Source organism: Microvirga pudoricolor, from assembly GCF_016892705.1.
GTDB classification, from domain to species: Bacteria; Pseudomonadota; Alphaproteobacteria; order Rhizobiales; family Beijerinckiaceae; genus Microvirga; species Microvirga pudoricolor.
In genome coordinates this window covers 397,085-450,893 of record NZ_JAFEMB010000003.1, presented here as the reverse complement: position 1 = coordinate 450,893, position 53,809 = coordinate 397,085, and the positions used below count along the sequence as shown (strand labels likewise).

The window sequence follows — 53,809 nt, the reverse complement described above, 5'->3', positions numbered from 1 at the left end:
TCTGAGACGAGACAGAGCGATCTGGCACAAGGTCGCGGACTGCGTGGGCGAGGCAACTGTCACTGACGTGTTTCGCCTCCTGCGCTTTTCGCCCAGCGACGCGAGACGCTGATGAGCAGCCCTTCTTCCAGGCGGCTAGGCTCTCACATTTCAGTCGAGCGGTTTGATGGTGTCGTCTCCATACCCCCGCCTTCCATGGAGTTGCGGTCTTGGTTGCAAGGTGGGAGCTGGGGCAGGCGTCAACGCACCCCAAACCTTGCGCATGATCGATGTCGCCAAATTGAGGATGTTCTGTACCATGTGTTGCTCGCTTTCCTTCGTGCAGTCAACGGCTCGGGTTCGCCGCACTTCCACGGTAGCTTGGTGCAGGTTCTTGGCCGTCCCGAATGGCGAACCGGAAGTGTGGGCTCAACGGCCCCGGGCGCGGGCACCCAAATCCTCGCGGAGTTCGTGCTCATATACGATACGGTCATACGACTGATCGGCGCTTCTGATCGCGTATTGCGGCTCACGATGTGGATCATCGAGCCTGACAATCTCATAGCCGCCCTTCCAGATCTCGGGCTGACCATCCTCCGCGTAGGAGACTGCCTGTCCCACGGCAAAACGGTGGCGGCCTGAGGGCCGCGCTGTTGGGCCCACTTCCGGCTGCGCCGCCATCATGAAAGGCGCTGGGCGCGCCTCTTTGCCAGTGGGTTTCCTTGGAACAGGGAGGGGTGAGTTGGTGGCAAGTTGTGCGATCACTGCCGGGACTGCCCAGTCGAGCAGCGTACGGCCACCCTCGTCCATCACACGCAGAGCATCGGTCCGGGTTGGCCAGTGTCTCATCCCGGTAGGGCTCCTTGCGAGCGCCAAGGCCGCAGTACTGTCGATCACGGCGATGGGCAGTGTCTGGATGACCTCGAGGACACCGCGTCGATACCTCTTGAACTGGACCAGGAATTTCATGGCAGCCTCCTTGATACGGGCTTCGCAAATGAGAGCCTAAGGCTCTGGTCAAAACGCCCCGGGCTACTTGTAATATTATGCATCGCCCTCACATGGGGAATTGTCTGTAGCCGTCCATAAGATATAGGTCGTATGTAAAAAGTAAACAGAGCCCTTAGATGATAATAAATCTAGGGCATTATATTTATATGTGCTAAGTTCTTATTTACGGAAGAGACACTTTTTTCTTCGCTTTCCAAAGGATAATTACCATGAAAACCCGAGAATGGCTGACACCAGGTCTATACGGCGTGGCCTGCGGGGCAATTGCCGTGACGGTGATTGGCTTCAACTGGGGCGGGTGGGTGACAGGCGGCACAGCTCAGCCGATGGCCACGGACCAGTCGCGAACCGAAGTGGTCACGGCGCTGACCTCGATCTGCCTCGATCAGTCCAAGCGGGATCCGCAGCTGGCCGAGCGGATTGTACTTTTGAAAGCGGCCTCATCCTACGAGCGGGGAGATCTCGTGTTGAAGAATGGCTGGGCGACCATGCCCGGAACGACCGAAGGCAATCGCCTTGTCGCCATTGCGTGCGCTGACAAGGTTGGGGTCTAGGCCCAACCCTAGTGAGACAAGGGGAACGGCCATGAACCTGCGCACCACATCGAAGATGATCACGTTTGCACGGCCGTTCTTTCTGGCTGGACTGGAGGAGAGCCAACCATCCGGAACCTACACGATCCAGACTGACGAGGAGCCTATCGAGGGTTTGTCGTTCTTGGCCTACCGCCGTGTTGCCACCGTGATCTTTCTACCCCTCGGTCAGGGTGGAACAGGGTCCTTCCAAGCAATCTCGGTCACTCCGGAAGCTCTCGACGCCGCACTAGCACGGGATGCTTCGGGATCCCACGATGCTTGATTGGACAACCAGCCTCATAGGAGGACCTTCGCACTTCCAAGGCTTGATCATGACAGTCGGCCGGCGCTGCGGAGTGCTCCCAGCAATCATGAGGCAGACGCAACGCTCCGCACGCGCAGCGTTTTACGTCAATGCGCCCATCTTACCAGAGCAAAGACGCCACTTACTGCGGGAGCAGCCTTCCCGTCGCACAGAGCAGTTCTGAAGCGCAGCCGATCCGTCCTTTACCGGCCGGCTGGAAACGCACGGGAACACGCTGTGTTTGCGAGATTTAGGTGTGAGACTGACGGCCCATATGGATTCATGCGCAGTGCAGGGGGCAAGCTTGGATGTAATCGTGACACCGACCAGCGAAAGCAGGGCATGGAATCTGACGGACCTGCTCGGTCGTCCGATGGGCCGGATTGAGGAAGCATCTGCACAGCAGTTCACCATTCACCCGGCCGGCCATGCCCTAGAGACCATGGCCGGCATTGAGCGTGGAGCCTTTGCATCCCTTGATGCCGCTTTAGCGGCCATCGAGAAGCACACCCGGGGCGTCTGCCGACGCAACCCGGGCGAGGATCAACAATGATCGATTGTCCAGCAGTGAAGATCGCGAAGGATACTCCAGACCGATCCGCCGAGCATGAGCTTCGATGGACTTACCGCCCTCTAGCCCGGCCCGTCAGAGCCGGAACCGCTCCTGGCTGTAGCAGCATTCGCGGTGACGCCTTTGCGGGTGTCGCGAATGCTCGCTTCACCCTTCAGCTCACGCTCGGCTTGATGCCAAAACGCCGCCTCATGTCCTTCAGAGCGGCCGTGGTGCTCCCAAAGCTCGTAGGCGCGCCGTCTGACCCGATCCCGTGTCTCATCGGCATGCTGTACCATATCACTGTCCTTACTGCGTTTCCTCCCAGAAGAATACGATTCACATGATGGCTTATCGATGGTTGTCTTAATGTATTAACGACAATTTACACCATGTTTATAGGTACGATTGCATGTTCATATGTGTATAATTGACTGTCACTGCTCAGACGAAGTCCTCGTCTCAATAAGCACGCGTTTTGTTTAAGCACATATCTTAGACATGCCATAGGTATGGGCGGCAACTTCCATCGTTCCAGGTTCGTATTGCAGGCGGCAGCGGACGGATTTTATCTGGCAACCTGCCTTTCCTACAGAACGGACCACCTATGAAACCGCCGGCAATTTTCCTTACGGTCGCTCTCCTCAGCGTGCTCGGTGTCACACCAGCCCTGGCCGACTGCCAGATCGGGGACGCCAAACTCGAAGAAGCCATCCTGCAAAAGCCCGAGCTTCGCGGGAAGGCGAATCGTCAGACGGTTCGTGACCTGCGCAACTTGCGCGACGCTGCGATCACGCTCTGGTCCTACGGGCGTCATGAGGATTGCGAGCGCCTCCTAGGCAACATCCGTGAACTCCTCGCCGGTCCCCCAATGAGCTCCCTGGGCGGCAACGACGAGGAGGATGCGGAGACGCAGATGAGCGCGCGCGAGCCAAAGGTCCAGCGCGGCGCAGTCCGGGGGCGCCGTGCTGACAAGGATGCCAAGCCGCTGATCAACATTGAGGAGCTTGCCCCGGGCCTGAGAGCGGACCAGATCATCGGCGCCGAGGTGCGCAGCGCCGATGACAAGATCGTAGGTGAAGTCCGGAATATCGTGTTTGGCACCAAAGACCGCCGTGATTACGCGATTGTGGCATCAGGCGGGTTCTTCACCCCTGGCAAGGACAGCATCGTCGTGCCGATCCGCTCCCTCAAGGTCTCACAGGAACGCGATAGCTTCTTTCTTCCCATGGCTGAGGCGACGGTCAAGACCGTCCCACACATGCCGGATCAGGATTTCAAGTGGCTGTCGGATGACGCATGGCGCACCCGGAACGATTCACTCTTTGCTGATCGCCCGTAACCGAGCACAACCTATGCCGTGCTCCGGTGCTACAAGCGAGCGCCCGTAGCACTCTCAACCCTAGCTGAGCAATGCTCGGATGAACTCAAGCAGTCTTTCAGGGCGAACAGGCTTTTCGACGAAATAGGCGCCCTCTGGCAACTTACTGGTTGCGGGGGCAACGTGCTCTGATGCAATTACAACCCCAATATCCTGTCGATCATTCCGCACTCTGCGGGCGAGCTCGAATCCATTGATGCTCCCGCGTGGCATTTCCACGTCCGTGACGACCACCCGGACGTCGGGAACTGCCGCAAGAATATGCAGCGCCTCGTCCGCGTGGGCCGCCTCCATGACCTTGAAGCCAACGTCATCCAACACACTCAACAGCATCATGCGGACGAGAGCTTCGTCCTCGACGACGAGAATGAGCGCGAATGTCAGATTTGTTCTCGAGCATGTTGAATGGAATGGGGATTAATCCCCTTCGTTCCTAAGGCCACAATGACATTCGGTTCTTGCGAACCGCGGTTTCAATCGGCGTCACCATCCATTGCGCTGTCTGGACTTTGTTCTGCCGCCTAATGGGCCGCCTCTGGGAACGAGATCGTGACCGTCAATCCGCCTTCGCTCCGAATATCGAACTCACCCCTGATCTGCTGAACGAGAGACCGAACAAGGCCATAGCCGAGCGATCCTTCCCGCAGAGTCGACATCCCAATCCCATCGTCCTGAACGGCCAGTTCGATCCATCCCGGCTGGCTGCGGCGCGCCTGAACAAGGATCGTCCCTGAGCGGGGAGCGGGAAAAGCGTACTTGACAGCATTGGTAAGCAGTTCCGTCAGCACAATGCCAAGCGGAACCGCCGTGTCGGCATTCACCAGGATTGCATCCTCCATCTTTACCGCAAGACGGATGCGGTCATCGTTTTCCGTGATCGGCCTCAGGGCCTGGCACAGGTCCGCCACGTACACGGACACGTCGACACGTTGAGCCTTCTCTGACCTGCTGAGGAGGTCGTGCACCCGCGCCATGGCGTTGAGACGGTCCTGGGCCTCCTCGAAAAGAGCCCTGACGGCCGGGTCCGGCTGCCGTCGTCCCTGGATCGCGAAGAGGGAGGCCGCAATGGCAAGGCTGTTCTTGGCGCGGTGGTTGACCTCGACCAGCAGCAGCTCCCGCTCCGTGACTAGAACTGACAGTCTGGCGTTGATAGCTTCCAACTCTTGGGTCCTGGCCGCCACGCGGGCCTCCAGCTCAGAAGCAAGGGTCCGAAGGTCTTCTTCGGCGTCGTAGCGTCGGGTGATGTCGAGATAGGAGAGGAAATGATTGGTGACGATGCCTTGGCCGTCGTCCACTGGACTGGCGAACAGCATAGCTCGAAACGGGCTACCGTCCTTGCGGTACTGGAGGATCTCCAGGGTCTCGTCCCGCCCCGCCAGGATCGCAGCCTCATAGCGCCGGATGGCCTCAGGGTCAGTGCTTTCGCCGTTCATAAAGTGCGGATCCTGCCCAAGCAGCTCGCCTATGCTATAGCCCGACAGGTCAACGAAGGATTGGTTGGCAAAAACAATCGGGTTGCCTGGCAGGGTGGCGTCGGTCACGAGCATCGGCATACGGGTTCGTCGAACCGCCTCGACGAACATCCCGCCTTGCTGCCGAACCGCTTCGATGTGACGCTCAGACACGGTTCGTTCAGGGGTGTCCGACTTGTTCTCCTCAAACTCGTTCATGGCCTATCCGGTATGATTTGGGTGCGATGAGGGAAGTTGAAGTGTTCGGCAGGGTTCCGGCTCATCTCGCTTGCGCGCCTTTCGGTCGGCATAGCGAGCATCCCGGGCTGCCAGTCCTATATTTGCCTGAGGTTATGGGGCGCCTTGAGTGTGGTGAAGCCTGCCTGAGGGAAGGTGCTGCTGGACACCCTCACGCTGGCGATCACCTTATCCGGACAACCTGCCTCGTTTCAGGATCGATGGGCGACCCGCTCACCGATCCAATCCTGGGCGAGATCTAGATTGGAGAAGGTCGGGTGATTTCACTCCGTCGATGCAGCCAAAGCCTGCTTCCAGATACCACTGCCCTGGAGCCACCTCGTTGTCTTCCGAGAGGCGAACCAGCTCTGCCACCAGCCGCTGCTCCCCGTCAAGTACCATCATGCCTTCCCCGTCGAAGCCTGTCGCAACGCGTATAGGTTGAAAGGTGAAGCTCATGCAGCGGCCTGATGCTCTCCAGATGCAGGTAAGTCGGGTCGAACTCGCCCACTTGCTTCAACTTCTCCCAGTCGGGAATGCTCAGCCGCTCGCCACTCAGCTTGATCAGGCCGTCGGCCCGCATCTGCTGGACACCCCGGTTGACGTGAACCGGCGTGATGCCGAGCGCATCGGCGAACTCGCCCTGGGCGATCGGCAGGTCGCACGAGTAGTCCTTGGCCAAACCAACGGCCCTCAGGCGCACAAGCAGCTCGCACACGCGGTGGGTCATCCGATTGTAGGCCTCGCGGCATCCGACATTGGCCACCCTTTCCCGGCAGATCGCCCCCTCGAAAAGGGTCTCACGCCAGAAGGCGGCGGCGATACGCGGGTAGCGGGTGCAGAGGTCGTACAGGACCTCGTGGGTAACGAATCCCAGCCGGCCGGTGGTGATGGTGCCGATGCTGATGTCCAGAACCTTTAAGTGCAGGCTTTGCGGATCGGGAATGTGGCGAGGGATGCCGAAGGAAATTGATGGACATCGCTTCGAGTGGCTGAAGGTCCAAGGTTGCAGCCCGTGCATCACCCTCGATCCAGTAAGGTGGCTGAGTAACGTCAGGTGGAGCTCCATCAATGGGAATATACGGCAATTCGCACATGATAATGATGGCCAGCCCCCATGCGGTGGTCCGGGATCAGTGTTACTGCATGATTGACTTGAGGGTTCGCCGAGAACCGAGCATCTCTTGCCCGAAGTAAGGGAAAACCAGACTTCTGAACGGGAGTTAATCGTGTCTTTGATTACTCGGCATTTGGGCCCTTCCACCTTTACACGGTGCATTTGCAGCTTTGCGAGGTAGAGGCGGAAGAACCTGTCTCGACTAGAACACAATCTAGGCCGAGAATGACTCCGTTGGATGCCCCTTAGTCAGCATCCGATCTTTCCGGCGTGATCCTGCGCCCCAAAGCGCTCTTGGCTTTGGAGGTCGTCATGGCAACGAAACTCACGCACCCCATTACATTCTATGACAGCTTTACCACCAAACTTTTGTGGTGGCGAAATGGCCCAGTCAACTGGGTGGCGATCACCTTTAGTCTCGGCTTCTGCCTCTGGGCCATCAGTTGGGGCCTAATCTAGCAGCATACCATTTTTGCAATGTCAGCTTTGGAGATAGTTATGCCGACCCCTATGCCGCCACCGAAGAATAGCAGACCGCAGGCTGCCTTAGATCTTGATCGCACCGTTGGGCGTTCTTTGAACTGGCTTGCCGTCGTTGTTGGAATTGGGCTTTGCTTCTGGGCCATCAATTTTGGTTTGGGGACGCCTTATATCAATAGTCCAAGTGCTATTGAAGCTGTGCCCCATGAGTAGCCAGTGAGGCCTCATGGAACATCGCCGACCAATCGACAAGCGAGGTGGCAGCTTTGGCGTTGGGGCCTTACTAGGGTTCCGGTAGGCGTCGCAGTCTTATTGGTGTTCTGGACTGTCACCACTTGGCTGAGTTGATTAGCAACTGCATCAGCTCAAACAGTCCATGAAGCAGGGTTGACTTGCTGTTTTACCCCAACGGGGTTTTGATCAGCCGCGTTAGCTTCCTGGACGCCACCTAAAGACCTCGTCTCCACCTTGGTCGAGTATCCTCAAACCATCCGGCTTCTGCGGCATACTTAACGTCTCAAAGAGCGACAGCGCTCTCATCTTTGCATCGTTCAGGCTTGTGGTATCGTGTTCAATGCGGTCCAGAATAGCGCGGGCATCGTCAATCTCCCTAATCCGAAAAAATTCCACGATAAACATCCTCAGCCCCCTTCTATCGTATGAACCGGTATGCTTTCCAGGCGGCGTCCCCCTCGTCGGTAATCTGATATCGCACTTCTTCAAGCCCATTGGCGGAGAGGTAAGAAACACCCACCAGATATCCCGCTTGTGACAACGCGAGAGTGTGGGTTTTGCCGCACCCTCGCGGAAACACGCTTTCTCCCGCTACAAGCTCGCTACCGCGTTCCGCGAGCACCCCGAGATAATACATAGCCCGATGATCGAGTTTCGTGTCGTTATCATCCATATGCAATCCCGCCCTATATCGCCTGAGAGCTGTGACGTTTGCTAAATGAGAACTGGACTATTGGCTCGGCGCCTCTGTTGGACGGAGGTTAGCCTGATCCACTCTGTTGCACGCAAGTACGGCAAGTAAGACTGCTAGGATGGCCTCATCAGCTGCCGCTGCCGCTAGCTCGAAAGCGGCAGAAGCATATGTCTCGGCCTCACGGGCTTCGGATTCGAGCCGATAGAATTCAGTTTTTTCGTCCTGTGGAACCCGAGCGGCATGCAAAGGAGATTTCCTTTGTGTCACCCATGTCTTTGCCCTGGCATTCGCTGCCTCGACAGCTACACGATGGTCATAGATGCGTTGCTCAACACGGTCGAGCTGGCCCTCAAGAGCAGCCTGCGAACGTTCAAAGGTGGCTACGCCATTGGACTTGAGCGCTCCAAGACGCCGATCTAAGCCATGAAGCTTAATGCGAAGCTCATCGCACAGACGGCTAATTCGCTCACTCATGCGTCAGCTCTGTCAACATTCGATGCTAAAGCTGAAAGCTCAATCTGAACAGTACTCTTTTCCGCTTGCCATTCATCGGTGAACTGGCTCACGATCCCAGTACTGAAGACCTTGGCACCTGGCCCCGCCGTCTGCGCCTGCGATACGGCCGCGTTAATCGCCAGGATCCGCGACCCGTATTCTCCTTGGTGTTTGCCGTTGACCCGAATGCGCCAAGCGCCGTGATGTCGGACAACGTAAAATTCCATCGACATAGCTTAAACCTCCCATAGCAAGCTGTAATCTGGCGTCCATCTCAAAACTGTTTGTTGATCATCCACTCTTCGACATCAGCTTTGGCAGTCTCGTAAGGCAGGTTGTAACGGACCTCTACGAGAGCAATCAGTTGCTCTGCGTTCTCGACTTGCGACAGGTCCAAGGTTGTCAAATAACTCCAGTGGCGTTTCGCGCTGGCGCGATAGCCTGTCTTGCGATCGACAGTTTCGATGCTTTCACCGCCTTTAAAGCCAAACATCATAGTCTCCATTAGTTGGAGCTGGTCCCACGGAACAGCGACCGCTCGAAGCTTCTGATTACGGGTCTATAGCCCGACATCGTTTGCTGGTCTTCGCGACTTTCGTGGCTCTGTTCGCACCTCTCACACCTCGAGCAGCATTGATGTACTCAACCTGGCTTGCACTAATGGAACTTCCTAAACGGACTCTCCCCGTCCAGCGGCAAATTCCATCTCTTACAAATCAGCTTCGTTCACTCACTACGGCGGACTACTATTCATGTCATAATAATATGGGATTATTATTTGATTTTACATCGTCATTCAAAATAAAATTAAAATAAAAGCGATTTCGATATCTAAGTCATATTTAAAAGCGCATACTCAGAAGCTATCATCGAAATCGAACGGAGAGCCATTCATTACGGTTATTGGTGTAATATAGTTATGGAGACGTATGATGTAAGGACAAGCACTCATCTCAGCTTTGCTCATCGCCGGATGCCTACTCTTGTACAAAGCAGGTACGAGGCAAAAAGCTCTCAAGCGATCCAGAGTGTTACGATAACAATAACGATAAATCCAAGGAATACTGCTCAACCTAGATGACGATATGCCTAAAGCAAATCTTGTCATCAATATAAGCTCTGTCTCGATTGACCTATACATCATCTTCGTTTGAACTAATATGGTGACAGATGAACGTCATCACGGCTTCTATCACCACACTCGAGAAACTTGTGCCATGGTACTGCCTCTCTTGGGCATGTCGCTTAAGTTCCTCTCGCAACACGGATCAGTTTAAACTCTTGCGGGTCCGCTCGACAGCTTCTTGCTTGAGTTCAACGCCTAGCTTGGCAGTGGGCATCCGTGCTTCTGCTCAGGAAGGTAGAGTCTTAGGGTCGAGGAGGTTTCGAAGCAGGTTAGGTTAGCAACGGGCCCGGCCCCAAAGACGTTCTGTTTGTTTTCGGTTTTTGTCACATCACAGGCAATGTTGCGTATCAAGCTCAATGGGAGCCTCGAGCGGATCTACCCCGAGCGGGGCTTTTCTTCTTCGCACTGAGCTTGGTCCACTGCCAAGTGTCGACGGTTGGGACGGCGGCTCCCGCGGATCGTCCCAAAGCTAATGACCTCCCCCGATCCGGCCGCACCTCGAGAATGATCTAGGCGTCATTTGCAGCATCGCGGCAATGCCCAAGGGCTGTTCCGGTATCACCCCTTTACAATCCCATTGGCCAATTGCCGTAAACGCTTCTGTCTCTATCTCCAGACTCTTCGGGGATGGTGATGCGTATTCTCTTGGTTGATGACGATGATGCCGTGCGGTTCATGGTGGGCGAGGCCCTCATCGACAGCGGGTTCGATGTTGTCCGGGCCGCCAGTGGCAAGGAGGCCCTCCTCGTCTTGGCCTTAACTCTGACTTCTGCGCCTCCCATCGACGCCCTCGTGACGGACATCCGCATGCCCGAGATGAACGGCTGGGAGGTGGCCCGTCGAGTACGAGACATCCTTCCGGAACTGCCGGTAGTCTACATGACGGGGTATATAGAGGAGTTGGAGCCTGAAGTCTTGGGAGGTGTCCTTCTGCACAAGCCCTGCCGCGTCGGGGTGCTGATCGAGGCAATCCAGACAGTGACCAATTCGACAGTTTAGAAGGTTCAACTGTCGTTGGCGTCGATCTTGGCCTGGAGCTTGATGCGCTCGATCTCGTTGTGGACGGCAATGTTTTGGGCTGCCTTGGCCATCCCAACCTCCCCTTGGCGCTCCAGATCCTCGACTACCACCGATAGGGTTACGGTCCCACGAGTGCTGGTAAGGGCTTCCTGCTTTAGTTCATCGCACAGCTTGGCTCTCGCAGCTTTGTGCATCAGAAGCTCCTCTCCAGAGGGTAGACCCCGTAAGCAGAGGAGGTTTCACCAAATATGTTGGGGGTCTATGAGGGTGCTCACGCGAGCGATATATGATGGTTTGTGTCGAATTAGATGGACTGCGTCAGGAAAGAGTGGCTACGGGATTGTCGCTGCCCTGCCCGGTCAATTCCGTCAGGCGAGTCCGGCCGCGGTTGATACGGCTTTTGATCGTTCCAATTTTGACCCCGAGTGCTTCTGCTGCAGCCTCATAAGATAATCCGTCCACGGCTGTGAGGATAAGGGCTTCCCTCTGATCGGAAGGTAATCTCTGAAGCGCAAGCTGAAGCTCATGCAGCGCGACCGTGCCCTCTTGCTCGGGGATTGATACGAGAGTCGCAGCAAACACGCCGTCGGTGTCTTCGACTTCGCGCTTTGATTTTCGATGATAGGTATAATGACTGTTGCGTAGGATCGTGAACATCCAGGCTTGCAGATTAGTACCTGGCTCGAACGCGCCCCGGTTGCTGATCGCCCGAAGGACGGTTTCCTGAACAAGATCCTCAGCCCGATCGATGCTTTTGGTGAGTGATATCCCAAACGCTCTCAAGCTGGGCAGTGCATTCATGATACCATCAGTGAAGGCTTGGTCCACCGGCTCTTGATGAGCCCGGATGATCTGCGTCACCCGCTTGAGTAATTGACCCAGTTTGAGGGGAATAACCGTATCCGTTGGGTCGCCATAGGCTTCCCGTAAGTGTGCGCCAATGTGAGCCTGTATGGACAGACTAAGGGGCATCATCGATGTCATTATAATCGCTCGCCCGGACCAGTTGTGGTCTCTCACTACCTAGGCAAACCTAAGATGGTTACAAGGAGCGAGGCCCCGTTTGGCTCTTCTCCTGTAACTGGTCAACCACTTCTGAGATCATTTGGGGCGCGAAATGATGGATCATATGGCCGATCCCATCCAAGGCGATGAATGTGCTGTGTGGCACGTCCTTGTGCAAGCGCCACGACTGGCTCTCACAATCAACAATCCGATCGTCCGTCCCTGTCATGATGGTCACGGGCAAACGCAGATTTTGATAATGGCGAGACAAGTCCATGGCCGAGGGGATCATCATAGCCGTGTCCTCGGCTGAGGCGCGAAGCTGTGATGGACGCAGAGCGAGTGTGATCGGAAATTCTGTTTGAAACCTCTCCGGGACTGGATTTGGCACGAACACCTTCCGGACCAGCTTGGGCAAGATCGCCCGAGATATCAGGGGCGCGGCCGTGTGCCGAAAGACATCGCCGACAATTGGGATGGCCGGTGGCGAGAACATAAGAACGTCTAATCTTGGCGTTGGATAATAGTAGCCTGAGGCAAGAACGAGCCCGCGAACGAGGCTCGGAGCCTCCAGGGCGAGTGCAATGGCCACCAATGAACCCCATGAGTGTCCCAGGACCACTGCCTGCTTAATGCCAAGCTGCTTGAGGGCGCCTTGGAACAGGCGGGCATAGTCGCGCGCCGTCCAGAGCCGACCGGGGCGAGTGCTGTGACCAAAGCCTGGTCGATCAAACACTATAACGCGGTAACGTGATGCGAGGTCGTCAACGAGGCCGCTTGCAGTAAAGTCCTGGATCATCGAGCCATTGCCATGAATCAGGATGACCGGATTGCCTTCACCCTGCTCAAGGTAGTGTAGGCGCGTCTGCCCCACCTTCAAGAACTGACCGATGGGCGGGTGCTGATGCTCAGCGTTGATCGTCTGCCTTCGATTATAGAGGGCGGCTGCTCCCAATGCGGTCACGCCAACGACAGTACGTGGGAGCCATTGGTGCATCCCCGAACCAGCCCCCGCTCTCGTTTGGCTCGTTTTGCCAGGAATGAACTGCTGCTGTTCGTCACCCATGCGCCAACTCTCCATGCCTTGGAAGCGACAACGGTGGGTCAAGGCCGAAGTTGCTCTCTTTCGACAACAGGGTCGCTTCGTTCCCAGGATGCCTATCAAACTGGATTACCGGCTAACCCATGGTCCACAATGAAATGACCAGCCCTATCCATTACGTAAATTACTGAAAATAAATAAAAAACAAGAATTAAATGAAGCTAAATAGGACTTTGCTATATTCACAGGGTCGATGAACTATGCTCCCTGGGGCATGGCAGTCTGAGATAAATTTTGCGGTGTGAGAGCATTTAATGAAATGCGAGGAATGCAATCTCCATGGCTGACTGAGAGATCTGCAAGGCCTGCAATCACAGAGCTTTAGCTCTCTTTATGGTCAGTGCCTGCATCCGCCGCCAGTCACACCAAGACACTTCATCCACGTTTGCAAACGATCGTTTGCTCATCATTGCTTCCCTGTACGACGGCCGCTGGTGCTCATGGAGCCCTCCAGCTCGACGTGATCATGACAGGACAAAATGGCCTGCAACAACGCAAGATGATGGCTCAGACAGCGCTCGACTTCATCGGCCCAACGAGTGTTCATGGGTTATGGACTGACCGGCAGGAGCAAGCGAACGCAGCATCAACGGATAGAGAGCAGGTCACACGAAGCAGGTCATCCTGCTCCCCTCAAGCACTGAGCTGACGGGGAGCCTGAGGTCATGGCGGCGAACAGCCGTCACACCTACAAAGGATCTACGTCATGACCCTCACCGACACCCAACTCCTGCTGCTCTCCCACGCCGCTCAGAGATCTGACCTGCTTCTCTCCCCTCCTCCAGAACTTAAGCTCAAAGCAGCCCAGGCTGCCACGGCCAAGCTTCTTCGTTGTGGGTACGTCGACGAAGTAACGGTCGAGCGCGACCAGCCACACTGGCGTGAGGAGATCGACGGCCATCGCATCGGCTTTCAAGTCGCTCCCGCAGGTTTGCAGGCGATCGGGATCGAGACAGAGGATGACGCCCTCCACCCTGCTGTGGCAGAGCCACAAGTCGTTCCCCTTCAGGATGAAAGCTCGGCGCCTTCCCCAAAGCCCGGCACGAAGAAAGCCCTAATCCGCGCCATGCTGGAGCAGGAGGACGGCGCTTCCCTTCGAGAACTGGCGAGCGCCACCGGCTGGCTACCTCACACCACCCGAGCCTGCCTCACCCGACTGCGCCAAGCGGGGGTCTCCATCGTCCGAGAGCCGCAACCCGATGGGTTGAGCCTCTACCGGATCATTATAGCAACGGAAGGGGCGGCGGCCGTGGACGAGCCCGCAAGGGTGACGGCCTGAGGCCTGTCATGTCCCGCAACATGCTCAACCCAACACAGGAGGTGGCATCTGCCACCTCCGATCCTCTCTCCGCTGAGATCGGAGCCCTGACATCCCTCGACCTGCACGAACTGCGGGTGCGCTGGCGCAAGCTCTTTCGCACCCAAGCTCCGCCCCACCTCAGCCGCGCCCTTCTCCTGCGCATCATCGCCTACAAGATCCAGGCCAAGGCCCTCGGCGATCTCGACCGCGACACCGCCCGCTTCCTCGAGCGGCTCGGCCGACAGCAGGCCGCCGACAAGAAGAAACGGGCCATCCCGCCAGTCCCTCAACCCACATCGATCAAGCCCGGCACCCTGCTGGTGCGTGAGCACGATGGCATTGTGCATCAGGTGATCGTGCTCGAGAACGGCTTTGCCTGGAACAGCACCCCCTACAAGAGCCTGTCCGAGATCGCCCGCGCCATCACCGGCACCAACTGGAACGGACCCCGCTTCTTTGGCCTACGTGACAAAGCCAAAGCGGCCATAGGAGCAGTTGGAGGTCAGCCATGAGACGGGAGCCGCCCAAGATCCTGCGCTGTGCCATCTACACCCGTGTTTCCACCGATCATGGCCTCGAGCAGGAGTTCAACTCCCTCGACAACCAGCGTGAGGCAGCCGAGGCCTACATCAAGAGCCAAGCCCATGAGGGCTGGCGTGGTGGACCGACCCGCTACGACGACGGTGGCTTCTCCGGTGGTTCGCTCGACCGCCCTGCCCTGCAGCGCCTGCTCTCCGATGTGAGAGCCGGCCTGATCGACATCATCGTGGTCTACAAGGTCGATCGCCTCACCCGATCACTCGCCGACTTCGCCAAGCTGGTGGAGCTGTTCGATGCGCACGGGGTGTCGTTTGTATCGGTGACCCAGGCGTTCAACACCACCAACAGCATGGGGCGGCTGACCCTCAACGTGCTGCTCTCGTTTGCCCAGTTCGAGCGTGAAGTCACGGGTGAGCGCATTCGCGACAAGATTGCTGCTTCCAAGCGCAAGGGCTTGTGGATGGGAGGACATGTGCCCTTCGGCTATCGGGTGGAAAGCCGCAAGCTCGTGATCGATCCCGACGAGGCAAGCACCGTTCGCCTGATCTTCGAGCGCTACCTGGCGCTTGGATCACTGCCCGCACTTCAACAGGAAATGAGGGACAAGGGAGTTGTGACCCGGAAGCGAGGGCAGGCCGTGGGTGGGATTGCCTTCACCAATGGACCGCTGGCGCATCTCCTGCGCAACCGGATATATCTCGGCGAGATCAACCACAAGGGGCACAGCCACAAAGGTGAGCACGAGGCGATCATTCCTGATGAGCTGTTTGAGGCCGTGCAGAATCGTCTGAGCCGGAACCATCACGATAAACGCCTGCGGATCGAATCAGGCGCGTTGCTGTTGGGTCGGCTGGCGGATGATCGCGGTCACCCGATGACACCGAGCCACACGCAGAAAGGAGCCCGGCGCTATCGTTACTATGTCTCGAGTGTGCTGGCGCAGGGCCGCAAGGATGAGGCTGGTTCAGTAGCGCGGGTATCGGCGCCCGAGATCGAGGCAGCGGTCGTGTCTGGCCTGAAGAGGGCACTCGGGGACAGCTTTGTGGGAGAAGCTCTCAGAGATCAGGACCTGGTGGAGCGCCATCTGATTCAAGTGATTATCGGCCAGGGCGGGCTCGAGATCGCTTATTGCTTGAGCGAGGGCGGACCGTTGCAACGCCAGACCCTCGCTTGGTCATCGCGCCCGATGACCCGGCGCCGGGAGGTCATTGCCCCGACGGACAAACCCGACATCGTGCTGCGGCCGATCCGGTCCGAGGCCCGTGCAAAACTGCTGGAGAGCATCGTCAAAGCCCGGGCGTGGCTCGATGAGCTGATCTCGACGCCTGACACGACCACGGACACCATCGCCGAGCGCGAAGGCTGTAGCGAGCGCTTCGTGCGACAGACCCTCAACCTCGCCTTCCTGAGCCCTGCCCTGGTCAAGGCGGCCGTCGACGGCACCCTGCCGCGGGGCTGCGGCGTGTCCAAGCTGGCTGATCCGCCCCTCGACTGGCGCGAGCAGACCAAGCTCATGCTCGCCTAGAGCGGCATCCGACGATCCTTTAGCTCTTCTCGATACAGCTGACCGCGCTACCCTTCTGCACGACGAACATTTGCAGAGGCCGCATGCCGGACGACACCCGACCATCGCTTCCCCATCTCGATGACGAGACCCTGGCCTTTGCCGGCAGAGTCTTTCAGCATACCCGTGCCGGTCAGACCGAAGAGCTCGCTGAGCTGCTGGCGATGGGACTGCCCGCCAATCTGCGCAATGAGCGCGGCGACAGCCTGCTCATTCTCGCTTGCTATCATGGCCATGTTGATCTCGTGCAGGTGTTGCTGGAGCACGGGGGTGCTTCGGATCTCGCTAACGAACGTGGCCAGACACCCCTGGCCGGTGCGGCCTTCAAGGGCGATGCCGGCATCGTCCGCCTGCTGCTCGACCATGGGGCAAGGGTGGATGGCTGCGGTCCAGACGGCCGAACCGCTCTCATGACGGCAGCCATGTTCAATCGGGTCGAGATCGTCGACCTGCTCCTGGCCAGCGGCGCCAACCCCGGCCATCGCGATGCCGGGGGACTCACAGCTGAAGGTGCAGCCCGCGCCATGGGCGCGCCCGATACACCCGAGCAGATTGACGAAGCGATTCGGCGGCAGAATAGGCTGGGATAGCCAAGCCTCGGGATGGCAAAGGGTTTGGAACGAACGGCTTGGTGAGGGCCGTGCAGTCGGTTTGAACCGGTCTCGGAAGACGCCAGTTCGAACCCACGGAACAGGCGCGAAGCGAGTCCGAGAACAGCGCCGATATCGACGAGACGGGCCAGGTCATTGGCGCCTTAAGAGACAGTATAATGGGGTCGATGAAAGCGCTAAAGCTTTGAAATCGCGACAGCTTCGCGAATGTCTCAGGAAAAGCGGGTTTCCCGGAAAGTGTTTGGTGGAGCCAGGCGGAATCGAACCGCCGACCTCTTGAATGCCATTCAAGCGCTCTCCCAACTGAGCTATGGCCCCACGCCGGCCGCGGTGTCTTGGGGATCACCGCGAAAGGGTCGCCGCCGAAGCAGCGGCGTCTCTATAGTCGGGTCTGACGCGAGGTTCAAGCCTCTTCGTCGTCTTCGATGTCGCTATCGATCAAATCCGATACGTCGTCGTCGCCCTCTTCTTCCTCCTCGAGGAAGGTGTCGTCATCGGCGTCGTCGTCGCCGACGTCGATATCGTCCTCACCGGGCGTGTCCGTATCGGCCTCGGCGGCTTCGACCTCGTCGAGCGAGACCATCTCCGGACCCGTGGATTCGACCTCGGTCTCCTCTTCGTTGGTCTGGGCGGCGCGGGCGACGACGGGAGCGGCCACGCGGCTCACGGCGGACGCCTGGAAGACGGTGCCGCATTTCGGGCAGACCGCCGGGTCCTTGTTCAGATCATAGAATTTCGCGCCGCAGCTCATGCACTGGCGCTTCAAGCCGAGTTCCGGTTTGGCCACGGTAGAACCTTCTAGGCAAAAGGGTTGAAGAGCGCTCCCGTTAGTCGGGCCCGGAGGGCTTGTCAAATGCGAAATGACCTCTTCGACGCCTCTCTCGCGCCTCTTGGACCGCAGGTCCCGCGCCGTGCGGGATGACGCCACCGAAACCCCGTGTTAGGAGCCGCCCGCAGACGAGCGCGAAGGGGGCGAGAATGTCGCACGGAAATGGTCCGGCAACACCGGCTGGCAGCAGGGCGGGAGCGGCCCTCAAGGGGCGCCTGCGCGTGCCCGGCGACAAGTCGATCTCGCACCGTTCCATGATCTTCGGATTGCTCTCCATCGGCGAGACCCGGGTCGAGGGCCTCCTCGAGGGCGACGACGTGCTGCGCACCGCGGAGGCCTGCAAGGCCCTCGGCGCGCATATCACCCGCGAGGGTCCGGGCCGCTGGCGCATTCGCGGCGTCGGGATCGGCGGCCTCACGCAGCCCGAGGGCGTGCTTGATTTCGGCAATGCCGGGACCGGCTCCCGCCTGATGATGGGGGTGGCTGGCAGCCACCCCGTGACCGCGACCTTCGACGGCGACGCCTCCCTGCGCAAGCGCCCGATGCGGCGAATCCTGGATCCACTCGTCAAGATGGGGGTCCAGGTGGTGAGCGAGGCCGAGGGCGGCCGGGTGCCGCTGACCCTGCGCGGCCCCCGCGAGACGGTTCCGATCACCTACGAGACCCCCGCCGCCTCGGCCCAGATCAAGTCCGCCATCCTGCTCGCGGGCCTCAACTCGCCCGGCCGCACCACGGTTGTCGAAAGGGAGGCCACCCGCGACCATACGGAGCGGATGCTGCGCCATTTCGGCGCCTCTGTGGAGGTCGCCCCGCACGGCCAGGACGGCCGCTCCATCACTCTCCAGGGCCAGCCCGAGTTGCGCGGGTCCGACATCGTGGTCCCGGGAGATCCGTCCTCGGCGGCCTTCCCACTGGTCGCGGCCCTGATCGTGCCGGGCTCGGACATCGTGATCGAGGGCGTGATGATGAATCCCCTGCGCACCGGCCTGATCACGACCCTCTTGGAGATGGGCGCCTCCATCGAGGCCCTGAACGAGCGTGACGAGGGCGGAGAATCCGTGGCCGACCTGCGAGTCCGCTCGAGCCGCCTGAGGGGGGTCACCGTCCCGGCCGGCCGGGCTCCGGCCATGATCGACGAGTATCCGATCCTCGCCGTGGCGGCGTCCTTTGCGCAGGGCACGACCCGGATGCAGGGCCTTCACGAATTGCGGGTCAAGGAATCGGACCGTCTGGCCGCCGTGGCGGCCGGGCTCGACGAGGCGGGCGTCGATCATGAGATCGATGGCGACGACCTGATCGTACATGGCGCCGGCGGCCCCGTGCGCGGCGGCGGAAACCCGGTCGCGACCCATCTCGACCACCGCATCGCCATGGCGTTCCTGGTGATGGGATTGGCCACCCGCGAGCCCATGACGGTCGACGACGGCGCCATGATCGCCACGAGCTTCCCGACGTTCATACCGCTCATGCGGGAGCTCGGCGCGACCATCGACGGCTGAGGGCGCTCCCATGATCATCGCCATCGACGGTCCAGCCGCCTCCGGCAAGGGCACCCTCGGCAAGCGCCTCGCGGCTCATTTCGGCTTCGCGCATCTCGACACCGGGCTGCTCTACCGCGCCGTGGCCCGCACCCTCCTGGACCGGGGCCTCGACCTGACGGACGAGGCGGCTGCGACCGACGCGGCCCTCAACCTGGATGTCGGCCATCTCGACGACGATTCCCGACTGCGCGGGGCCGAGATGGGAGAGGCCGCCTCCGTGGTATCGGCGTTTCAGCCCGTTCGCGACGCGCTCCTGGCCTTCCAGCGCCAATTCGGCGCCCGGCCGCCCGGAGCGGTGCTCGACGGCCGCGACATCGGCACCGTGGTGTGCCCGAACGCCGACGTGAAGCTCTTCATCACGGCCACCCCCGAGGAGCGGGCCCGGCGCCGGCACCGGGAGTTGGCCGGACGGGGCGAGACGGTGGCTTACGAGTCCATCCTGGCCGATATCCGCCGCCGGGACGAACGGGACATGAATCGCGCCACGGCACCCCTGAAGGCGGCGTCGGACGCCCTGACCCTCGACACGACCCATCTAGACGCCGAAGCAACATTTCAAGCCGCCCTGGGGCTGGTGGAGGCCCGGATCGGCTAAATTCTTGACCTTGCGTTCGGTCGAGAAGCTGGCAGACTTTTCCGCACCAATCTGGCTCCGAGAAGGAGAACGTGATGGTTCGGTGCGTGCTCAAGCGTTTCGCCTTAGGTTTGGCTCTGGTCTTAAGTTCTTTTCTTGCCTTCACCCTTCCGGCCGCCGCCCAGACGGAAGTGGATCTCGCCTTGGTCCTGGCCGTCGACATCTCCTACTCCATGGACACGGAGGAGCAGGCCCTCCAGCGGGAGGGTTTCGCCGAGGCGTTCCGGTCCCCCCTGGTCCATGACGCCATCCGCGGCGGCATGATCGGCAAGATCGCCGTCACCTACATGGAATGGGCCGGTTCGGCGGACCAGAAGGTGATCGTGCCCTGGACGATCCTCGACAATTCCGAGAGCCTCATGGCCTTCGCGGACAAGATCGCCAACACGCCCCTGCGACGGGCCCAGCGCACATCCATCGCCAGCGCCATCGACTACAGCGTCGACCTGTTGGCCAAGAGCGGCGTCACGGCGACCCGGCAGGTCATCGACGTCTCCGGCGACGGCCCCAACAACCAGGGCCGGATCATCACCCAGGCCCGGGACGATGCGATCAACAAGGGCATCGTGATCAACGGCCTGCCCTTGATGCTCAAGAAGCCCGGCTATCTCGATATTCCCGAGCTCGACGCGTATTTCCGCGATTGCGTGATCGGCGGCCAGGGCTCTTTCATGATCCCGGTGCGGGACCGCGAGCAGTTCCCGCAGGCCATCAAGACCAAGATCCTCCTGGAGGTTGCCAACCGGGTGCCGCCCGAGCCCCTGCTGCTGCGGATTCAGGCCCAGCCTCGAACCAACTGCATGGCAGGCGAGATGCAGTGGCGCGACCGCTGGAACAACTAGGACCGCGATCGGGAGGCCGCACGGGCCTCCTTTGACGGGCGTGCGATGCGGGGTATGAGGGTGGCACGATGGAAGGGCCGCCCGGCCGTCCTCCCCTTCTCGACGACCGCGACGGATTTCCGATGACATCTTTGACCCTGGCTCTCGTCGCCCATGACGCCAAGAAGGACGACATGGCCGACTTCGTGGCGACGCACGAGCACGAGATCGGCGCCTTTACGCTGTTCGCCACGGGAACGACGGGTGGGCGCGTCATGGAACGCTGCCCCTCCCTCCAGGTCACCCGCCTGAAGAGCGGCCCCCTCGGCGGGGACCAGCAGATCGGCGCGATGATCGCGGAGGGGCGAATCGATGCCCTGTTCTTCTTCGTGGACCCGCTCTCGCCCCACCCCCACGACGTGGACGTGAAGGCCCTGATGCGGCTCGCCTTGGTCTACAACATCCCCATGGCCCTCAACCGCGCCACGGCCGACCGGCTGATCGCGTCCTGGGGTTAGCCGACCATCCCCCTCTCCAGATGGTCGGGAACCCTCAGGGCTTCACGTCCCGCGCGGTTTCGCCCGCCGTGTCGGCGGGGCCGATAACGGGTCCTCGGGCCAGGGGTGCTTGGGGTATTGTCCGCGCATGTCGGCCCGCACCGATGCCCAGGAACCGCGCCAGAAGCCCGGCAGGTCGCGGGTGATCTGGATCGGCCGCTGAGCCGGGGACAGCAGATGAAGCACCAGGGGCACCCGGCCGCCCGCGATGGCGGGATGCCTGTCGAGGCCGAAGAGCTCCTGGACCCGCACCGAGAGCGCCGGTTCCGCCTCGCCGTAATCGACGGGAATCTGGGAGCCCGTCGGCACCTCGACATGGGTCGGGGCCTCGGCGTCGAGGCGGCGCTGCAGGGTGCAGGGCAGGAGCCCGCGCAGGGCCTCGCTCAAGAGATCGGGCCCGATGGCGTCGAGGCCGCTCTTGCCCACGAGATGCGGGGCGAGCCAGTCGTTCACGGACGCCGAGAGCGCCGCATCCGACAGGTCGGGCCACTCCTCCCCCTCCGCCCGGCGCAGGAACATCACCCGCTCCCGCCATTGCGCCAGCGCCTTCGACCAGGGCAGCGCGGCGAGCCCGGCGGAGGCGAGGCCGCCGGCCAGGATCCGCGCGGCCTCCTCGGTAGCCGGCACCGGCAGGGGCCGCTCGCCGAGCACGATGGCGCCATAGCGGCGCACGGCGCGGGCGCGCAGAGCCCTGGCGGAGCGGTCGAAGGCGACCTCTTCGCCCTGGACGATGCCGGAGCCCGCCTCTGCCTCGATCTCCTCGAGGGTCAGGGGGGCGGCCGCGAGGATACGGGCGGCGGCCGCCCCGCCCGCGATCTCCGCGATGGCGAGGAACGGCTCCTTGGCCAGCCGCTCATGGGCCTCCACGCTCGCGCCGCGGCCATTGGCCATCACGAAGTCGCCCGCCTTGCCCCGCGCCTTGGCGATCCGGTCCGGATAGGCCAGCGCGAGAAGGGCGCCCGTGGAGAGGGCGCTTCCATCCCGACGAGGGCCGGACTCCCTGGCCCAGCCGTCGGCCATGCGGCGCATGTCTTCGGCCTGCTTGGACCGGTCGCGGCGGAACCGCTCGACCCGGTCGGTCAGGTCCACCCCATCGCCGCCCAAGCCGCGTTCCACCAGCACCGCCGCAAGGTCGGCGGCCGCGCGGGCCTGACCCGAGGCGCCCGCCTCCACCACCATGCGGGCTAGGCGCGGCGGCAGGGGAAGACCGCGCAGGCGCTGCCCCGTCTCCGTGATGCGGCCATCCTCGTCGAGGGCCGACAGGTCCCGCAACAGCGCCCTCCCCTCCTTCAGGGCGGGCGCGGGCGGCGGGTCGAGGAAGGCGAGGCTCGTGGGATCGGTCACGCCCCAGGCGGCGCAATCGAGGATCAGGGGCGAGAGGTCGGCGGAGAGAATTTCAGGCCGCGCAAAGGCCTCGAAGGACCCGGTGGCCGCCTCCTCCCAGAGCCGGTAGCAGATGCCGGGCTCCGTTCGCCCGGCGCGACCCCGGCGCTGGTCGGCGGCGGCGCGGGAGACCCGGACGGTCTCCAGCCGCGTGAGACCCAAATCGGGCTCGTAGACCGGCACCCGCGCGAGTCCGGAATCCACCACCACGCGCACGCCCTCGATGGTGAGCGACGTCTCGGCGATGGAGGTGGCCAGCACCACCTTGCGGCGGCCGGGCTTGGTGGGACTGACGGCCAGATCCTGCTCGCCCCGATCGAGGCCGCCGTAGAGCGGCGCGAGGTCGACGGCCGGGTCCGTGATGCGGTCCCGCAGAAGCGTCTCGACCCGCCGGATCTCGCCCTGCCCCGGCAGGAAGACCAGGATTGAGCCCAGCTCGGCCCGGAGCGAGCGGAGCACGGCATCGGCGACCTGCTCCTCGATGCGCCGGTTGGGATCGCGCCCGAGATAGCGGGTTTCGACCGGGAAGGCCCGGCCCTCGGACTCGACCATCGGCGCGTCGCCGAGGAGGCGCGCGACCCGTGCGCCGTCCAGGGTGGCCGACATGACCAGGAGGCGCAGGTCCTCCCGCAGGCCGCCTTGGGCATCGAGCGCCAGGGCCAACCCGAGGTCGGCATCGAGGGAACGCTCGTGAAACTCGTCGAAGAGGACGGCCGCGATGCCGTCGAGGGACGGGTCGTCCAGGATCATCCGGGCGAAGACACCCTCGGTCACCACCTCGATCCGGGTGCGGCGGCTCACCTTGGACCCGAGCCGGACGCGCAGGCCCACCGTTTCGCCGACCGACTCGCCCAAGGTCCGTGCCATGCGCTCGGCCGCCGCCCGGGCCGCGAGGCGGCGGGGCTCCAGCACGATGATCCTGCCGCCCTCGGCCCAGGCCTCGTCCAGCAGAACCAGGGGCACCCGGGTGGTCTTGCCGGCGCCCGGCGGCGCCACGAGCACGGCGTTCGGCCGCGCCCGCAGGGCCGCCGTCAGGCTGGCCAGGACGGCGTCGATGGGAAGGGATGTGTCGAAGGCGCGCATGTGCGCCTGATGGCCCAGGCGCCGGCCGAGGGCAAGCGTGGAGGGCCCAGGGGCTACGCGTCGATGCCGTGTTTGCGCAGTTCCTCGGTCAAGTCCATCGGCTCCAGGAAGTGGATAGCGTGCATGCCGACCGCGCGGGCGCCTTCCACGTTGGCCTTCGAATCGTCGATGAAGATGCAATCCTCCGCTTTCAGGCCGTAGCGGCTGAGCAGGAGGTTGTAGATCTCGGGCTCGGGCTTCAGCACCCGCTCGTCGCCGGACACGATGATGCCGTCGAAGTCCTTGAGGAACGGGTATTTCGCCTGGGACAGAACGAATTTCGGGGCCGAGAAATTGGTGATGCAGTAGTTCGGCACGCCCGCCTGTCTCAAGCGCTCGAGCAGGGCCACGTTCTCGGCGATCACGCCGGAGACGGTCTCCTCCCAGCGCTCGTGGAACGCGCGGATCGAAGGCTCGTGATCGGGGTGATCCTTGGCCAGAAGCGCCACGGCCTCGTCCCAGTCGCGGCCCCGGTCCTGCTCCAGGTTCCACTGGTTGGTGCAGACCGTGGACAGGAACCACTCCATCTTGGTCTCATCGTCGAAGATCGTACGGTAGAGGTTGCGCGGGTCCCAGCGCAGCAGGACGTTGCCGACATCGAACACGACGGTGGTGGGCTTCTGGCTCATACGTTCCCTTTCAGGCCTGCGGGCATTGTTGCGCCATCCGTCATAAGGACTCACGGGCGCGATGGGAAGCCGGCTAAACTGCGGGGCAGGCCTCCAAACATGTTGGCCTCAGACGAGGCTTGAAGCCCGCTCGCCGCGATATTTTGGCCGGATTACCCGGATGGTATCGCCCACCTTCATCGTGCCCTCCCGCTCGACCAGCCCGACGAGCCCGCGCAGGCCCATGGCGACCTTCACGAAGGCGAATTCGAGGCTGGGATCGCCATGCGCCGCCGCGATCTTGCGGCCGGGCTGGCGGCATGGCGCATTGGCCTCGGTCACAAAGATCGTGGCGCCGGACGGGAATTGCAGCCGGGTCGAGAGCGGCAGCTGCGTCAGGCCCTTCAAGCCGCCGATGACGACGTTGGCCCCAAGCAGAGCGGGGTCGAGATCCGGGATGCCCAGGGCCTCGGCCACGATAGCGCATTCCTCCTCCGACACGATGGAGACGTGGCGGGTATTGGCGATGGGGGTGCCGCGCGGATGCCAAGGCGTTCGCGAATCGGCTCCCCGCGTCTCGCCCGAATGTCGGTGGCCGGGAATACCCGCGAGTGTCAGGTCGAAGCTATCCACCGGACGGGACACGAAGCCTTTCCCGTCCGCGATGAGCAGTTGCGTGAGACGCGCCATGGTGCCGGATCAGCCGCCCACGTTGAAGGCCGCGAGCGCCGCCATGTTGACGATGTCGTTGTCGGTCGCGCCGAGCGAGACGATCTGGACCGGCTTGTCGAGGCCGACCACCAGGGGCCCCAGCACCATGGCGCCGCCCAGCTCCTGGAGCATCTTCGTGGAGATGGAGGCGGAGTGGAAAGCCGGCATCACGAGTACGTTGGCCGGGCCCTTGAGGCGGCTGAACGGGTATTGGGCCATGTGATCCCGGTTCAGCGCCACGTCGGCGGACATCTCGCCGTCGTACTCGAAATCGACGCGCTTGCCGTCGAGGATCTCCACCGCCTCCTGGATCCGCTCGGCCCGTTCGGCGCGGGGATGGCCGAAGGTCGAGAATGACAGCATGGCCACGCGAGGCTCGTAGCCCAGGCGCCGCGCCACGCCCGCCGCCTCGACGGCGATCTCGGCCAGTTCCTCGGAGGTGGGCATCTCGTGGATGGCCGTATCGGCCACCACGACCGTGCGGCCCCGCGAGAGGCAGACCGACACGCCGATGACCCGGTGGCCGGGCTTGGCGTCGATCACGTGGCGCACGTCGGCGAGCGCCGTCGAGTAGTTGCGGGTCACGCCCGTCACCATGGCGTCCGCATCGCCCAGCGCCACCATGGAGGCGGCGAAATGGTTGCGGTCCTGGTTGATCAGGCGCTGGCAGTCGCGGAACAGGTAGCCCTTGCGCTGCAGGCGCTCGTAGAGAAACTGCGCATAGGTTGAATTGCGGTGCGACAGGCGCGCGTTGTGGATCTCGATGCCCTCGCGGCCCTCCAGGTCGATGCCGGCCTGTTGGGCCGTTTCCATCACCCGGTCCTCGCGTCCCACGAGCACCGCCTTGCCGAGCCCCTGGTTGACGAAGGACAGGGCCGCGCGGATGACCTGCTCCTCCTCGCCCTCCGCGAACACCACGCGCTTGGGAAACTTGCGCACGCGCTCGAAGATGCGGTTGAGGGTTCCGGCCACCGGGTCGAGGCGGGCGGAGAGCTGGGCCTTGTAACCCCGCGCATCCACGATGGGACGGCGCGCCACCCCCGTATCCATGGCGGCCTGCGCCACGGCGGGCGGAATCATGTGGATCAGGCGCGGGTCGAACGGCACCGGGATGATGTAGTCGCGCCCGAAGCGCGGCCGCGAGCCCTGATAGGCGGCCGCGACCTCGTCCGGCACGTCCTCGCGGGCCAGCGCCGCCAGCGCCTCGGCGGCCGCGATCTTCATCTCCATGTTGATGGTGGTGGCCTGCACGTCGAGGGCGCCCCGGAAGATGTAGGGGAAGCCCAGCACGTTGTTGACCTGGTTGGGATAATCCGACCGGCCCGTGGCGATGATCACGTCGTCGCGGATCTGCGCGACCTCCTCGGGGGTGATCTCCGGATCCGGGTTCGCCATGGCGAAAATGATCGGGTTCGGGGCCATGGAGCGGATCATGTCGTCCGAGAAGGCGCCCTTGGCCGAGAGGCCGAACACCGCGTCGGCGCCCTTCATGGCATCCGCCAGCGAACGGGCGCTCGTCTCCGCCGCATGGGCGGATTTCCACTGGTTCATGCCCTCGGTGCGGCCGCGATAGATGACGCCCTTGGTGTCGCACAGAATGACGTTATTGGGCGCAAATCCCATGGCCTTCAGCAGATCCGTGCAGGCGATGCCGGCCGCGCCCGCGCCGTTGACCACGAGCTTGGTCTTGGCCATGTCGCGGCCCGTCAGGTGCAGGGCATTGATCAGGCCAGCCGCCGCGATGATGGCGGTGCCGTGCTGGTCGTCGTGGAAGACCGGGATGTCCATCATCTCCCGCAAGCGTTCCTCGATGATGAAGCACTCGGGCGCCTTGATGTCCTCGAGATTGATGCCCCCGAAGGACGGCCCCAGATAGCGCACGCAGTTGATGAAGGCGTCCGCGTCCTCCGTGTCGACCTCGAGGTCGATGGAATCCACATCCGCGAAGCGCTTGAACAGGACGGCCTTGCCTTCCATCACGGGCTTGGACGCGAGGGCCCCGAGATTGCCGAGGCCCAGGATCGCCGTGCCGTTGGAGATCACCGCCACCATGTTGGAGCGGGTGGTGTAGTCGAAGGCCAGAGAGGGATTCTCGGCGATGGCCTTCACGGGCACGGCCACGCCGGGCGAATAGGCGAGCGACAGGTCGCGCTGGGTCGCCATGGGCTTGGTGGGCACTACCTCCAGCTTGCCGGGACGTCCCTGGGCGTGGAACTGCAGCGCCTCCTGGTCCGTGAAGGTCGGGCGGCTGCGGCGAGGGGGGCGCTGGTCGGTCATGGCGTCTGCTTGTTGCTTGTCGAGGGACGTATCCCGAAGGGGCAGTGACCTTACGGTTGCCATCCCGATAGCTCAAGACTTGTCCACATAACACCTTCGGACCCTATGACACTGGTGAAAGGGCGGCTTTGCTTTGCTAGAGAGTGGGGATGACCTCTCAAGCCCTGTCCCCGCGTCCCGATAGCCAGCCCGCCCCGGCGGAGACCCGCGTCACGCCCATGATGGCGCAGTATATCGAGATCAAGGCCGCGAACCCGGACAGCCTGCTGTTCTACCGGATGGGCGATTTCTACGAGCTGTTCTTCGAGGATGCCGAAATCGCCAGCCGGGCGCTGGGGATCGTGCTCACCAAGCGGGGCAAGCACCAGGGCCAGGACATTCCCATGTGCGGCGTGCCCGTGGAGCGGGCCGACGACTACCTCCAGCGCCTCATCGGCCTCGGCCACCGGGTGGCCGTGTGCGAGCAGACCGAGGATCCGGCGGAGGCCAAGAAGCGCGGCGCGAAGTCCGTGGTGCGCCGGGACGTGGTGCGCCTGGTCACGCCGGGCACGATCACCGAGGACCGGCTGCTGGAGCCCGGCCGCGCCAACCTGTTCCTGGCCCTCTCCCGCCGCCGGGCCTCGGACACGGCCTGGTGCTACGGGCTCGCGGCTGTGGATATCTCCACGGGTCATTTCGTGGTGAGCGAGACGGACGGCCCCGGCCTTCCCGCCGAGATCGCCCGCTTCGAGCCCCGCGAGATCCTGGTGCCGGACGTCGTCTACGACGACCCCGAGCTGGCCTCCTTCTGGCGCGAAACGCGGATCGCCATCACGCCGCTCTCCCGCGACGGGCTCGATCCGGCCTCCGCCGAGCGGCGCTTGAGGGATTACTTCGGGGTCTCGACGCTCGACGCCTTCGGGTCCTTCAGCGGTGCCGAGATCGCGGCGGCGGGCGCGGCCCTGTTCTACATCGAGAAGACCCAGCTCGACAGCCGCCCGGTGCTCAACCCGCCCGCGCGGGGCTCCGACGGTGCGGCGCTCGCCATCGACGCGGCCACGCGGGCGAACCTTGAGCTGACCCGGACTCTTGCCGGAGAGCGGTCCGGCAGCCTGCTCGCCACCATCGACTGCACGGTGACGCCCGGCGGCGCCCGGTTCCTGGCGGAGCGGCTGGCCGGGCCGCTGACCGATCCGGCCATGATCCGCCGCCGCCAGGATGCGGTGGCGCATCTGGTCGAGAACGCCACCCTGCGCGACCGGCTGCGGGGCATCCTGAAACGCTCTCCCGACCTCGCCCGCGCTCTCTCGCGCCTTGGTTTGGGCCGGGGCGGACCCCGGGACCTCGCCTGCGTCCGCGACGGCCTGTTCGCGGCCCGCGACCTGGGGCTCGAACTCGCCATCACGCCGGGCCTGCCTCAGGAACTGGCGGAGGCCGGAGCCCGCCTGCAATCCCTGGAGACCGCCGTCGCGGACGAGCTGGCGGGGGCGCTGGCCGACGAGCTGCCCCTCATGAAGCGCGACGGCGGCTTCATCCGGGCGGGCTTCCTGGCCGACCTCGACGAATTGCGCGAGCTCCAGCAGGATTCCCGCCGCTTCATCGCGGCCCTCCAGACCCGCTATGCGACGGAGACGGGCTGCAAGACGCTTCGCGTCAAGCACAACCACATGATCGGCTACTTCGTGGAAGTGCCGCAGAATGTGGGAGAGGACCTACTCAAGGAGCCCTGGAAGGCCACCTTCGTGCACCGCCAGACCATGGCGGGCGCCATGCGCTTTTCCACCGTGGAGTTGGGAGACCTCGAATCCAAGATCGCCTCGGCGGCGGACCGGGCACTCCGGATCGAGCTGGGCGTGTTCGAGGACATGGCCCAGAAGCTTGTGGGCCTTTCCGCCGCCATCGCATCCGCCGCCGAAGCCACCGCCGTGGTGGATGTGACGGCGGCGCTCGCCGATCTCGCGACGCGCCTCGACTGGGTGCGCCCGACCGTCGATGCAGGCCTCGCCTTCACGGTGAAGGGGGGGCGCCATCCGGTGGTGGAGGCGGCGCTCAAGAAGGACGGCACACCCTTCATCGCCAACGACTCCGATCTGTCCGGCGAGAATGCCGGCTGCATCCTGCTCATCACCGGCCCCAATATGGGCGGCAAGTCCACGTATCTTCGCCAGAACGCTCTCATCGTGGTGCTGGCCCAGATGGGCTCCTTCGTGCCCGCCCGGCAAGCGCATATGGGGGTCGTGGACCGGCTCTTTTCCCGCGTCGGTGCGGCGGACGATCTGGCGCGCGGTCGCTCCACCTTCATGGTCGAGATGGTGGAGACCGCCGCCATCCTGAACCAGGCGACCTCCCGCTCCCTCGTGATCCTCGACGAGATCGGACGCGGCACCGCCACCTTCGATGGCCTCTCCATCGCCTGGGCGGCCATCGAGCACCTGCACGAGACCAACCGCTGCCGCGCGCTCTTCGCCACGCATTTCCACGAGCTGACGGCGCTGGCCGACCGGATGAAGCGCATCGCCAACGCGACCCTCAAAGTGACGGAGTGGCACGGCGAAGTGGTGTTCCTGCACGAGGTGGTGCCGGGCGCGGCGGATCGGTCCTACGGCCTCCAGGTCGCCCGCCTCGCGGGCCTGCCGCCCGCCGTGGTGGAGCGCGCCAAGGTCATCCTGGGCGAGTTGGAAAAATCCGACCGGGAGCGGCCGAAACGCGCCGTGGTGGACGATCTTCCCCTCTTCGCGGTGCCTGCCCGCGCCGAGCCGCCCCAGCCCAAGGCGGATCCGTTGAGGGAAACGCTCGACGCCATCGACCCCGACCAGATGACGCCTCGCGAGGCGCTGGATGCGCTCTACCGGCTGAAGGCGCGGCTCTAGCCTCTCAGCACAGGCTCATCCACGTCCACCGGGAGAACAATATCGACCTGCGTGCCGGGCCCCGCATCCGACCACGTCACCGTGCCGCGTAACTGACGTGTCAGGGTATCGATGAGGATTCGGCCGAAGCCTTGGTCGAAACCAGGCGGATCGATGCCCACACCGTCATCCGTCACGCGAGCGGCGAGATCGGATCCCTGTCGCCTGGCCTCTATGAGAAGACGGCCCTTGCGGCCTCGTGGAAACGCGTGCTTCGCCGCATTGCCGACGACTTCATTCAGCAGAAGCGCGAACGGCACGGCCTTCGCGGCCGGGATGGCGAGATCTTCCACCTGCATGTCCAGCCGAACCTGCCCACGCGGGAACAGGTCGAGCGCGTTGGAGGCAAGCTCCGCGACGAAAGGCTTGAGGTCGAGGCGGCTCATGTCGCCGGGGCTCGACAGGAGACGCTGCACGGTCGTCAGCGCGCTGATGCGTTCGGTCAGATTGTGCAGAGCCTGACGGGTGTTCGGATCCGGGATGCGGCGCGCCATCAGCAGCACCAGGGATGAGATGACCTGCAGGTTGTTCTTGACCCGGTGCTCGCCCTCGCGCAGCAGGAGCGCCTTCCGTTCGAGGGATTGCTGCAGTTCGTCTTCGACGCGCAGGCGGTCGCTCAGGTCGAAATACGACACCGTGAAATACAACGGCATGCTCGATCGATCGGAGACCGGGCTGATCGCGAGGCGGCACCATACCGGCTCGCCGGTGCGCCGGGCCTGCTGCACGTCGGTCTCAACGCCCTGTCCCTGCCCGAGAGCCTGTTCGATCCTCGTTGCAAGAGGACTCCCTGACGCCGTCCCGAGAACAGCCAGAAACGGTTTGCCCATCAGCCGATTGCCGAGACGTCCCGTCAGGCGCAGGAAGGCTTTGTTTGTAAAGATGACGGGAAAGCCCGCCTGCCCGGCATCGAGCAGGAGCATCGGCACCAGGCTGGACTCGAAAGCGGCTTGAAAGGGATTGGCGGAGGCCGTCTTGGCGGACCGCCTGGAGACGGGATCAAGAGTCTTTGTCTTGATCAGCATCAGGCTGGCTTTCGGCAAGCGACAAACACGCCTGAAGCATCAGCCGCTCCAGCATATTGCCGAAGTTCTGAAAGGGGTGATTCCAGTGCGGTTTGGCCTGCATCCGTTCCCTGTTCCGTTCATCGCCGGCGCGTGAGACGTCAGGACAATACGGCCAAGCCGTCAAATGTTCCATTTCTCCTTATTCCGTAAGGCTTTTGAGCAACCAATCGAAACACTATCGCATTCCGTTCGACCGCGATATTGTTACGCCCTGAAGCTTAAGGGTGAGTCTGGATGGTCACACGTGTCGCGACGGTTGCGTTCGAGGGAATAGAGGCACGCTCCGTCGATGTTCAGGTTCAGATCGCTCCCGGCAATGTGGCTTTCATGATCGTGGGCCTGCCGGACAAGGCGGTGGCCGAATCCCGCGAGCGCGTGCGCTCGGCCCTGATCGCGTCGGGCCTCGCCATTCCGGCCAAGCGCATCACCGTCAATCTGGCACCGGCCGACCTGCCCAAGGAGGGCAGTCACTATGATCTCCCCATCGCGCTCGGCGTCATGGCGGCCATCGGGGCGATCCCGGCGGATGCGCTGAACGGCTACACGGTTCTGGGGGAGCTTGCCCTCGACGGGTCGATCACTCCCGTGGCTGGCGTGCTGCCCGCGGCGATTGCGGCCAACGAGCGTGACAACGGGCTGATCTGCCCGGCTGCCTGCGGGGCCGAGGCCGCTTGGGCGAGCGCCGACCTCGACATCATGGCGCCGCGCTCGCTCATCCAGCTCGCCAACCACTTCAAGGGCACCCAGGTGATGGCACGGCCCGAACCCGCCATCATGCCGCCCTCGGGCTCGCTGCCGGATCTGCGCGACATCAAGGGGCAGGAGAGCGCCAAGCGCACCCTGGAGATCGCGGCGGCGGGTGCGCATAACCTCGCCATGACCGGCCCGCCCGGTGCTGGCAAATCCATGCTGGCCCAGCGCCTGCCGTCGATCCTGCCGCCCCTCTCCCCGCGCGAGCTCCTGGAAGTCTCCATGATCCAGTCCGTGGCAGGCCTGATCGCGGAAGGCGCCCTGTCGAACCGCCGTCCTTTCCGGGCGCCGCACCACTCGGCCTCCATGGCGGCTCTCGTGGGTGGCGGGATCAACGCCCGGCCCGGTGAGGTGTCGCTGTCCCATCACGGGGTGCTGTTCCTGGACGAGCTGCCGGAGTTCCAGCCCCAGGTGCTCGATTCCCTGCGCCAACCCCTGGAGACCGGCGAGATCCTGATCGCGCGGGCCAATCATCGTGTCACCTATCCGGCGCGCTTCCAGCTCGTGGCCGCCATGAACCCCTGCCGCTGCGGTCAGGCCACGGAGCCGGGCTATGTCTGCCGTCGCCAGCCCAACGAGCGCTGCATCGCCCAATATCAGGCCCGCATCTCGGGCCCCCTCATGGACCGCATCGATCTCGTGATCGACGTGCCCGCCGTCACGGCTGCCGATCTGATCCTGCCGCCGCCGCAGGAGGGATCGGCCGAGGTCGCGCTTCGCGTCGCCCGCGCCCGGCAGATCCAGGCAGAGCGCTATGGGGCCTTTGACCTCGACGGCGTGACCACCAACGCGGCATGCCCGCCCGCGCTCCTGGAACAGGTGGCCCAGCCCGACGCCGAGGGCCTGTCCCTGATCCGCGACGCGGCCGAGGCCATGCGCCTGTCGGCGCGGGGTTTCCACAGGGTTCTGAAAGTGGCCCGGACCCTGGCCGATCTCGACCGCGAAGCCCAGGTCCGGCGCCTCCACGTGGCCGAGGCGCTCTCCTACCGGGCCTATGCGGATCGGCGGCCCGTCGCCGCCTGAACGGCCCTCTCCGGAGCCATTGAAAACGGCTTTTCCTTAGCCGCACAAGCTCTTGTCTTGATCGGATCCCGTTATGATGGGATACGCTGTCACAAAAGCGTTCCAGTTGTGAGCTATGTCCCGGAGCAGGCCCTACCGTCTTCTGCAAGCAGCCCAAGCGCAAGACGCGCCGGTGCCGTGCGAGGATTCCATGCTCCCCTTCGGATCGACCGCCTCAACTCCCAGCCCGACGCCTCCGCCTGGACGAGGGCCTTTCGTCCCGCCCGTTCGGGTCTGGTCAGGCTTTTCCAAGACCGTTCGCCACTATGGCAGCCTCGATGTGGTCTTGGGGCGCATCGGCGCCCTGGAGGTCAGGCTTGCGACCTCGACGTCCGAGATCCGGCAAGCCCAGCGCCTGCGCTACGACGTCTTCTACAAGGAAATGTCAGCCGAGCCCTCAGCCGCCGCCCGGATCGTGCAGCGGGACGTGGATGCCTATGACAGGCTTTGCGACCACATTCTGGTTCTCGACCACGACGTGCAAGCCGGCCGTTTCCGGACCGCCAAGCCCAAGGTCGTGGGCACCTATCGGGTTCTGCGCCAGGACGTGGCGGATCGCCATCAGGGTTTCTACACGGCGGGCGAGTACGACATCGCGCCCCTTATCCGGGCCCATCCGAACCTGAACTTCCTGGAACTCGGCCGCTCCTGCGTCCTCAAGCCCTACCGCAACAAGCGCACGGTGGAACTGCTCTGGCACGGGATCTGGACCTACGTGCTCCACCACGGCATCGACGTGATGATCGGCTGCGCCAGCCTGGAGGGCACCGAACCGCAAGACCTCGCCCTGCCGTTGAGCTTCCTGCACCATTTCGCGGGCGCCGAGGGCGAGTGGCACGCGAGCGCCCGGCCCGAACTCTACACCCCCATGGATATGCTGCCGAAGCACGCCATCGACCAGAAGGCCGCCCTGAGGGCCCTGCCTCCCCTGATCAAGGGCTATCTGCGCCTCGGCGCCGGGTTCGGACGCGGCGCGGTGGTCGACCCGCAATTCGGCACCACCGACGTGCTGGTGATCCTGCCGGTCTCACGCATCAATCCGCGCTACATCGACCATTTCGGCCCCGCCGCGAACCGTCACGCGGCGTAACCGCCCTCACCTTCCGCCAGCAAGGCCTTCAAGCCCTCGCGATAGGTCGGAAAGATGAGTTTGACGCCCAGCTCCTCGCGGATGAGCCGGTTCGATACGCGCTTGTTGTCGGCGTAGAACTCCCGCGCCATGGGGGTCATGTCGGCTTTCTCGAAGGGAATTTCCGGCGGCGGTTCGATACCTGCCAGCTCCGCCGCATAGGCGATCACGTCCTGGGGCGGGCCTGATTCGTTGTCGGCCACGTTGTACACCGCTCCCGGACGGGGATGCTCGATGGAGGCCATGAGCACCGCCGCGATGTCGTCCACATGGATGCGGCTGAAGACCTGGCCGGGCTTCACGATGCGCCTTGCCTTGCCCTGGGCCAGATTGACCAGCGCGTTGCGGCCGGGGCCGTAGATGCCCGCGAGCCGGAAGATCTGCACCGCCTTGCCGGTCTCGCGCCCGGCCGCGAGCCAAGCCTTCTCGGCGGCGATGCGCTCCTTGGCCCGTTTCGTAGCTGGCGCGATGGGCGTGGTCTCGTCGACCCAGCCGCCGCCGTGGTCGCCGTAGACGCCGATGGTGGACAGATAGCCGATCCAGTGCATCCGGGACTTCGCCAATTCACCACCGAACCGGGCCAAGCAAGGATCGCCGTCCGGACTCGGCCCGGCGGAGACCAGAAGCACGTCGGCCTCACGGAAATCGCGTAGAAGTGCTGCCTTGTCGGCGTTCTCCAGGGCATGGACGTGGATACCCTTGCCGGAGAGACGCGCGGCCTTCTCGGCCGCGCGGACGGTGCCGGCGATTGTGGTGAACCGGTCGCGATACCGCGCGATGAAGGCCTGGGACGTGTAGCCCAGGCCGAAGACGAACAGCTTCAAGGGATGGTCTCCATGGTGTCGGCGAGGACATTCCGCCACTCGGCCCGCACATCGGGATCGGTTTCGGATTCGCGGCGGCCGTCGGCGAGGGCCGCGACCTCACCGGGCGCCAGCCGCCCCAGCGCCCAGACCGCCATGGCGCGGATGAGCGGCGACGGGTCGTCCAGGAGAGCCAGCGCCTCCCGGGCGAGACGCGGTTCGCCGGAATTGCCGATGGCGATGAGCACGTTGCGAATGAACCGCTCCCGGCCCGTGCGCTTGATCGGCGTTCCCGAAAAGCGCGCCCGGAAGGCCGCATCGTCCAGGCGCGCCAATTCGGCCAGCGGCAGGGCCGCCAGGTCGTCGCGTTGCTGGAGCTTCGCCTCCCGGCCCGCTTGCGCGAACTTGTTCCAGGGGCACACCGCCAGGCAATCGTCGCAGCCGAAGATGCGGTTGCCGATGCCGGGGCGCAACTCCGGCGCGATATGGCCCTTGTGCTCGATGGTGAGATACGAGATGCACCGGCGTGCATCGAGTTGGTAGGGTGCCGGGAAGGCGTTCGTCGGGCAGGCATCGAGGCAGCGGCGGCAGGAGCCGCAATGGTCGCGCTCCGGCGCGTCGGCGGGCAGCTCGGCGGTGGTGAAGATCGCGCCCAGGAACAGCCAGTTGCCGAACTCCCGCGAGACGATCACCGTGTGCTTGCCCTGCCAGCCGAGGCCCGCCGCCTCCGCCAGGGGCTTTTCCATCACGGGAGCGGTATCCACGAACACCTTCACGTCCGAGCCTGCCCGCACCGCCAGGAAGCCCGCGACCTCCTTCAGCTTGCCCTTGATGACGTCGTGATAGTCCCTGTTGCGGGCATAGACCGAGATCGAGGCCCGGTCCCTGAGCGCCAGCGCCGCCAGCGGGTCTTCGGTCGGCCCGTAATTGAGACCGAGCAGGATGACGCTTCTGACCTCGGGCCAGAGGGCTTGCGGGGAGGCGCGCCGCTCCGCCGTCTCGGCCATCCAGTCCATGGACCCGTGGTGGCCCTGGTCGAGCCAGGCCTGCAGGCGCACCGGAGCGAGCGGCGTCGAATCCGGCCGGGCGACCCGCACCATGTCGAAGCCGAGCGCCTTCGCCCGCTCCACGAAGGCGCGCTTCAGCTTCTCACTGAGAGCTGTTTGGGACAGATCGGAAGCGTGTCGAAGCGCGCTCATGCCTATCTCCCGACCTCATCCTGAGGAGCGGCAAAGCCGCGTCGCGAAGGAGGGCTTCAGCGGAGTGCTTCCGGTGCGGACTGGACCATCCTTCGAGACGAATGGCTTCGCCATTCCCTCAGGATGAGGTCTCGAGCCGAATCTAGCGATTTTCGTTAGGTTGAGGCTGGGGGATATCTCCCACCGAGCGCTTAAAAATCCAGGTCGTCGTAATGGCTCGCCGGCGCCATCCCGGCGACCCGGTCCGCCAGCAGCGCGCGGAAGGACGGCCTGGACTTGATCCGGGCGTACCAATGCTTCGCTGTTTCGTCCTCGTCCCATGGCACGTCGCCGAGATAATCCACTACCGACAGATGGGCTGCCGCCGCCAGATCCGCATAGGTCATCTGGTCGCCGGCCAGCCAGTTCCGCGTCGCGATCAGATAGCCGATATACTTCAGATGATACCGGATATTGGCCCGCCCGGCCCTGATGGCGTTCATGTCAGGCGGTCCGCCGCCGAGATCCGGCGGCATGAAGCGCTTATAGATCTTTTCCGTGACGAGGTAATCGGAAACTTCCTCGTGGAACTTCACGAGGAACCAATCCATCAGCCGCCGCACCTCCATGCGCACGGCCGGGTGCCCCGGCATCAGCCGCCGGTCGCCGAGGCGCTCGCCCCGCGTATCGTCGAGGTACTCGGCCAGCACCCCCGCGCCTGGAACCACGAGGCCGTTCTCGTCCACTAGCACGGGAATGTGTCCGGCGGGATTGATCTCCAGGAAGGGAACGCGCCGCTCCCAGGGCTTCTCCTCCACCGTCTCGGGACCCAGGCCCATTTCGGCCAGAACCAGACGGGCGAACCGGGAGTGCGGCGAAAAGGGATAGTGATGGAGGATGAGCATATGCTTTGTCAGATGCGACGCTGGCGGCGAGAATAAGGCCGCGTTCCGTTAACGGAGGGTAAGGGGTTTTGGTGAATCTCATGTGCCCGGCGCAAGCGGGAGGCGCCAGCCATGCACGACACTAAACCTTCTTTCCGGATGATTTGCGGGAGGATTTGGGGCAGAGCTTTCCGATCTGGCGCGGGGCTGGGGATATTCAAGCAATGATTCAAACGTTCCAGGCGCTTTTCCTCGGCTTCATCGAGGGATTGACCGAGTTTCTTCCCGTCTCGTCGACGGGCCATCTTCTTCTGATCGGCCATTTCCTCGGGTTCGAATCGACCGGGAAGACCTTCGAGGTGCTGGTTCAGCTCGGCGCCATCCTGGCGATCCTGCTCGCCTATTGGGGGCGGCTGTGGGCGATCGCGAAGGCCCTGCCGTCCAGTCCGGACGCCCGGCGCTTCGTGCTCGGCGTGCTCATCGCCTTTCTGCCGGCGGCGGCCATCGGGGCGGTGATGCACGGCTTCATCAAGGACGTGCTGTTCAACCCCTGGATCGTGTGCATGACCCTCATCGCGGGCGGCTTCGTGCTGCTGCTGGTGGACGGCTTCCCGCTCAAGGTCACGCAGACGGACGCCACGAAGTTTCCGCTGCCCATGTACGCCAAGATCGGCTTCGTCCAATGCCTGGCCATGGTGCCGGGGGTGTCGCGCTCGGGCGCCACCATCGTGGGCGCCATGCTGATGGGGGCCGACAAGCGGTCGGCGGCGGAGTTCTCGTTCTTTCTCGCCATGCCCACCATGGCGGGCGCCTTCACCTACGACCTGCTCAAGAACTACAAAACCCTATCGAGCGACGACGTCACGGCCATCGTCATCGGCTTCGTGGCGGCCTTCATCTCGGCGCTCTTCGTGGTGAAGACGTTCCTGAACTACATTTCCAGCCACGGCTTCGCGCCGTTCGCCTGGTGGCGGATCATCCTGGGCACAGCCGGCCTGGCCGGATTGCTGATCTTCGGCTGACGGGCCCTAGGGCGCGGTCTTGTCGGGATAGCGGCACAGGTCGTTGATGGGGCAGCGCCAGCACTCGGGCTTGCGCGCCTTGCACACGTAGCGCCCGTGCAGGATCAGCCAGTGATGGGCGTGGAGCGCGTATTCGGGCGGCACCAGGGCTTCCAGCGGCGCCTGGGTGTCGTTGGGCGTCTTCGTGACCACGAGGGGGATGCGGTTCGCCACCCGGAAGATGTGCGTGTCCACGGCGATGCGCGGGATCCCGAAGGCGATGTTGACCACGACGCTCGCGGTCTTGCGCCCAACTCCCGGAAAAGTCTCCAGCACCTCGATGGAGGGCGGCACCACGCCGCCGAACTCGTCCACCAGGAGCCGGGCCGTCGCCATGACGTTGCGGGCCTTGGTGTTGAAGAAGTTGAGCGTCTTGATGCACTCCTTCAGCCTCTCTTCGCCCAGATCCAGCATTTTCCGGGGCGTGTCCGCCAGTGGGAAGAGAAGCGCTGTCGCCTTGTTGACGCCTACATCCGTGGACTGGGCCGATAAAGCCACCGCCACGAGGAGGGTGTAAGGGTTGCGGTAGTTCAACTCGCCTTCCGGGTGCGGGTTGGCCTCCTCGAACCGGCGGAAGATCTCCATCATCGTCTTGCGGTCGACGGGCTTGGGAGTTGAGGCGCGCTTGACCTTCACTCCCGCGAGGGGTGGACCCTTGGCGGAGCGTTTCGCGGATGGCTTGGGTGTGCGGCGGGGAGCCCGCTTCAGATCGGACATGGATGCGTTATAATCGGTCCATGGACAGCGGCAAGGCAGCATCGGATCCGGCGGGGCACCAGGACGCGCCCGTGTTCTCGGCCGTGATCCGGCCGCATCGGTCGCTCGGCCCCCAGGGCTTCAAGATCGTCATGATCCTGGTCTGCCTGTGCTCGGTCGTGGCCAGCATTCCGTTCATCGTCATGGGGTTCTGGCCCGTGGCGGGCTTCTTCGGCCTCGATTTCCTGGGGCTCTACCTCGCCTTCCGGATCAATTTCCGGCAGGGCCAGTCCTTCGAGATCCTGGAGCTGACCCCGATCCGAGTCCTGGTCCGCAAGGTCACGCACCGGGGCGAGGCGCGGGAATGGCGCTTCAACCCGCTCTGGACCCGCCTGGATCGTGAGATCGACGACGAGTTCGGCCTGCAGCGTCTGTCCCTGTCGTCCCGGGGCCAGAGCGTGGTGATCGCCCGCGACCTCTCGCCTCCGGAGCGGGAGAGCCTCGCGGATGCGTTCGGGCGCGCCCTGTCGGACGTGAAGCGGGGATTTTAGAAAGCGGGCCGAAGCCTCATCCTGAGGGCCCGCGTGGCGGGCGTCTCGACCTCATCCTGAGGGAGCCGCAGGCTCGTCTCAAAGGATGGTCCAGTTTGCACCGGATCCGCTCCGCTGGAGCCCTCCTTCGAGACGGCCTGACGGCCTCCTCAGGATGAGGTCAGGGTGTTCGAGACGCCGTTGACGCGGCTCGTTAGGATGAGGTCGCGCTTAGGCTGGAAGCCGTTACGCCTCCAGCACCTTCTTGTCCGCCACGGTCGTGTCCTCCTTGAGGCGGTAGACCAGGGGGATGCCGGTGGCGAGTTCCATGGTCGGGATCGTCTCCGGCGTCAGGCCATCGAGCACCATGACGAGGGCCCGGAGCGAATTGCCGTGGGCCGCCACCAGAACGCGCTCGCCGCGCATGACGCGGGGCAGGATCTCCTGCACGTAATAGGGCAGCACGCGGGCCACCGTATCCTTCAGGCTCTCACCACCGGGGGGCTGCACGTCGTAGGACCGGCGCCAGATATGCACCTGCTCCTCGCCCCAGCGGGCGCGGGCGTCGTCCTTGTTGAGGCCCGACAGGTCGCCATAATCGCGCTCGTTGAGGGCGACGTCCCGGATCGTCTCGAGATTCGGCTGGCCGATCTCCTCCAGGATCAACCGGCAGGTCTCCTGGGCGCGGGACAGAACCGACGTGTAGGCGACATCGAACTCCACGCCCATGGCCTTGAGGCGCTTGCCCGCGTTGCGAGCCTCCTCCACGCCGAGTTCCGTCAGGCCGGGGTCCTTCCAGCCGGTGAACAGGTTCTTGAGGTTCCAGTCGCTCTGGCCGTGGCGGGCAAGGACGAGAAGGCGATCCATGGGGGTCAAACTCCGATTGATGGGCGAATGGTGAGTGGCGGATAGCGAATGGGGGTGGGCGGAGGCGCGGAGGCGGCGAGGCGGAAAGAACCACTCGCCCCTCACCATTCGCTATTCGCTCAGGTCCAGCACATCCGTCATGGTGTAGTAGCCGGGCTTCTTGTCGAAGGCCCAGAGCGCCGCCTTGACGGCACCGCGCGCAAAGATGCCGCGATCCTCGGACCGGTGGGTGAGTTCGAGACGCTCGCCCTGGGTGGCGAAATAGACCGTGTGCTCGCCGACCACCGACCCGCCGCGCAAGGTCGCGAAACCGATATCGCCCGGCACCCGCGCGCCCGTATGGCCGTCCCGCACGCGCACCGAACGCTCCTTGAGCGCCACGCGCCGGCCCTGCGCGGCGGCCTCTCCGAGGAGAAGCGCGGTGCCGGAGGGAGCGTCCACCTTCATGCGGTGGTGCATTTCCAGGATGTCGATGTCCCAGTCGTCGCCCAGCGTCGCCGCGGCTTTGCGCACGAGGCCCGCGAGCAGGTTCACACCGAGCGACATGTTGCCGGACTGCACGATGCGGGCATGTCGGGCGGCGGCTTCCAGCCGGGTGAAATCGTCCTCGCCCAGGCCCGTGGTGCCGATGACGTGGACGATGCGCGCCTGGGCGGCCAGGGCGGCGAAGCCCGTGGTGGCGGAGGGCGCCGTAAAATCCAGGACACCGTCCGCGGCGGCGAAGACCGGCAGCGGATCGTCCGTGACCGCGACGCCCAGGGGCGGGAGGCCCGCGAGGACGCCCGCATCCTGGCCCAGGACCGGCGAGCCTTCCCGCTCGATGGCGCCGGCGAGGCGGCAGCCCTCGATCTCGGATACCGCCTTGATGAGCATACGCCCCATGCGCCCGGCCGCGCCGACCACTACGAGCCGCATCTCCGTCATAGGCTGTCTCCCTGGATGTCGGCCCCGTATAGCGGCGTTGACGATGCGAGGAAAGATGACCCGTCAGGCGGGCTGCGGTCCGTCATAGCCCTCGATGACGATGATGTCGGCGACCGCGTGACCGTCCCGCAGCGCCTTGACGGCCTGGTATTCCGGCGAATCCCAGCAGGCACGGGCCGCCTCGTAGGACGGGAACTCGATCACCACGTTGCGGGCGCGGGCATCGCCCTCGCCGATGGTATAGGAGCCGCCCCGCACGAGGAACCGGCCGCCGAACTTCGCGAAAGCCGGTCCGTTGCCGGTCACGTAGCGCCGGTACTGGTCCTCGTTGGTGACGTCGACCCGGCCGATCCAGTAGCCCTTCGCCATCACTCGGCTCCTTCCACCAGCACGAACTCCGCCACGCAGGCGCCGTCCCGCTTGGCCTTGGCGGCCTGATATTCGGGCGAATGGTAATAGGTCCGGGCCTGCTCGACCGTATCGAACTCGATCACGACGTTGCGCGGCCTCGCCTCACCCTCCAACGCCTCGTGGGCGCCGCCGCGCACCAGCGGACGGCCGCCATATTGCTTGATCGCCGCCGTGGCGCCCTTGGCGTATTCGGCATAGGCCTCGGGATCGGTGACGGTGACGCGGGCGATGACGTAGCCCTTCGGCATGGCGATTCCTCCGTAAAACGATGGCGGAACGGAACGCCAGCGGGGCGGATCCGTCAAGCTTGGATTGCGGCCCGGCCTAGCGGGCAGGCACGAGAGCGGGCCAGTCCTCCAGCAGGCCGTCGCGGGTGCGGGGCCCGAGATAGTCCTTCACCCTCACGTCGCTCTTGATGAGCCGGGCGAATACCACGGTACGGCCCTCCTTTTCGGCCCAGCCGACGAACCAGCCGAAGGGCTTGGTCCGGTCGGGCTTTCCGCCGGACCCGCGCCCGAAGCCGCTCCCGGTCTTGCCGCGCACCCTCCAGCCGTCGGAGGTGGAGAATTCCGGCATGGCGGCGCGGGTCTTGGCCTGCGCGTCCTTGGAGACGGGAAGCTCGTCCCGCACGAGGCGGCGCATGAAAGCCACCTCCTCGAGGGGCGAAATCGTCAGGGAGGAGCCAAGCCATGCATGGGTCAGGCCGTTGTTTCGACCCGGATCGCCGGACAGGTCCCGGTTTCCATACCCGAAGGCGTCCACGTATCGCTGGAAACGCTCCATGCCGAGCCGGCGTGTCAGTTCCTGCGAGTACCACACCACGGAATCGCGCAGCCACGCCTGCGGGTCGATCGCCCGCTTCCAGGCGTCGTTCCAAGCCCTGTACTCGGCCCGGTAAGGCCAGGCGGGCACCTGAGAGTTTTGCAGGATGCCGAAATCGAAGCCCATCACGGCGAGCGGCACCTTGAAGGTTGAAGCCGGGCTGTTGCGGGTGTCGCACGGCCCCTGCTGCACCAGAATGCGACCCGTCTCGGCATCGGACAGAATGGTGCAGGTTTGGGCGAGTGCGGGACTGGCCGCAAGGAAGGAGGCGGCCAGGAAAAGTGTTCTGGGATAGCGCATCAGGGAATTTTAATCGACTTATGCCACACGCGAGGGCCGCATCAGCGCATTTTGCCCCGTGAGGTCATCATGAAGCGCCCACGGAGCCAGGTCGAAGCCATTCGGCCAGGTCGGCGCGCCACGCTGAAGAAAAACAGAGCTAAAAACGGCGGGATCGCGCAGTTCGGCGAGGATTGCACGGTCCCAGAGGACGAGAGATGTCAGATCTTTCTCACCCTTGGATCCATCCGAGAACTCAAGCGCCAGCCGGTATCCGTCGAGCGGCTGGACTGAAACTACCTTAATGAGCGTCATCGTCGAGCCCTGCAATCTGCTGCGGATGTTGGTAGTCCTGCACGCGATCAAAGTTAGCCATCAGTGTCTCCCGATGCAAACTGATCCAATCACGAACTAGGCGTTACGCCGTTTTCGGGAGGCGGCCTCTCAGGATCTCGCCATCAGAAATTCCGATCAAGGCTTCCGAGCCTTGGTATTCGGCATGCAAATGCGGCGGAGGGTGATCACCGAAATACATACTGATGGTGATACCATAGAAGATCGAGATGATCGGCATGTATCAGGAAACGCCCGCCATCTCGTCCACGATGGCCTCGGCGGCCCGGCGTGGGTCGGCGGCTCCCACGATGGGGCGGGCCACGACCAAGTGCGTCGCACCCAGGCGCAGGGCCTCGGCGGGGGTGACGATGCGCTTCTGGTCGCCTGCCTCGGCCCCTGCGGGCCGGATGCCGGGGGTCACGATGAGGCGGTCGGGTCCGAGGATCGCCTTCACGTCGGCGGCCTCCGTGGCCGCGCAGACGATGCCGTCGACGCCGATGTCGCGTCCTTGAGCCGCGCGGCGGGCCACGAGGGCGGCGGGGGATCCGGCGGCGTAGCCTGCCTCGACAAGGTCGGCCTCGTCATAGGAGGTCAGCACCGTCACGGCGAGAATCTTGAGGGACGATCCGGCCTTGCCGGCCATGGCGGCCCGCATGGTCTGGGGATAGGCATGGACGGTCAGCAGGGTCACGCCCAAGCGCGAGATCGCGCGGGCACCCGCCTCGACCGTGTTGCCGATGTCGTGGAGCTTCAGGTCGAAGAAGACTTTCTTGCCGCCATCCACCAGTTCCTTGACGAAGTCGAAGCCGCCGGGCGCGTAGCCGAGTTGGTAACCGACCTTGTAGAAGGTCCCGGCGTCGCCGATGCGGGAGACGGCTTCGCGCGCCTGCTCCACGGTGGGCAGGTCGAGGCCGATGATGAGCCTGTCACGCATATCCCCCATGGTCGCTTGGCCTGGATGAAGGGATATCGCGGCGCTCATGACTTACTTCCTGTTGTAGACCCAGACACGGGCCGGGGGGAGATTGCGCCAGATCCTGCCGGAGGCGCGGGTCTTGTAGGCGTCGGAGCGGGCCGGGATCGGCGGCACCACCGCGTAGGTGAACTGAATGAAGGGCGCATGCGGGTGCATGATGGATTGCGCGGCCTCCAGCAGGTCGAGGCGCTGGTCCATGGGCTTGGTGAAGAGCGGCAGGCTCGACACGGTAGCGGCCGCAGGCTCTTCGAGGAGGCCCGAGAGGGTCTCGTGCAGATCGTAGGCATCGCCCTGGATGATCGTCGCCTTCGGGAACCGGCGCTTGAGCAGCTGGCAGAAGTCCGGGCTGAATTCCACCAGCACGAGACGGTCCTGGGCCACGCCGCGCCGGATGAGGGCTTCGGTGACCGGACCGGTGCCGGGGCCCAGCTCCAGGATCGGGCCGGGAATGCGCGGATCCACATAGGCCGCCATAGTGCGGGCCAGGGCCTTGCCGGACGGGGTGACGGACCCCATCACCAGGGGGCGTTCGAGCCAGGAGCGGAGAAACCGGGCTTCGTCTTGGAACCGGTCCTTGCCGAGGGGCAATTTGCGGGCCGTGGGCCGTTGGAACGACTGCAGCACTGAGAAGGACCCCTTCAGCGGATCACACAGGTTCTTTAGAGCTTAAGGAAAACGACCGTCAAGCTAATGGGATCCACTCAGGCCGTCGAAGAATTCGCGGACCCGGGAAAAAAATCCCGAGCTTTCCGGGTGGTTTTCCTTGGAGCACTCCCCGTCGAACTCCATTAGAAGCTCGCGCTGACGCTTGGTGAGGTTTTGTGGGGTTTCCACAACAACCTGAATGTAGAGGTCGCCCACGTCCCGCGAGCGCAGCACCGGCATACCCTTCCCCTTCAGGCGGAACTGCTTGCCGGACTGGGTGCCCTCGGGCACCTTCACCTTGGCGTCCGAACCGTCCATCGTGGGCACATCGAACTCGCCGCCCATGGCCGCCGTCACCATGGAGACCGGTACGCGGCAGAACAGGTCGGCCCCGTCGCGCTGGTAGAACGGATGCGCCTTGAGGCTCAGGAAAATGTAGAGATCGCCGGGCGGCCCACCCCGGAGACCGGCTTCGCCCTCGCCCGCGAGGCGGATGCGGGTGCCGTCCTCGACGCCTGCCGGGATGTTGACGGAGAGGGTGCGTTCGCGCGTCACGCGGCCCGCGCCGCCGCAGCCCTGGCACGGATCGTCGATGATCTCGCCGCGCCCATGGCAGTTCGGGCAGGTGCGCTCGATGGAGAAAAAGCCCTGCTGGGCGCGCACGCGGCCCGCGCCGCCGCAGGTCGGGCAGGGTTTCGGCTTGGACCCCGCCTTGGCGCCGGTGCCGGAGCAGACCTCGCAGGTCACGGCCGTCGGGATCTTGAGCTCGGCGTTCTTGCCGTGAAAGGCCTCGTCGAGGGAGATTTCCAGGTTGTAGCGCATATCGGCGCCGCGCTCGCGGCCCGAACTCGCCCGCCCGCCGCCCCGGCGCTGCCCTTCGCCGAAGAAATTCTCGAAAATGTCCGACATGAAGTCGGAGAAGTTGTTGTCGAAGCCCGGTCCGCCCGCGCCGCCATTGGCGAAGGCCGCGTGCCCGTAGCGGTCGTAGGCCGCGCGCTTCTGGCCGTCCGAGAGCGTCTGATAGGCCTCGTTGATTTCCTTGAACTTGATCTCGGCTTCGACGTTGCCCGGGTTCTTGTCCGGGTGGTGCTGCATCGCAAGCTTGCGAAACGAGGTCTTGAGTTCGACCTCGGTGCAGGTGCGGCTGACGCCGAGAACTTCGTAATAATCGCGCTTGGACATGCTGTCTCGCCCCGATCGCCTGACAGATGAATGGCCGGGAGGGCCCGGCCATCGCACACGAAGAGGGGCGCCCTCTCAATATGAGATCCCCGGGACAAGCCCGGGGATGACGTTACCGTTAGCGTTATGCGCTCTTTTTCTTGTCGTTCTCGTCGACTTCCTGGAAGTCGGCGTCGATGACATCGTCCTTCTTGGCTTCGCCCTCGGCCTGATCGCCGCCGGCTTCGCCGGCCTGAGCAGCCGCATACATGGCCTCGCCGAGCTTCATGGAGGCCTGCATCAGGTCCGTGGTGCGGGCCTTGATGACTTCCGGATCCTCGCCGTTGAGGGCCTGGCGGAGCGCGTCGATGGCGGTCTCGATGCCCTGACGGTCGGACTCGCCAACCTTGTCGCCATGCTCCTTCACCGACTTCTCGGTGGCATGGATCAGGCTTTCGCCCTGGTTCTTGGCCTCGACCAGCTCACGGCGCTTCTTGTCCTCTTCGGCGTGAGCCTCCGCGTCCTTGACCATCTTCTCGATGTCGGCATCGGACAGACCACCGGACGCCTGGATGCGGATCTGGTGCTCCTTGTTGGTAGCCTTGTCCTTCGCGGTGACGTTCACGATGCCGTTCGCGTCGATGTCGAAGGTCACCTCGATCTGCGGCATGCCGCGGGGAGCCGGCGGAATGCCCATCAGATCGAACTGGCCGAGCAGCTTGTTGTCCGCCGCCATCTCGCGCTCGCCCTGGAAGACCCGGATCGTCACGGCGTTTTGGTTATCCTCCGCCGTGGAGAAGACCTGGCTCTTCTTGGTCGGGATCGTGGTGTTGCGGTCGATGAGGCGCGTGAACACGCCGCCCAGCGTCTCGATGCCGAGCGACAGCGGGGTCACGTCGAGAAGCAGCACGTCCTTGACGTCGCCCTGGAGCACACCCGCCTGGATGGCGGCGCCGATCGCCACGACCTCGTCCGGGTTCACGCCCTTATGGGGCTCCTTGCCGAAGAACGACTTCACGACTTCCTGGATCTTCGGCATGCGGGTCATGCCGCCGACCAGAACGACCTCGTTGATGTCGCCCGCCGAGAGACCGGCATCCTTAAGGGCCTTGCGGCACGGCTCGATGGTCTTCTGCACCAGATCGTCCACGAGGGACTCGTACTTGGCGCGGGAGAGCTTCAGGGCCAGGTGCTTGGGACCGGACGCATCCGCCGTGATGTACGGCAGGTTGATCTCGGTCTGGGCCGCCGAGGACAGCTCGATCTTGGCCTTCTCGGCCGCTTCCTTCAGGCGCTGAAGGGCGAGCTTGTCCTTCGTCAGGTCAATGCCCTGCTCCTTCTTGAACTCGGCCGCCAGATATTCGACGATCCGGTTGTCGAAGTCCTCGCCGCCCAGGAAGGTGTCGCCGTTGGTGGACTTCACCTCGAAGACGCCGTCGCCGATCTCGAGGATCGACACGTCGAAGGTGCCGCCGCCCAGATCGTAGACCGCGATCATGCCGGTCTGCTTCTTGTCCAGGCCGTAGGCCAGGGCCGCGGCGGTCGGCTCGTTGATGATGCGCAGGACCTCGAGGCCGGCGATCTTGCCGGCGTCCTTGGTGGCCTGACGCTGGGCGTCGTTGAAGTAGGCCGGAACCGTGATGACGGCCTGCGTGACGGGCTGGCCCAGATACGACTCGGCCGTCTCCTTCATCTTCTGAAGGGTGAAGGCGGAGATCTGCGAGGGCGAGTAGGTTTTGCCGTCGGCCTCGACCCAGGCGTCGTTATTGGCGCCCTTCACGATGTGATACGGAACGAGACCCATGTCCTTCTTGGTCATGGGGTCGTCGAAGGTGCGCCCGATCAGGCGCTTAATGGCGAAGAACGTGCGCTCGGGATTCGTGACCGCCTGGCGCTTGGCCGGCTGGCCGACGAGGCGCTCGCCCTCGTCCGTGAAGGCCACGATGGACGGAGTCGTCCGCGCGCCTTCGGAATTCTCGATGACCTTGGGCGTCGTGCCTTCCATGACAGCGACGCAGGAGTTGGTGGTGCCGAGGTCGATACCAATGACCTTACCCATGGCGGGATCCCTCACTTTCAAGCAGACCGCCGAGCCCCGAAGCGGCCCGGCCCATGGCTGTGGGTTGAACGAAACGACAGGGCTGCCCAAAAGGGGCGGTCCCGATCTGGCGCTGATATAAGAAGGCGTTTTAGCCGCCGCAAGACGATGTTTGCGGGGAACTTCACCGATTGGGGAGACTCCATCGCGTGTTGCATTCCTGCCATGCGGGGGCGCCACGCGGTCGTGCGGCCTGAGTCCGGCCCTGGCAGCCCCACCTGAGGGCCGGCCTGGAATTCCGGCCTGCTGGAGAGTAAATCCAGGCGCGGACCCGGACGCTCCCAAGCCCCCGGATCACCCGAAGCACGCCCCAGGAGCCACCTCATGAGCCATCCCACGAGCCTCCCGGCGAGCCTCACCCTCGCGCCCGGTCTCGTCTATCATCCGGGCTATCTCGGCCGGACCGCCCAGGAAGCCCTGCTGGACGAGGTCCGGGCCGTCACCCGGCAGGCGCCCCTCTTCACGCCCCGCATGCCCCGCACCGGCAAGCCGTTTTCCGTTCGCATGACGAATGGCGGGCCTCTCGGCTGGGTCTCCGACGTACAGGGCTACCGCTACCAGGCAGACCATCCGGACACGGCCGAACCGTGGCCCGCGATCCCACCGGTTGCCCTGGAGGCCTGGAACGCGCTGAGCGGCTATGCGCTGCCGCCGGATGCCTGCCTGATCAATTTCTACGAGCCGTCGGCCCGGATGGGCCTGCACCAGGACAAGGACGAGGAGGAGTTCGACGCGCCCGTCGTGTCCCTGTCGCTCGGCGACACGGCCCTGTTCCGCTATGGCGGCCTCGACCGCCGCGACCCGACCCGCTCCGTGCGCCTGCGCTCGGGCGACGCGATCGTGTTCGGCGGGCCCGCCCGCCTCATCCATCACGGGATCGACCGCTTGATGGCGGGCAGTTCGGACCTTCTGCCCCAGGGTGGACGGCTCAATCTCACCTTGCGCAAGGTGAAAAAGCCGGTTTGATCGCTGGGACGGATTGAGATGATTTGGAGCTTCCCATGAAACGCCTGGGCCTGAAAGGATTTTTGATCGGAGTGCTCGGCCTGATCGCGTCCCTCCAGCCGTCGGCCGCGGCCGAACCCGTCTATCCGCCGGCCTCGCGGATCGGGATCGTGCCGCCGAAGGACATGGTGCCGTCGCGGCGGTTCTCCGGCTTCGAGAACCCCGAGCGGGCGGCCGGGATCAGCTTCGTGGAGATGCCCGCCGCCGCTTACCCTGAACTCGTCACGGGCCTGTCCAACACGGCGCTGAAGGGCCAGGGCATGGACGTGAAGAGCCGCGAGACCATCCGGGTGGACGGGCGTCAGGCCCTGCTGATCTCCGGCAGCCTCCTGGGGCCGTCCGGGGGACGCAAATGGGTTCTGGCCGTGAAGGACCAGGGCCTGACAGCCCTCCTCATCGCCCAGGTGGCGGGCGGCGGCGACGGCTATTCGGACGCCCAGATGCGCGACGCTCTCAAGAGCGTGTCCCTGCGCGGCCCGATCTCCATGGACGAGCAGGTCTCCGCCCTGCCGTTCCGGATCAACGACCGGGCCGGTTTCCGGCCCGTGCGGGTCCTGGCGGGCAACTCCATCCTGTTTACCGAAGGCCCGAAGGACACCGTGAAGGGCGTCGAGCAGCCCGTCATGATCCTGGCCGCGTCCCTGCAGCCTCCGCCGCAATCCCCCGAGCGCCAGCGCCAGTTCGCGCAAGCCGCCCTCAATGCCAACCGCATCCTGAAGGACATTTCGGTCGAGCGCTCCGAGTCGTTCCGGCTCAAGGGCCAGGACTGGCACGAGATCGTCGCCAAGGCGACCGATGCGGCCACGAACCAGCCCATGATCGTCACGCAGACGATCCGCTTCGAGCCCGACCGCTATGTGCGCATGGTGGGCATGACCCGGCCCGACCAGCGCGACTCGAACCTGCCGCGGTTCCGCACCGTCATCGACAGCGTGGACATGAATCCTTGAGGCGCTTCACAGGAAGGCGAGCCCCGTCGTCAGCAGGATCGTGCCCCCCATGACCATGTTGAGAGCCCGCTCTGTCCGGGGCCGCAGGTTCGCTTTCTGGACGATGACGCCGAGCCACAGCCAGGCAACGTCGACCACGACCATGACGAGCACGCACAGGGTCCATTTGAGCGCGGCATCCGAGAACGCGCTGGCCGGGACGATCGAGGAAGAGCCCATCAGGGCCAGGAAGGCCACGTAGGATTTGGGGTTCGAGAGGCCGAGGAGGAAGCCGCCCAGCGGCGTCGCGGCGAATCCCGAGCCGGCCGCGCTCGCCCCAGGGCCCACCGGGGCCGTCGCGATCCTGTACGAGAGATAGACCAGGTAGGCGGCCGCCACCGCCGTCATAGCGATCACCGCCACTGGAAAGGCCGCGATGACGGAAGCGAGTCCCAGTGCGCTCGCGCCCGCCGCCACGGCGAGACCCGCCTGCAGGCCCCCGTAGAACCGCAATCCGCCCACCAGTCCCTGCCGTCGTCCGACCGCCACGAGAGCCGCGATGGCGGGGCCGGGGGAACCCAGCAGCATGACGGCCGCCGCGGTGAAGAGCAGAGTGGCGACGGGATCGATCGGCATGGCACTCACATAAAGACATAAAGAATTCTTTATGTCTTTATGTTATGCCGTCATCACGGTCAAGCTCGGACCTGTCAGTCTCGACGCGGGAAGGTGGGCAAGGACCAGCCGCGCAGGATGGCGAGGGCCCGCAGGCCCAGGCCGGCGGCGAAGCCGGCCACCGCCGCAAGGGTCGGGTCGAGGCCCAGCCCCCGCAGGGCCACCATCACGCCCGCCCCGAGGGCCGCGGCGGTCACATAGATTTCCTGGCGCAGCACGAGAGGCGTCGTGCCGGCCAGGAGGTCGCGGATGATGCCTCCGAACGTGGCCGTGATGGTGCCCATGGCGATGGCCGACAGGAAGGGCACGCCGACCGAGAGCGCCTTGGCGGTGCCCATCACGGCGAAGAGCGCCAGGCCGAGGGCATCGGCCCAGAGGAGGAGCCGGGCCCGGCGTCCGCCCTCCAGCGCCGTTACGCGCTTGGGGCCGAGGGCGAAGACGATCTCGGCCACGACGATGCACACGAGCACGTCGCTCGGGTCCTGCACCCAGAAGACCGGACGAATGCCGAGAAGGAGGTCGCGGATCGTGCCCCCACCGATCCCCGTCACGATGGCCAGCAGCGCGAAGCCGAACGGGTCCATGCCCTTGCGGGCCGCCACGAGGGCGCCCGTGAGGGCGAAGACCGCGACGCCGATCGCCTCGAAGGGAATGACGCTCACAATCGGCACGGGCGGCTCCAGACATGAGAAATCCGGCGTGCCGGGGGCCGGCAGCCGGATGTCTTTAGAGCATCCGCGACGGACGAGGAAGCAGCGGCTAGGAAGCCGCTGATCCGGTCGCGTCGCCGGGAGCGCCGTTGGCAGGCGCCATCTTGGGGCCCCCCTTGGCCACGCCCACCATGGCGGGGCGCAGGACGCGCTCGCCGATGACGTAGCCCGATTGGACCACCTGGACGACCGTGCCGCTGGGCACATCGGGATTGGGCACCTCGAACATGGCCTGATGCAGGTTCGGATCGAATTTCTGACCCTGCGGGTCGAGCCTCTTGACGCCGTGGCGCTCCAGAACCTTGAGCAGGTCCCGCTCGGTGAGGTCGATGCCCTCGATCAGGCCTTTGAAGGCGCCCTCGGCGGAGGCCTTGGCCTCCTCCGGCACGCTGTCCAGCGCCCGGCGGATGTTGTCGGCCACGTTGAGCATGTCGCGGGCGAAATTGGCGACCCCGTAGGTGCGGGCGTCGGCAATCTCGCGCTCCGTCCGGCGGCGCAGGTTTTCCATGTCGGCCAAGGTCCGCAGGAGCTTGTCCTTCATGTCCGTGCGCTCGGCCTCGAGGGCCGCGATCGGATCATGGGCGGCGAAGTCGTGGGCGGGCTGCGCGGCGGCATCGTTGGCGGCTTCGGGCCGGCCGGCCTCCTGGGCCGTGTTCTGGGTGTCCGTGTCGTGCGGCTTCATCGTCGTCCACTGCGATGGAGAGGAAAGGGTCGGGGCTCATATCAGGGCTGCGGCCCCACAAATCAAGCGCTGCGACGCTGGACGGGCTCCCTTTCGTCGGCCTCGAACACCTGAAGCAGTTCCCGGCGCACGGTGGCCTGGCGGCCCGGATGGTTGACCTTGGTGCCCGTCAGGTCCGTCACGTAGAACGCGTCCACGGCCTTCTCGCCATAGGTGGCGATATGGGCCGAGGCGATGTTCAGGTTGAGCTTGCTCAGCGCCGTGGTGAGGTCGTAGAGGAGCCCCGGCCGGTCGAGGCCCGACACCTCGATGACGGTCTGGCGCGTGGCGAGCTCGTTGTCGATGGAGACCTCCGGCGGCACGTGGAACGCCTTCGAGCGCTCCTTGGCCGGGCGTTTTCCCGCCACCAGGTCGGCGATCCTGACCTTGCCCTTGAGGGCCTTCTCGATGGCGCTGGCGACCCGCTCGGCCCGTCGCAGCTCGTCCTCGTCCCGGTCGAAGGCGCGGGACAGCACGATGGTGTCCAGCGCCATGCCGTCCGTGGTGGTAAAGATCTGCGCGTCCACGATATTGCCGCCCGCCGCCGCGCAGGCCCCCGTCACGATGGCCAGCAGGCGCGGATGGTCCGGCGACAGGATCGTGAGTTCCGTCACGGCCCGGAACGCGTCCGTCTCCCAGGTGGTGGTGACGGTGCGGCCCGCCTTGTCGGCCTCGCGCACGAAGCGGGCCTGCTTGAGGCGGCGGGTCTCGTCGGAGCGTAGCCAATAGGCGGGCGCATGCCGGGCCGCATAGGCCTCGAACTCCGCGTCCGACCAATCCGGCAGCCGCTCGCGGAGCTGACCCTGGGCGATCCGGATGCGCTCGGAGCGGGCGATGTCCACCGCGCCGCCGCCCAGGACGGTTTCGGTCTCGCTGTAGAGGTTTCGCAGGAGCTGGCCCTTCCAGCCCGTCCAGACGCCGTGCCCCACCGCCTTGATGTCCGCGATGGTGAGCACCAGCAGGAGCTTGAGGCGCTCCATGGTCTGCACCACGTCGGCGAAGGCCCGGATCGTTGCCGGATCCGACAGGTCCCGGCGCTGGGCGGTGTCGGACATGAGAAGATGGTGCTCCACGAGCCAGGCGACCGTCTCGGTTTCCGCGACGGTCAGGCCGAAGCGGGGGCAGAGCTTGCGGGCGATGGCGGCGCCCGCCGTCGAATGGTCCTCGGGCCGCCCCTTGGCGATATCGTGCAGGAAGGTTGCCACGTAGAGCGCGCGTCGGTTGCGGATCGAACTGAAGATGCGGTTCGCCAGCGGGTGCTCGTCCCCCAGCATCCCGGCCTCGATCTCGCTCAGGACGCCGATGGCCTGGAGCAGGTGCTCGTCCACCGTGTAGTGGTGGTACATGTTGAACTGCATCATCGCGACGATGCGGCCGAAATCCGGGATGAAGCGGCCGAGAACGCCCGCCTCGTTCATGCGCCGCAAGAGGACTTCGGGCGCGTTCTTGGACGTCAGGATGTCGAGGAAGAGCCCGTTCGCCTCCGGATCGTTGCGCAGGCTCGGGCCGATGAGGGTGAGCGAGCGGGTCGCGAGGCGAGTGGCGTCCGGATGGATCGCCAGATCGTGCCGCCCCGCGAGCCAAAACAGCCGGATGAGATTGACGGGATCGCGCTCGAAGGCGGTGTCGTCGCGCACGTTGATGCGGTTGTTGTCGATGATGAAGTCGTCGCTCTCCAGCGCGCCCAGGTACCGCCGCCGCCAGCGGCCGAACATGCGGTCGAGCACCGGCCGGCGCTTGGTCTGGCGCGCCTCCATCTCGGCGCACACGATGGCCGTCAGATCACCCACGTCCTTGGCGATGCGGAAATACGCCTTCATGAAGCGTTCGACCCCGGAGAGCCCGTGGCGGCCCACATAGCCGATGCGCTCCGCGATGGCCCGCTGGAGATCGAAGGTCAGGCGCTCCTCGGCGCGTCCGGTGGCAAAGTGCATGTGGCAGCG

58 protein-coding genes and 1 tRNA gene (1 of these 59 only partly in view) are annotated in these 53,809 nt (G+C 64.2%); 21 read left to right on the top strand and 38 right to left on the bottom strand.

What is annotated here, in order from left to right; all coding sequences use genetic code 11:
* Nucleotides 1-408: 408 nt before the first annotated feature.
* Nucleotides 409-948, bottom strand: coding sequence for a hypothetical protein (locus ILT42_RS13785; protein ID WP_204216185.1), 540 nt, complete (start codon nt 946-948; stop codon nt 409-411).
* A gap of 251 nt (nt 949-1,199) precedes the next feature.
* Here ILT42_RS13785 and ILT42_RS13780 point away from each other — a divergent pair, with 251 nt between their 5' ends.
* From ILT42_RS13780 to ILT42_RS13770, 3 genes are all read left to right on the top strand, one after another.
* Complete coding sequence (locus ILT42_RS13780) at nt 1,200-1,544, top strand: hypothetical protein (protein WP_204216184.1); 345 nt, start codon at nt 1,200-1,202, stop codon at nt 1,542-1,544.
* 31 nt (nt 1,545-1,575) lie between these two features.
* Nucleotides 1,576-1,848, top strand: coding sequence for a hypothetical protein (locus tag ILT42_RS13775; RefSeq protein ID WP_204216183.1), 273 nt, complete (start codon nt 1,576-1,578; stop codon nt 1,846-1,848).
* 337 nt (nt 1,849-2,185) lie between these two features.
* On the top strand, nt 2,186-2,422 hold the full coding sequence (locus ILT42_RS13770; RefSeq protein WP_204216182.1) for a hypothetical protein: 237 nt from the start codon (nt 2,186-2,188) through the stop codon (nt 2,420-2,422).
* A gap of 80 nt (nt 2,423-2,502) precedes the next feature.
* On the opposite strand, the gene ILT42_RS13765 is transcribed toward ILT42_RS13770, so the two are convergent.
* Nucleotides 2,503-2,718, bottom strand: a complete 216-nt coding sequence (locus ILT42_RS13765; RefSeq protein WP_204216181.1) for a DUF2934 domain-containing protein — start codon at nt 2,716-2,718, stop codon at nt 2,503-2,505.
* A gap of 308 nt (nt 2,719-3,026) precedes the next feature.
* Here ILT42_RS13765 and ILT42_RS13760 point away from each other — a divergent pair, with 308 nt between their 5' ends.
* Complete coding sequence (locus ILT42_RS13760) at nt 3,027-3,761, top strand: PRC-barrel domain-containing protein (protein WP_204216180.1); 735 nt, start codon at nt 3,027-3,029, stop codon at nt 3,759-3,761.
* Between the two features lie 60 nt (nt 3,762-3,821).
* On the opposite strand, the gene ILT42_RS13755 is transcribed toward ILT42_RS13760, so the two are convergent.
* From ILT42_RS13755 to ILT42_RS13725, 7 genes are all read right to left on the bottom strand, one after another.
* A complete protein-coding gene (locus ILT42_RS13755) occupies nt 3,822-4,169 on the bottom strand; it encodes a response regulator (protein WP_324617738.1) in 348 nt (115 codons plus the stop codon).
* A gap of 152 nt (nt 4,170-4,321) precedes the next feature.
* Nucleotides 4,322-5,383 (bottom strand): sensor histidine kinase, encoded by a 1,062-nt coding sequence (locus ILT42_RS13750; RefSeq protein WP_204216178.1) that lies wholly within the window; start codon nt 5,381-5,383, stop codon nt 4,322-4,324.
* Between the two features lie 496 nt (nt 5,384-5,879).
* Nucleotides 5,880-6,509 (bottom strand): Crp/Fnr family transcriptional regulator, encoded by a 630-nt coding sequence (locus tag ILT42_RS13745; RefSeq protein ID WP_204216177.1) that lies wholly within the window; start codon nt 6,507-6,509, stop codon nt 5,880-5,882.
* Nucleotides 6,510-7,737: 1,228 nt separating this feature from the next.
* Nucleotides 7,738-7,992 carry a hypothetical protein gene (locus tag ILT42_RS13740; protein ID WP_204216176.1) on the bottom strand — a complete coding sequence of 85 codons (255 nt, stop codon included), beginning with the start codon at nt 7,990-7,992 and terminating at the stop codon, nt 7,738-7,740.
* A gap of 57 nt (nt 7,993-8,049) precedes the next feature.
* A complete protein-coding gene (locus ILT42_RS13735) occupies nt 8,050-8,487 on the bottom strand; it encodes a hypothetical protein (protein ID WP_204216175.1) in 438 nt (145 codons plus the stop codon).
* A complete protein-coding gene (locus tag ILT42_RS13730) occupies nt 8,484-8,741 on the bottom strand; it encodes a hypothetical protein (RefSeq protein ID WP_204216174.1) in 258 nt (85 codons plus the stop codon). Before ILT42_RS13730 ends, ILT42_RS13735 begins: the two co-directional genes overlap by 4 nt.
* A 41-nt stretch (nt 8,742-8,782) precedes the next feature.
* Nucleotides 8,783-9,001 (bottom strand): hypothetical protein, encoded by a 219-nt coding sequence (locus ILT42_RS13725; protein WP_204216173.1) that lies wholly within the window; start codon nt 8,999-9,001, stop codon nt 8,783-8,785.
* Nucleotides 9,002-10,267: 1,266 nt separating this feature from the next.
* Here ILT42_RS13725 and ILT42_RS13720 point away from each other — a divergent pair.
* A complete protein-coding gene (locus tag ILT42_RS13720) occupies nt 10,268-10,633 on the top strand; it encodes a response regulator (RefSeq protein ID WP_204216172.1) in 366 nt (121 codons plus the stop codon).
* A gap of 5 nt (nt 10,634-10,638) precedes the next feature.
* On the opposite strand, the gene ILT42_RS13715 is transcribed toward ILT42_RS13720, so the two are convergent.
* The 3 genes from ILT42_RS13715 to ILT42_RS13705 all read right to left on the bottom strand — a co-directional run bounded on the left by ILT42_RS13715 (nt 10,639) and on the right by ILT42_RS13705 (nt 12,725).
* A complete protein-coding gene (locus tag ILT42_RS13715) occupies nt 10,639-10,848 on the bottom strand; it encodes a hypothetical protein (RefSeq protein ID WP_204216171.1) in 210 nt (69 codons plus the stop codon).
* Between the two features lie 124 nt (nt 10,849-10,972).
* Nucleotides 10,973-11,638, bottom strand: a complete 666-nt coding sequence (locus ILT42_RS13710; RefSeq protein ID WP_204216170.1) for a sigma-70 family RNA polymerase sigma factor — start codon at nt 11,636-11,638, stop codon at nt 10,973-10,975.
* A 58-nt stretch (nt 11,639-11,696) separates the two neighbouring features.
* Complete coding sequence (locus tag ILT42_RS13705; RefSeq protein WP_204216169.1) at nt 11,697-12,725, bottom strand: alpha/beta fold hydrolase; 1,029 nt, start codon at nt 12,723-12,725, stop codon at nt 11,697-11,699.
* A gap of 742 nt (nt 12,726-13,467) precedes the next feature.
* Between ILT42_RS13705 and ILT42_RS13700 the strand changes: the two genes are divergently transcribed.
* The 4 genes from ILT42_RS13700 (at nt 13,468) to ILT42_RS13685 (ending at nt 16,755) form a co-directional block, all read left to right on the top strand.
* On the top strand, nt 13,468-14,040 hold the full coding sequence (locus tag ILT42_RS13700; protein WP_204216168.1) for a DUF3489 domain-containing protein: 573 nt from the start codon (nt 13,468-13,470) through the stop codon (nt 14,038-14,040).
* Nucleotides 14,041-14,048: 8 nt separating this feature from the next.
* Nucleotides 14,049-14,573: a DUF2924 domain-containing protein gene (locus ILT42_RS13695; RefSeq protein ID WP_204216167.1), complete on the top strand. Its 525-nt coding sequence runs from the start codon at nt 14,049-14,051 to the stop codon at nt 14,571-14,573.
* A complete protein-coding gene (locus ILT42_RS13690; protein WP_204216166.1) occupies nt 14,570-16,126 on the top strand; it encodes a recombinase family protein in 1,557 nt (518 codons plus the stop codon). Before ILT42_RS13695 ends, ILT42_RS13690 begins: the two co-directional genes overlap by 4 nt.
* Nucleotides 16,127-16,209: 83 nt before the next feature.
* Nucleotides 16,210-16,755 (top strand): ankyrin repeat domain-containing protein, encoded by a 546-nt coding sequence (locus ILT42_RS13685; protein WP_204216165.1) that lies wholly within the window; start codon nt 16,210-16,212, stop codon nt 16,753-16,755.
* Nucleotides 16,756-17,018: 263 nt separating this feature from the next.
* Here ILT42_RS13685 and ILT42_RS13680 read toward each other — a convergent pair.
* Nucleotides 17,019-17,094, bottom strand: a tRNA-Ala gene (locus ILT42_RS13680).
* 85 nt (nt 17,095-17,179) lie between these two features.
* Nucleotides 17,180-17,563: a TIGR02300 family protein gene (locus ILT42_RS13675; RefSeq protein WP_204216164.1), complete on the bottom strand. Its 384-nt coding sequence runs from the start codon at nt 17,561-17,563 to the stop codon at nt 17,180-17,182.
* A 191-nt stretch (nt 17,564-17,754) separates the two neighbouring features.
* On the opposite strand from ILT42_RS13675, the gene aroA reads away from it, so the two are divergent.
* From aroA to ILT42_RS13655, 4 genes are all read left to right on the top strand, one after another.
* The gene (gene aroA / locus ILT42_RS13670; protein WP_204216163.1) at nt 17,755-19,104 is read left to right on the top strand and encodes a 3-phosphoshikimate 1-carboxyvinyltransferase; all 1,350 of its coding nucleotides are present in this window, start codon (nt 17,755-17,757) and stop codon (nt 19,102-19,104) included.
* 10 nt (nt 19,105-19,114) lie between these two features.
* Nucleotides 19,115-19,741 carry a (d)CMP kinase gene (cmk, locus tag ILT42_RS13665; RefSeq protein WP_204216162.1) on the top strand — a complete coding sequence of 209 codons (627 nt, stop codon included), beginning with the start codon at nt 19,115-19,117 and terminating at the stop codon, nt 19,739-19,741.
* A 74-nt stretch (nt 19,742-19,815) separates the two neighbouring features.
* The gene (locus ILT42_RS13660) at nt 19,816-20,622 is read left to right on the top strand and encodes a DUF1194 domain-containing protein (RefSeq protein ID WP_204216161.1); all 807 of its coding nucleotides are present in this window, start codon (nt 19,816-19,818) and stop codon (nt 20,620-20,622) included.
* Nucleotides 20,623-20,744: 122 nt separating this feature from the next.
* Nucleotides 20,745-21,119, top strand: a complete 375-nt coding sequence (locus tag ILT42_RS13655) for a methylglyoxal synthase (protein ID WP_229428624.1) — start codon at nt 20,745-20,747, stop codon at nt 21,117-21,119.
* Nucleotides 21,120-21,161: 42 nt separating this feature from the next.
* Here ILT42_RS13655 and hrpB read toward each other — a convergent pair whose 3' ends face one another.
* From hrpB to ILT42_RS13635, 4 genes are all read right to left on the bottom strand, one after another.
* Nucleotides 21,162-23,624 carry an ATP-dependent helicase HrpB gene (gene hrpB / locus ILT42_RS13650; RefSeq protein WP_204216160.1) on the bottom strand — a complete coding sequence of 821 codons (2,463 nt, stop codon included), beginning with the start codon at nt 23,622-23,624 and terminating at the stop codon, nt 21,162-21,164.
* 53 nt (nt 23,625-23,677) lie between these two features.
* Nucleotides 23,678-24,292 (bottom strand): HAD family hydrolase, encoded by a 615-nt coding sequence (locus ILT42_RS13645; protein ID WP_204216159.1) that lies wholly within the window; start codon nt 24,290-24,292, stop codon nt 23,678-23,680.
* Nucleotides 24,293-24,400: 108 nt separating this feature from the next.
* Nucleotides 24,401-24,961: an MOSC domain-containing protein gene (locus tag ILT42_RS13640; protein ID WP_204216158.1), complete on the bottom strand. Its 561-nt coding sequence runs from the start codon at nt 24,959-24,961 to the stop codon at nt 24,401-24,403.
* Nucleotides 24,962-24,970: 9 nt separating this feature from the next.
* Nucleotides 24,971-27,259: an NADP-dependent malic enzyme gene (locus ILT42_RS13635; RefSeq protein ID WP_204216157.1), complete on the bottom strand. Its 2,289-nt coding sequence runs from the start codon at nt 27,257-27,259 to the stop codon at nt 24,971-24,973.
* A 149-nt stretch (nt 27,260-27,408) separates the two neighbouring features.
* On the opposite strand from ILT42_RS13635, the gene mutS reads away from it, so the two are divergent.
* Nucleotides 27,409-30,108, top strand: a complete 2,700-nt coding sequence (gene mutS / locus ILT42_RS13630; protein WP_204216156.1) for a DNA mismatch repair protein MutS — start codon at nt 27,409-27,411, stop codon at nt 30,106-30,108.
* Here mutS and ILT42_RS13625 read toward each other — a convergent pair.
* Complete coding sequence (locus tag ILT42_RS13625; RefSeq protein ID WP_204216155.1) at nt 30,105-31,172, bottom strand: sensor histidine kinase; 1,068 nt, start codon at nt 31,170-31,172, stop codon at nt 30,105-30,107. The two genes, mutS and ILT42_RS13625, sit on opposite strands and share 4 nt — an antisense overlap.
* On the opposite strand from ILT42_RS13625, the gene ILT42_RS13620 reads away from it, so the two are divergent.
* The 3 genes from ILT42_RS13620 (at nt 31,162) to ILT42_RS13610 (ending at nt 34,116) form a co-directional block, all read left to right on the top strand.
* A complete protein-coding gene (locus tag ILT42_RS13620; protein WP_204216154.1) occupies nt 31,162-31,308 on the top strand; it encodes a hypothetical protein in 147 nt (48 codons plus the stop codon). The two genes, ILT42_RS13625 and ILT42_RS13620, sit on opposite strands and share 11 nt — an antisense overlap.
* Before the next feature lie 140 nt (nt 31,309-31,448).
* A complete protein-coding gene (locus ILT42_RS13615; RefSeq protein WP_204216153.1) occupies nt 31,449-32,987 on the top strand; it encodes a YifB family Mg chelatase-like AAA ATPase in 1,539 nt (512 codons plus the stop codon).
* Between the two features lie 190 nt (nt 32,988-33,177).
* Nucleotides 33,178-34,116 (top strand): GNAT family N-acetyltransferase, encoded by a 939-nt coding sequence (locus tag ILT42_RS13610; protein ID WP_204216152.1) that lies wholly within the window; start codon nt 33,178-33,180, stop codon nt 34,114-34,116.
* Here ILT42_RS13610 and ILT42_RS13605 read toward each other — a convergent pair.
* From ILT42_RS13605 to ILT42_RS13595, 3 genes are all read right to left on the bottom strand, one after another.
* Nucleotides 34,104-34,979, bottom strand: coding sequence for an SDR family oxidoreductase (locus ILT42_RS13605; RefSeq protein WP_204216151.1), 876 nt, complete (start codon nt 34,977-34,979; stop codon nt 34,104-34,106). The genes ILT42_RS13610 and ILT42_RS13605 overlap by 13 nt on opposite strands.
* Nucleotides 34,976-36,157, bottom strand: coding sequence for a tRNA epoxyqueuosine(34) reductase QueG (gene queG, locus ILT42_RS13600; RefSeq protein WP_204216150.1), 1,182 nt, complete (start codon nt 36,155-36,157; stop codon nt 34,976-34,978). The genes ILT42_RS13605 and queG overlap by 4 nt, the downstream gene beginning before the upstream one ends.
* Before the next feature lie 191 nt (nt 36,158-36,348).
* Nucleotides 36,349-37,041 carry a glutathione S-transferase family protein gene (locus tag ILT42_RS13595; RefSeq protein WP_204216149.1) on the bottom strand — a complete coding sequence of 231 codons (693 nt, stop codon included), beginning with the start codon at nt 37,039-37,041 and terminating at the stop codon, nt 36,349-36,351.
* A 203-nt stretch (nt 37,042-37,244) separates the two neighbouring features.
* Between ILT42_RS13595 and ILT42_RS13590 the strand changes: the two genes are divergently transcribed.
* The gene (locus tag ILT42_RS13590; RefSeq protein WP_204216148.1) at nt 37,245-38,042 is read left to right on the top strand and encodes an undecaprenyl-diphosphate phosphatase; all 798 of its coding nucleotides are present in this window, start codon (nt 37,245-37,247) and stop codon (nt 38,040-38,042) included.
* Nucleotides 38,043-38,048: 6 nt separating this feature from the next.
* Here ILT42_RS13590 and nth read toward each other — a convergent pair whose 3' ends face one another.
* Nucleotides 38,049-38,798, bottom strand: coding sequence for an endonuclease III (gene nth / locus ILT42_RS13585; protein ID WP_229428622.1), 750 nt, complete (start codon nt 38,796-38,798; stop codon nt 38,049-38,051).
* 2 nt (nt 38,799-38,800) lie between these two features.
* Between nth and ILT42_RS13580 the strand changes: the two genes are divergently transcribed.
* The gene (locus tag ILT42_RS13580) at nt 38,801-39,328 is read left to right on the top strand and encodes a DUF2244 domain-containing protein (RefSeq protein WP_204216147.1); all 528 of its coding nucleotides are present in this window, start codon (nt 38,801-38,803) and stop codon (nt 39,326-39,328) included.
* Nucleotides 39,329-39,553: 225 nt separating this feature from the next.
* On the opposite strand, the gene ILT42_RS13575 is transcribed toward ILT42_RS13580, so the two are convergent.
* The 11 genes from ILT42_RS13575 to dnaK all read right to left on the bottom strand — a co-directional run bounded on the left by ILT42_RS13575 (nt 39,554) and on the right by dnaK (nt 47,787).
* The gene (locus ILT42_RS13575; protein WP_204216146.1) at nt 39,554-40,174 is read right to left on the bottom strand and encodes a 2,3-bisphosphoglycerate-dependent phosphoglycerate mutase; all 621 of its coding nucleotides are present in this window, start codon (nt 40,172-40,174) and stop codon (nt 39,554-39,556) included.
* A gap of 111 nt (nt 40,175-40,285) precedes the next feature.
* Complete coding sequence (gene dapB, locus ILT42_RS13570) at nt 40,286-41,089, bottom strand: 4-hydroxy-tetrahydrodipicolinate reductase (protein ID WP_229428665.1); 804 nt, start codon at nt 41,087-41,089, stop codon at nt 40,286-40,288.
* Nucleotides 41,090-41,161: 72 nt separating this feature from the next.
* Nucleotides 41,162-41,467, bottom strand: a complete 306-nt coding sequence (locus ILT42_RS13565) for a DUF1330 domain-containing protein (RefSeq protein WP_204216144.1) — start codon at nt 41,465-41,467, stop codon at nt 41,162-41,164.
* Nucleotides 41,467-41,757 carry a DUF1330 domain-containing protein gene (locus ILT42_RS13560; RefSeq protein ID WP_204216143.1) on the bottom strand — a complete coding sequence of 97 codons (291 nt, stop codon included), beginning with the start codon at nt 41,755-41,757 and terminating at the stop codon, nt 41,467-41,469. The genes ILT42_RS13565 and ILT42_RS13560 overlap by 1 nt, the downstream gene beginning before the upstream one ends.
* Before the next feature lie 76 nt (nt 41,758-41,833).
* Nucleotides 41,834-42,631 carry a class D beta-lactamase gene (gene blaOXA, locus ILT42_RS13555; protein WP_204216142.1) on the bottom strand — a complete coding sequence of 266 codons (798 nt, stop codon included), beginning with the start codon at nt 42,629-42,631 and terminating at the stop codon, nt 41,834-41,836.
* 18 nt (nt 42,632-42,649) lie between these two features.
* A complete protein-coding gene (locus ILT42_RS13550) occupies nt 42,650-42,925 on the bottom strand; it encodes a DUF2442 domain-containing protein (RefSeq protein ID WP_204216141.1) in 276 nt (91 codons plus the stop codon).
* 103 nt (nt 42,926-43,028) lie between these two features.
* Nucleotides 43,029-43,184 (bottom strand): DUF4160 domain-containing protein, encoded by a 156-nt coding sequence (locus tag ILT42_RS13545; protein ID WP_204216140.1) that lies wholly within the window; start codon nt 43,182-43,184, stop codon nt 43,029-43,031.
* A gap of 3 nt (nt 43,185-43,187) precedes the next feature.
* On the bottom strand, nt 43,188-43,889 hold the full coding sequence (gene pyrF, locus ILT42_RS13540) for an orotidine-5'-phosphate decarboxylase (protein ID WP_229428663.1): 702 nt from the start codon (nt 43,887-43,889) through the stop codon (nt 43,188-43,190).
* Nucleotides 43,890-43,931: 42 nt separating this feature from the next.
* Nucleotides 43,932-44,546, bottom strand: a complete 615-nt coding sequence (locus ILT42_RS13535) for a class I SAM-dependent methyltransferase (protein WP_204216138.1) — start codon at nt 44,544-44,546, stop codon at nt 43,932-43,934.
* A 63-nt stretch (nt 44,547-44,609) separates the two neighbouring features.
* The gene (gene dnaJ / locus ILT42_RS13530; RefSeq protein ID WP_204216137.1) at nt 44,610-45,749 is read right to left on the bottom strand and encodes a molecular chaperone DnaJ; all 1,140 of its coding nucleotides are present in this window, start codon (nt 45,747-45,749) and stop codon (nt 44,610-44,612) included.
* A 124-nt stretch (nt 45,750-45,873) separates the two neighbouring features.
* Nucleotides 45,874-47,787, bottom strand: coding sequence for a molecular chaperone DnaK (gene dnaK / locus ILT42_RS13525; protein WP_204216136.1), 1,914 nt, complete (start codon nt 47,785-47,787; stop codon nt 45,874-45,876).
* 363 nt (nt 47,788-48,150) lie between these two features.
* Between dnaK and ILT42_RS13520 the strand changes: the two genes are divergently transcribed.
* Both ILT42_RS13520 and ILT42_RS13515 read left to right on the top strand, forming a co-directional pair.
* Entirely contained in the window at nt 48,151-48,792 is a 642-nt protein-coding gene (locus ILT42_RS13520) for an alpha-ketoglutarate-dependent dioxygenase AlkB family protein (protein ID WP_204216135.1), read from the top strand.
* Nucleotides 48,793-48,827: 35 nt separating this feature from the next.
* Nucleotides 48,828-49,781: a hypothetical protein gene (locus tag ILT42_RS13515; protein ID WP_204216134.1), complete on the top strand. Its 954-nt coding sequence runs from the start codon at nt 48,828-48,830 to the stop codon at nt 49,779-49,781.
* Nucleotides 49,782-49,787: 6 nt separating this feature from the next.
* Here ILT42_RS13515 and ILT42_RS13510 read toward each other — a convergent pair whose 3' ends face one another.
* The 4 genes from ILT42_RS13510 to ILT42_RS13495 all read right to left on the bottom strand — a co-directional run.
* Nucleotides 49,788-50,396, bottom strand: a complete 609-nt coding sequence (locus tag ILT42_RS13510) for a LysE family translocator (RefSeq protein ID WP_204216133.1) — start codon at nt 50,394-50,396, stop codon at nt 49,788-49,790.
* Nucleotides 50,397-50,470: 74 nt separating this feature from the next.
* Nucleotides 50,471-51,100, bottom strand: a complete 630-nt coding sequence (locus tag ILT42_RS13505) for a trimeric intracellular cation channel family protein (RefSeq protein ID WP_324617737.1) — start codon at nt 51,098-51,100, stop codon at nt 50,471-50,473.
* A gap of 94 nt (nt 51,101-51,194) precedes the next feature.
* Entirely contained in the window at nt 51,195-51,827 is a 633-nt protein-coding gene (gene grpE, locus ILT42_RS13500; RefSeq protein ID WP_204216131.1) for a nucleotide exchange factor GrpE, read from the bottom strand.
* A 62-nt stretch (nt 51,828-51,889) separates the two neighbouring features.
* Nucleotides 51,890-53,809, bottom strand: the 3' portion of a protein-coding gene (locus tag ILT42_RS13495) for a [protein-PII] uridylyltransferase (protein WP_204216130.1). 828 nt of this gene lie beyond the right edge of the window; 1,920 of the gene's 2,748 nt are visible here — the last part of the coding sequence; its start codon lies off the right edge, out of view — the gene reads right to left on this strand; the stop codon is at nt 51,890-51,892.

Excerpts from the sequence above, each read along its gene's own strand:
- ILT42_RS13590 (WP_204216148.1), top strand. The coding sequence starts at position 37,245 with ATGATTCAAACGTTCCAGGCGCTTTTCCTCGGCTTCATCGAGGGATTG.
- ILT42_RS13645 (WP_204216159.1), bottom strand. The coding sequence starts at position 24,292 with ATGAGCCAGAAGCCCACCACCGTCGTGTTCGATGTCGGCAACGTCCTG.
- mutS (WP_204216156.1), top strand. The coding sequence starts at position 27,409 with ATGACCTCTCAAGCCCTGTCCCCGCGTCCCGATAGCCAGCCCGCCCCG.
- aroA (WP_204216163.1), top strand. The coding sequence starts at position 17,755 with ATGTCGCACGGAAATGGTCCGGCAACACCGGCTGGCAGCAGGGCGGGA.
- ILT42_RS13745 (WP_204216177.1), bottom strand. The coding sequence starts at position 6,509 with ATGCACGGGCTGCAACCTTGGACCTTCAGCCACTCGAAGCGATGTCCA.
- ILT42_RS13615 (WP_204216153.1), top strand. The coding sequence starts at position 31,449 with ATGGTCACACGTGTCGCGACGGTTGCGTTCGAGGGAATAGAGGCACGC.
- dapB (WP_229428665.1), bottom strand. The coding sequence starts at position 41,089 with ATGCGGCTCGTAGTGGTCGGCGCGGCCGGGCGCATGGGGCGTATGCTC.
- ILT42_RS13575 (WP_204216146.1), bottom strand. The coding sequence starts at position 40,174 with ATGGATCGCCTTCTCGTCCTTGCCCGCCACGGCCAGAGCGACTGGAAC.
- ILT42_RS13520 (WP_204216135.1), top strand. The coding sequence starts at position 48,151 with ATGAGCCATCCCACGAGCCTCCCGGCGAGCCTCACCCTCGCGCCCGGT.
- ILT42_RS13515 (WP_204216134.1), top strand. The coding sequence starts at position 48,828 with ATGAAACGCCTGGGCCTGAAAGGATTTTTGATCGGAGTGCTCGGCCTG.
- ILT42_RS13765 (WP_204216181.1), bottom strand. The coding sequence starts at position 2,718 with ATGGTACAGCATGCCGATGAGACACGGGATCGGGTCAGACGGCGCGCC.
- ILT42_RS13685 (WP_204216165.1), top strand. The coding sequence starts at position 16,210 with ATGCCGGACGACACCCGACCATCGCTTCCCCATCTCGATGACGAGACC.
- dnaK (WP_204216136.1), bottom strand. The coding sequence starts at position 47,787 with ATGGGTAAGGTCATTGGTATCGACCTCGGCACCACCAACTCCTGCGTC.
- ILT42_RS13595 (WP_204216149.1), bottom strand. The coding sequence starts at position 37,041 with ATGCTCATCCTCCATCACTATCCCTTTTCGCCGCACTCCCGGTTCGCC.
- ILT42_RS13720 (WP_204216172.1), top strand. The coding sequence starts at position 10,268 with ATGCGTATTCTCTTGGTTGATGACGATGATGCCGTGCGGTTCATGGTG.
- ILT42_RS13725 (WP_204216173.1), bottom strand. The coding sequence starts at position 9,001 with ATGTTTGGCTTTAAAGGCGGTGAAAGCATCGAAACTGTCGATCGCAAG.
- blaOXA (WP_204216142.1), bottom strand. The coding sequence starts at position 42,631 with ATGCGCTATCCCAGAACACTTTTCCTGGCCGCCTCCTTCCTTGCGGCC.
- ILT42_RS13760 (WP_204216180.1), top strand. The coding sequence starts at position 3,027 with ATGAAACCGCCGGCAATTTTCCTTACGGTCGCTCTCCTCAGCGTGCTC.
- ILT42_RS13640 (WP_204216158.1), bottom strand. The coding sequence starts at position 24,961 with ATGGCGCGTCTCACGCAACTGCTCATCGCGGACGGGAAAGGCTTCGTG.
- ILT42_RS13580 (WP_204216147.1), top strand. The coding sequence starts at position 38,801 with ATGCGTTATAATCGGTCCATGGACAGCGGCAAGGCAGCATCGGATCCG.
- ILT42_RS13560 (WP_204216143.1), bottom strand. The coding sequence starts at position 41,757 with ATGCCGAAGGGCTACGTCATCGCCCGCGTCACCGTCACCGATCCCGAG.
- ILT42_RS13545 (WP_204216140.1), bottom strand. The coding sequence starts at position 43,184 with ATGCCGATCATCTCGATCTTCTATGGTATCACCATCAGTATGTATTTC.
- ILT42_RS13780 (WP_204216184.1), top strand. The coding sequence starts at position 1,200 with ATGAAAACCCGAGAATGGCTGACACCAGGTCTATACGGCGTGGCCTGC.
- ILT42_RS13660 (WP_204216161.1), top strand. The coding sequence starts at position 19,816 with ATGGTTCGGTGCGTGCTCAAGCGTTTCGCCTTAGGTTTGGCTCTGGTC.
- ILT42_RS13740 (WP_204216176.1), bottom strand. The coding sequence starts at position 7,992 with ATGGATGATAACGACACGAAACTCGATCATCGGGCTATGTATTATCTC.
- ILT42_RS13565 (WP_204216144.1), bottom strand. The coding sequence starts at position 41,467 with ATGGCGAAGGGCTACTGGATCGGCCGGGTCGACGTCACCAACGAGGAC.
- ILT42_RS13700 (WP_204216168.1), top strand. The coding sequence starts at position 13,468 with ATGACCCTCACCGACACCCAACTCCTGCTGCTCTCCCACGCCGCTCAG.
- ILT42_RS13510 (WP_204216133.1), bottom strand. The coding sequence starts at position 50,396 with ATGCCGATCGATCCCGTCGCCACTCTGCTCTTCACCGCGGCGGCCGTC.
- ILT42_RS13625 (WP_204216155.1), bottom strand. The coding sequence starts at position 31,172 with ATGCTGATCAAGACAAAGACTCTTGATCCCGTCTCCAGGCGGTCCGCC.
- cmk (WP_204216162.1), top strand. The coding sequence starts at position 19,115 with ATGATCATCGCCATCGACGGTCCAGCCGCCTCCGGCAAGGGCACCCTC.
- ILT42_RS13635 (WP_204216157.1), bottom strand. The coding sequence starts at position 27,259 with ATGACCGACCAGCGCCCCCCTCGCCGCAGCCGCCCGACCTTCACGGAC.
- queG (WP_204216150.1), bottom strand. The coding sequence starts at position 36,157 with ATGAGCGCGCTTCGACACGCTTCCGATCTGTCCCAAACAGCTCTCAGT.
- hrpB (WP_204216160.1), bottom strand. The coding sequence starts at position 23,624 with ATGCGCGCCTTCGACACATCCCTTCCCATCGACGCCGTCCTGGCCAGC.
- ILT42_RS13705 (WP_204216169.1), bottom strand. The coding sequence starts at position 12,725 with ATGGGTGACGAACAGCAGCAGTTCATTCCTGGCAAAACGAGCCAAACG.
- ILT42_RS13695 (WP_204216167.1), top strand. The coding sequence starts at position 14,049 with ATGTCCCGCAACATGCTCAACCCAACACAGGAGGTGGCATCTGCCACC.
- pyrF (WP_229428663.1), bottom strand. The coding sequence starts at position 43,889 with ATGGGGGATATGCGTGACAGGCTCATCATCGGCCTCGACCTGCCCACC.
- ILT42_RS13775 (WP_204216183.1), top strand. The coding sequence starts at position 1,576 with ATGAACCTGCGCACCACATCGAAGATGATCACGTTTGCACGGCCGTTC.
- ILT42_RS13730 (WP_204216174.1), bottom strand. The coding sequence starts at position 8,741 with ATGTCGATGGAATTTTACGTTGTCCGACATCACGGCGCTTGGCGCATT.
- ILT42_RS13785 (WP_204216185.1), bottom strand. The coding sequence starts at position 948 with ATGAAATTCCTGGTCCAGTTCAAGAGGTATCGACGCGGTGTCCTCGAG.
- dnaJ (WP_204216137.1), bottom strand. The coding sequence starts at position 45,749 with ATGTCCAAGCGCGATTATTACGAAGTTCTCGGCGTCAGCCGCACCTGC.
- ILT42_RS13655 (WP_229428624.1), top strand. The coding sequence starts at position 20,745 with ATGACATCTTTGACCCTGGCTCTCGTCGCCCATGACGCCAAGAAGGAC.
- ILT42_RS13710 (WP_204216170.1), bottom strand. The coding sequence starts at position 11,638 with ATGACATCGATGATGCCCCTTAGTCTGTCCATACAGGCTCACATTGGC.
- nth (WP_229428622.1), bottom strand. The coding sequence starts at position 38,798 with ATGTCCGATCTGAAGCGGGCTCCCCGCCGCACACCCAAGCCATCCGCG.
- ILT42_RS13750 (WP_204216178.1), bottom strand. The coding sequence starts at position 5,383 with ATGTTCGTCGAGGCGGTTCGACGAACCCGTATGCCGATGCTCGTGACC.
- ILT42_RS13690 (WP_204216166.1), top strand. The coding sequence starts at position 14,570 with ATGAGACGGGAGCCGCCCAAGATCCTGCGCTGTGCCATCTACACCCGT.
- ILT42_RS13735 (WP_204216175.1), bottom strand. The coding sequence starts at position 8,487 with ATGAGTGAGCGAATTAGCCGTCTGTGCGATGAGCTTCGCATTAAGCTT.
- ILT42_RS13550 (WP_204216141.1), bottom strand. The coding sequence starts at position 42,925 with ATGACGCTCATTAAGGTAGTTTCAGTCCAGCCGCTCGACGGATACCGG.
- ILT42_RS13715 (WP_204216171.1), bottom strand. The coding sequence starts at position 10,848 with ATGCACAAAGCTGCGAGAGCCAAGCTGTGCGATGAACTAAAGCAGGAA.
- ILT42_RS13610 (WP_204216152.1), top strand. The coding sequence starts at position 33,178 with ATGCTCCCCTTCGGATCGACCGCCTCAACTCCCAGCCCGACGCCTCCG.
- grpE (WP_204216131.1), bottom strand. The coding sequence starts at position 51,827 with ATGAAGCCGCACGACACGGACACCCAGAACACGGCCCAGGAGGCCGGC.